Source organism: Aeromonas sp. R3-1, assembly GCF_040908345.1.
GTDB classification, from domain to species: domain Bacteria; phylum Pseudomonadota; class Gammaproteobacteria; order Enterobacterales; family Aeromonadaceae; genus Aeromonas; species Aeromonas veronii.
The window spans coordinates 1-41,407 of sequence record NZ_JBFODN010000230.1 but is presented as its reverse complement, the minus strand read 5'-3'; the positions used below and the strand labels follow the sequence as shown (position 1 = coordinate 41,407).

At 60.5% G+C, this 41,407-nt stretch carries 33 protein-coding genes and 1 pseudogene; 15 read left to right on the top strand and 19 right to left on the bottom strand.

The window, feature by feature from the left end; translation table 11 throughout:
* Positions 1 to 198 precede the first annotated feature (198 nt).
* From AB5Y85_RS14960 to AB5Y85_RS14935, 6 genes and pseudogenes are all read right to left on the bottom strand, one after another.
* Positions 199 to 762, bottom strand: a pseudogene (locus AB5Y85_RS14960) (IS3 family transposase); the annotation flags it as partial.
* A gap of 227 nt (positions 763 to 989) precedes the next feature.
* Positions 990 to 1,514 (bottom strand): acyloxyacyl hydrolase, encoded by a 525-nt coding sequence (locus AB5Y85_RS14955; protein ID WP_368221688.1) that lies wholly within the window; start codon positions 1,512 to 1,514, stop codon positions 990 to 992.
* A gap of 250 nt (positions 1,515 to 1,764) precedes the next feature.
* Positions 1,765 to 3,429, bottom strand: a complete 1,665-nt coding sequence (gene asnB, locus AB5Y85_RS14950; protein ID WP_021231446.1) for an asparagine synthase B — start codon at positions 3,427 to 3,429, stop codon at positions 1,765 to 1,767.
* Positions 3,430 to 3,621: 192 nt separating this feature from the next.
* Positions 3,622 to 3,990, bottom strand: coding sequence for a cupin domain-containing protein (locus AB5Y85_RS14945; RefSeq protein WP_257687441.1), 369 nt, complete (start codon positions 3,988 to 3,990; stop codon positions 3,622 to 3,624).
* A gap of 143 nt (positions 3,991 to 4,133) precedes the next feature.
* Complete coding sequence (locus tag AB5Y85_RS14940) at positions 4,134 to 5,708, bottom strand: cation:proton antiporter family protein (protein ID WP_257687442.1); 1,575 nt, start codon at positions 5,706 to 5,708, stop codon at positions 4,134 to 4,136.
* Positions 5,709 to 5,762: 54 nt separating this feature from the next.
* A complete protein-coding gene (locus tag AB5Y85_RS14935) occupies positions 5,763 to 6,512 on the bottom strand; it encodes an HAD-IIA family hydrolase (RefSeq protein ID WP_005337281.1) in 750 nt (249 codons plus the stop codon).
* A gap of 197 nt (positions 6,513 to 6,709) precedes the next feature.
* Between AB5Y85_RS14935 and AB5Y85_RS14930 the strand changes: the two genes are divergently transcribed.
* Positions 6,710 to 7,774: an adenosine deaminase gene (locus AB5Y85_RS14930; RefSeq protein WP_257687443.1), complete on the top strand. Its 1,065-nt coding sequence runs from the start codon at positions 6,710 to 6,712 to the stop codon at positions 7,772 to 7,774.
* A 111-nt stretch (positions 7,775 to 7,885) separates the two neighbouring features.
* Here AB5Y85_RS14930 and AB5Y85_RS14925 read toward each other — a convergent pair whose 3' ends face one another.
* The 4 genes from AB5Y85_RS14925 to AB5Y85_RS14910 form a co-directional block, all read right to left on the bottom strand.
* The gene (locus AB5Y85_RS14925) at positions 7,886 to 8,872 is read right to left on the bottom strand and encodes a zinc-binding dehydrogenase (RefSeq protein ID WP_257687444.1); all 987 of its coding nucleotides are present in this window, start codon (positions 8,870 to 8,872) and stop codon (positions 7,886 to 7,888) included.
* Between the two features lie 146 nt (positions 8,873 to 9,018).
* Positions 9,019 to 10,140, bottom strand: a complete 1,122-nt coding sequence (locus AB5Y85_RS14920; RefSeq protein ID WP_257687445.1) for an alkene reductase — start codon at positions 10,138 to 10,140, stop codon at positions 9,019 to 9,021.
* Between the two features lie 195 nt (positions 10,141 to 10,335).
* Positions 10,336 to 11,871, bottom strand: coding sequence for a TerC family protein (locus AB5Y85_RS14915; protein WP_257687446.1), 1,536 nt, complete (start codon positions 11,869 to 11,871; stop codon positions 10,336 to 10,338).
* Between the two features lie 299 nt (positions 11,872 to 12,170).
* Entirely contained in the window at positions 12,171 to 13,097 is a 927-nt protein-coding gene (locus tag AB5Y85_RS14910) for a cation diffusion facilitator family transporter (RefSeq protein WP_005361338.1), read from the bottom strand.
* A gap of 167 nt (positions 13,098 to 13,264) precedes the next feature.
* Between AB5Y85_RS14910 and AB5Y85_RS14905 the strand changes: the two genes are divergently transcribed.
* The 4 genes from AB5Y85_RS14905 (at position 13,265) to AB5Y85_RS14890 (ending at position 19,534) form a co-directional block, all read left to right on the top strand.
* Complete coding sequence (locus tag AB5Y85_RS14905; RefSeq protein ID WP_368221683.1) at positions 13,265 to 16,336, top strand: FAD-binding and (Fe-S)-binding domain-containing protein; 3,072 nt, start codon at positions 13,265 to 13,267, stop codon at positions 16,334 to 16,336.
* Positions 16,336 to 16,824, top strand: coding sequence for a hypothetical protein (locus AB5Y85_RS14900; protein WP_257687448.1), 489 nt, complete (start codon positions 16,336 to 16,338; stop codon positions 16,822 to 16,824). Before AB5Y85_RS14905 ends, AB5Y85_RS14900 begins: the two co-directional genes overlap by 1 nt.
* 166 nt (positions 16,825 to 16,990) lie before the next feature.
* Complete coding sequence (locus AB5Y85_RS14895) at positions 16,991 to 17,452, top strand: hotdog fold thioesterase (RefSeq protein ID WP_245099277.1); 462 nt, start codon at positions 16,991 to 16,993, stop codon at positions 17,450 to 17,452.
* A gap of 180 nt (positions 17,453 to 17,632) precedes the next feature.
* Positions 17,633 to 19,534: a DEAD/DEAH box helicase gene (locus tag AB5Y85_RS14890; protein ID WP_005337260.1), complete on the top strand. Its 1,902-nt coding sequence runs from the start codon at positions 17,633 to 17,635 to the stop codon at positions 19,532 to 19,534.
* Positions 19,535 to 20,024: 490 nt separating this feature from the next.
* Here the strand turns inward: AB5Y85_RS14890 and AB5Y85_RS14885 are convergent, their stop codons facing one another.
* The 3 genes from AB5Y85_RS14885 to AB5Y85_RS14875 form a co-directional block, all read right to left on the bottom strand.
* Positions 20,025 to 21,347, bottom strand: a complete 1,323-nt coding sequence (locus AB5Y85_RS14885) for a Na+/H+ antiporter family protein (RefSeq protein WP_005361308.1) — start codon at positions 21,345 to 21,347, stop codon at positions 20,025 to 20,027.
* A 273-nt stretch (positions 21,348 to 21,620) separates the two neighbouring features.
* Positions 21,621 to 22,298, bottom strand: coding sequence for a ribonuclease T (gene rnt, locus AB5Y85_RS14880; protein ID WP_005333780.1), 678 nt, complete (start codon positions 22,296 to 22,298; stop codon positions 21,621 to 21,623).
* A 99-nt stretch (positions 22,299 to 22,397) separates the two neighbouring features.
* Positions 22,398 to 23,141, bottom strand: a complete 744-nt coding sequence (locus tag AB5Y85_RS14875; protein WP_368221679.1) for a phosphatase PAP2 family protein — start codon at positions 23,139 to 23,141, stop codon at positions 22,398 to 22,400.
* A gap of 249 nt (positions 23,142 to 23,390) precedes the next feature.
* Between AB5Y85_RS14875 and AB5Y85_RS14870 the strand changes: the two genes are divergently transcribed.
* The 9 genes from AB5Y85_RS14870 (at position 23,391) to AB5Y85_RS14830 (ending at position 33,673) form a co-directional block, all read left to right on the top strand.
* Positions 23,391 to 24,512 carry a 4-phosphoerythronate dehydrogenase gene (locus AB5Y85_RS14870; protein ID WP_368221676.1) on the top strand — a complete coding sequence of 374 codons (1,122 nt, stop codon included), beginning with the start codon at positions 23,391 to 23,393 and terminating at the stop codon, positions 24,510 to 24,512.
* A gap of 192 nt (positions 24,513 to 24,704) precedes the next feature.
* Positions 24,705 to 25,721: an aspartate-semialdehyde dehydrogenase gene (locus AB5Y85_RS14865; protein WP_167573081.1), complete on the top strand. Its 1,017-nt coding sequence runs from the start codon at positions 24,705 to 24,707 to the stop codon at positions 25,719 to 25,721.
* Between the two features lie 271 nt (positions 25,722 to 25,992).
* Positions 25,993 to 28,197 carry a FimV/HubP family polar landmark protein gene (locus AB5Y85_RS14860; protein ID WP_129503827.1) on the top strand — a complete coding sequence of 735 codons (2,205 nt, stop codon included), beginning with the start codon at positions 25,993 to 25,995 and terminating at the stop codon, positions 28,195 to 28,197.
* A gap of 200 nt (positions 28,198 to 28,397) precedes the next feature.
* On the top strand, positions 28,398 to 29,207 hold the full coding sequence (truA, locus tag AB5Y85_RS14855; protein ID WP_040066446.1) for a tRNA pseudouridine(38-40) synthase TruA: 810 nt from the start codon (positions 28,398 to 28,400) through the stop codon (positions 29,205 to 29,207).
* 119 nt (positions 29,208 to 29,326) lie between these two features.
* On the top strand, positions 29,327 to 30,190 hold the full coding sequence (gene accD / locus AB5Y85_RS14850; protein ID WP_042053089.1) for an acetyl-CoA carboxylase, carboxyltransferase subunit beta: 864 nt from the start codon (positions 29,327 to 29,329) through the stop codon (positions 30,188 to 30,190).
* A gap of 2 nt (positions 30,191 to 30,192) precedes the next feature.
* Positions 30,193 to 31,452 carry a bifunctional tetrahydrofolate synthase/dihydrofolate synthase gene (gene folC, locus AB5Y85_RS14845; RefSeq protein ID WP_257687452.1) on the top strand — a complete coding sequence of 420 codons (1,260 nt, stop codon included), beginning with the start codon at positions 30,193 to 30,195 and terminating at the stop codon, positions 31,450 to 31,452.
* 74 nt (positions 31,453 to 31,526) lie between these two features.
* Positions 31,527 to 32,327 carry a cell division protein DedD gene (gene dedD / locus AB5Y85_RS14840; protein ID WP_257687453.1) on the top strand — a complete coding sequence of 267 codons (801 nt, stop codon included), beginning with the start codon at positions 31,527 to 31,529 and terminating at the stop codon, positions 32,325 to 32,327.
* Positions 32,328 to 32,500: 173 nt separating this feature from the next.
* Positions 32,501 to 32,818, top strand: coding sequence for a heavy metal-binding domain-containing protein (locus tag AB5Y85_RS14835; RefSeq protein ID WP_005333757.1), 318 nt, complete (start codon positions 32,501 to 32,503; stop codon positions 32,816 to 32,818).
* A 252-nt stretch (positions 32,819 to 33,070) separates the two neighbouring features.
* Positions 33,071 to 33,673, top strand: a complete 603-nt coding sequence (locus AB5Y85_RS14830; RefSeq protein ID WP_088869211.1) for a hypothetical protein — start codon at positions 33,071 to 33,073, stop codon at positions 33,671 to 33,673.
* Positions 33,674 to 33,772: 99 nt separating this feature from the next.
* Here AB5Y85_RS14830 and cysG read toward each other — a convergent pair whose 3' ends face one another.
* From cysG to AB5Y85_RS14805, 5 genes are all read right to left on the bottom strand, one after another.
* On the bottom strand, positions 33,773 to 35,164 hold the full coding sequence (gene cysG, locus AB5Y85_RS14825) for a siroheme synthase CysG (protein WP_257687454.1): 1,392 nt from the start codon (positions 35,162 to 35,164) through the stop codon (positions 33,773 to 33,775).
* 197 nt (positions 35,165 to 35,361) lie between these two features.
* Positions 35,362 to 36,372 carry a sulfite reductase subunit C gene (gene asrC / locus AB5Y85_RS14820; RefSeq protein ID WP_040066440.1) on the bottom strand — a complete coding sequence of 337 codons (1,011 nt, stop codon included), beginning with the start codon at positions 36,370 to 36,372 and terminating at the stop codon, positions 35,362 to 35,364.
* 11 nt (positions 36,373 to 36,383) lie between these two features.
* On the bottom strand, positions 36,384 to 37,223 hold the full coding sequence (gene asrB, locus AB5Y85_RS14815) for an anaerobic sulfite reductase subunit AsrB (RefSeq protein WP_335838904.1): 840 nt from the start codon (positions 37,221 to 37,223) through the stop codon (positions 36,384 to 36,386).
* A gap of 1 nt (position 37,224) precedes the next feature.
* Positions 37,225 to 38,283: an anaerobic sulfite reductase subunit AsrA gene (asrA, locus tag AB5Y85_RS14810; protein ID WP_335838903.1), complete on the bottom strand. Its 1,059-nt coding sequence runs from the start codon at positions 38,281 to 38,283 to the stop codon at positions 37,225 to 37,227.
* Between the two features lie 200 nt (positions 38,284 to 38,483).
* A complete protein-coding gene (locus AB5Y85_RS14805) occupies positions 38,484 to 39,326 on the bottom strand; it encodes a patatin family protein (protein WP_005333746.1) in 843 nt (280 codons plus the stop codon).
* 265 nt (positions 39,327 to 39,591) lie between these two features.
* Between AB5Y85_RS14805 and AB5Y85_RS14800 the strand changes: the two genes are divergently transcribed.
* A complete protein-coding gene (locus AB5Y85_RS14800; RefSeq protein ID WP_257687457.1) occupies positions 39,592 to 40,608 on the top strand; it encodes a S66 peptidase family protein in 1,017 nt (338 codons plus the stop codon).
* 64 nt (positions 40,609 to 40,672) lie between these two features.
* Here AB5Y85_RS14800 and AB5Y85_RS14795 read toward each other — a convergent pair.
* A partial coding sequence (locus AB5Y85_RS14795) for a sulfatase-like hydrolase/transferase (protein ID WP_368221671.1) occupies positions 40,673 to 41,407 on the bottom strand: 735 nt, incomplete at its 5' end.

Genomic DNA, 41,407 nt, shown 5'->3' with positions numbered 1-41,407 from the left:
GAATATGCACTACCAACCCCATACGCAGGACAGGACACTCAAGATGCAGCACAAGGCTCCTATTAGGTCACAGACGCTGGGCCCAGCAATGCCAGGGAACATCAGCATCCAATCGACAGGTCAACGCAAAGGCATTATGTTCGCCAATCCCAGCACGGGTCAGATTGGGCTGATGTTCTTGAGCATAATGAACTGAGTATCCCAGCAGTTACTACTACGGCTCATGTTCTGGGTCATGCGATAGTGCCACCGTCGTTGCGGAAAGGCCCAGTTGTCGTGTCGGTTACCCAGGCAGATTGAAACGACACCTGAGGGGAAAGCCCGCTCCAGATTGTCCATATCGAGCACTTTTGTTCTCAGTACTGCATCAGGTTTGTCAGACACTGCTCAACCCATGACCCGCTGGTTATGCAGGGCGAGCATTGCGGCCAAGGTAATGCTAACGAGCGCCTGCTCAGCCGTCGGTGGTATCTCCACATCACTCTTGATTGGGTTGCGGAAGATCAATTTTTCGGGCCAGCAGATTGGGAATGTCTGGTCGTTTTGACCGTGCAACACCTATAGCGGTGTGCGCCCGGTTGTTTGGATGCCAGCCCGGCTTCCTTTATCAGGTTACGTATTTTGACTCGGCCAAGCTGATACCCACAACATCCGCATCACCGACATCAAGGGGTTGCGGCCTGCTGAGCTCTGGCTCGCTGTGAACAACCGCCGCAGTTGCATGCGCTTACTGTTAATCACTCTCCTGCGAGCCAGATAGTCGTCTCTGCGGATCACTCCCTTCTCGCATCCAGATGCCACTCCGGTAGTTCTTCTAGCTGCACGTCGATACTTTTTTTCTCGGTGGCTGCATTGCTGGCCAGTCGGCGATGACGCCTATTTTGTGTATATCACTGTTGGTCAACGAGGCTATGGGCATGTCGTTTTGAGCAATGTACACCTGCTTGTATCCAGCAGCGCAGTCTGCAGTCTAAGGAATGGGTTTGTAGTCAAAAACGGTACTCGATATGGAGGGTATGGCTGTCCAGCCCCGGATTCTTGTCATACATATGGGCGTTGGACATGTGCTCATACTGATAACCGATCAGCCAATTCTTGGTGATGGCGTAGCCGAGGCCGATCCCCAGAGCGAACTGGAAGGGGCCGCCGTAATCCTTGTAGCCGTGGCCGCGAGTGCCAAATTGGTACTGATCGAGCCAGACCATTTCGCCGGGGAGCCAGGTCACCCAGTTACCCCATTGGTATTCGATACGGGCGCCGCCCCCCAGTCTGGCGGTCTCTTCATCTTCTACCTTGAGCGTACCGCCACGTGCTCCCAATCCAAATTGACAGACCGAGTCTCCCCAGCGCCAGAACATATGGTGAAACTTGGCATCGGCGATCTTGATGTCGAGCTTTTCATTGCTGAACGCCTTGCCCAGCTGCAGGGCAAGAATATTGTCATTGGCCATTGCAGACGGACTGGCAAGCAGTGCTGTCAGCAGGGCGATCCTTGATAGAGTGTTAGCGTCCATGCCCCCTCCCGATCCTTGTTGTCATCCTGGTGATCCTGTTGATCACCCTTCAGGCATAGTCAATCGACGCGCTCCCTGTCAATGCATGGTCACTCGGTAAAAAAATTAAATATTTATGAAAAATCAACTAGCTGCGATGGTCTGATGTGATTTGGCAGGCGTGACCGCGGGGAGATGAAAAAAAGCCCTTCACCATGGTGAAGGGCTTTTGGCTATCTGGCGTTAGCCGCTGGGGTCGCCCCGCTCTGGCTTAGTAGCCCTGTTGGTGCACGTCCATCACGGCGCGGCCGGACGGGTCGGCCATCTCCTTGAACTTGGCATCCCACTCCAGCGCGGTAGGAGTGGAGCAGGCGACCGACTTGCCGTAGGGCACTGTACGGGCGGCGGCTTCCAGCGGGAAGTGCTCGTCGAAGATGGCGCGGTAGAAGTAGGCTTCCTTGGTGAGCGGGGTGTTGATGGGGAAGCGGAATGCGGCCGCCTCGAACATCTGATCCGTCACTTCCTGTTCCACCATGGCTTTCAGGCTGTCGATCCACGAATAGCCCACGCCATCGGAGAACTGCTCCTTCTGGCGCCACGCCACTTCGTGGGGCAGCAGATCTTCGAACGCTTCGCGCAGGATGTGCTTCTCGATCTTGCCCTTGCCACACATCTTGTCGGCGGGCTGCAGGCGCATCGCCACGTCCATGAACTCCTTGTCGAGGAAGGGCACGCGACCCTCCACACCCCAGGCTGCCATCGACTTGTTGGCGCGCAGGCAGTCATAGAGGTGCAAAGAGGCGAGCTTGCGCACGTTCTCTTCGTGGAATTCGCGGGCGTTGGGCGCCTTGTGGAAATAGAGGTAGCCACCAAACAGCTCGTCGGAGCCTTCACCGGAGAGCACCATCTTGATCCCCATCGCCTTGATGTAGCGTGCCATCAGATACATGGGCGTGGAGGCGCGGATGGTAGTGACGTCATAGGTCTCGAGGTGATAGATGACGTCCCGCAGGGCATCCAGACCCTCCTGCACGGTGAAGTGGATCTGGTGGTGGATGGTGCCGAGGTGATCAGCCACCTTGCGGGCGGCGGCGAGATCCGGCGACCCTTCCAGCCCTACGGCGAAGGAGTGCAGTTGCGGCCACCAGGCTTCGCTCTTGCCATCGTCCTCGATGCGGCGCGCCGCATAGAGCTTGGTGATAGCGGAGATGACGGAGGAGTCCAGCCCGCCGGAGAGCAGCACGCCATAAGGCACGTCACACATCAGCTGGCGTTTGACCGCCGCTTCCAGCGCGGCTTTCAGCTCCGCCTTGTCGCTGACGTTGTGCTCGACCGCGCTGTATTCCATCCAGTCGCGCTTGTACCACTGTTTGAGCTCGCCATCCTTGCTCCAGAGGTAGTGTCCCGGCGGGAAGGTTTCGACGCTCTTGCAGACCGGCACCAGCGCCTTCATCTCGGAGGCGACATAGAAGTTGCCGTGCTCGTCGCGACCGGTATAGAGGGGGATAATTCCCATGTGGTCGCGACCAATCAGGTAGGCATCCTGTTCGGCGTCATAAAGAATGAAGGCAAAGATGCCGTTGAGATCGTCGAGAAACGCCGGGCCCTTCTCCTTGTAGAGGGCCAGCAGCACTTCACAGTCGGATTTGGTCTGGAACTGGAAGTCGACCTTGAGGCTCTTCTCCAGCTCTTTGTGGTTGTAGATCTCGCCATTGACCGCCAGCACATGGGTGCGTTCGGGGTTGTAGAGCGGCTGGGCGCCATTGCCCGGGTCGACGATGGCCAGACGCTCATGCACCAGAATGGCTTTGTCGGAGCTGTAGACGCCAGACCAGTCAGGCCCGCGGTGACGAAGTCGCTTGGACATCTCCAGCGCCGATTTGCGCAGGGCTACTGCATCGGACTTGATATCCAGAATGCCGAAAATTGAACACATTGGCGGTAATCCTCTTGATTTTTATATGAGCCCCCCACGTTTGGGCTCGAAATTCCATTTACATTCCTCGTCAGACACAATGCCTAGCGGAAAAACCTTTTGCAAGCGGGAAAACCGCAGAAAATCATGCCGTAAGCGTCAAGCAGATCAACAGGATAAGGATTGTTGCAACGGGTCAGGGTGACGTGAACGTCAAGCCGAGGCGGGTTCGAAGATCACATAGACCTTGCGACAGGGGGTGAGGGTCTCCCACTCACCGACAAAGCCTGCCGGAATCACGAATTGATCGCCGGGTTTGAGGGCCAGCTGGCCGCCCTGACTGTCGTGGATCACCACATCCCCCTCCAGCAGTTGGCAATACTCGTGCTCGGTGTAGTGGATGGCCCAGCGGCCGGGCTCGCAGCTCCAGAAGCCCACGTGAAACTGCTGGCTTGGGTCGGAGTAGTGGTTCCACACCGTTTGCGCCGGGTTGCCCGCTTTAATGCGCTCGGGGGCGGGCATCAGCGGGATAGGGGCCGCCTCGTGGCGGCCCGGCAAAATCCAGTCGTTGAGGGTCTTCATGGTGCCTCCTTGGCTTCGTCAGATAGGAAAGCGGGGCCATCCCGGCCCCGCGTTTGTTCGTTTTATTAAACGAGGTTGTGCATAACTTAAACGATGCGTTCCTGCTTGCCAAGAGCCCTTGCCAAGGGCTGCTGGTCGACGACTCAGAGCGGCTGCAAGCGGCGGATCACATGGCGGGCAAAGCCGTTGCCCGCCTCGTTGTAGACGTTGAACACTGCATCCACCCCCTGCTCCTGCAGGGAGGCGATATCATCCTCGAAGCGGACGATGGCGGCTATCTTGCCGTTGAACCCGTGGCTGCGCAGCTTCTCGATGGCGTAGAGATTACCCGAGTGGTGGGGCATCGCCAGCAGCACCAGATTGACTTGATTGGAGAGCAGCACCTTGTCCCAGAAGTCGGTATCGGTGGCATCCCCCTCGATGACGTTCATCCCCTGGGCGCGCAGGGTGGGCAGTTTCTCGCTGTCGTTCTCCACTCCGAGGATGACGTTGCCGTACTTGTTCTCCAGCTCGAAGTAGGCCCCCTGACCGATCCGCCCCATACCGAGGATGATCACCTCCGCATCGCCCAGCTCGATGGGTCTGTCTTCCGGATGGAGGTTGCTCGCCTGCAATCCCCGCAGCCAGTGGCCGATGCGGTGATAAATGCGCTCGCTCTGGGCATTGAGCGGGGCAGAGATCATAAAGCTCGCCGCCAGTGCAAGCGAGACCGCCACCAGCCACTCGTGGGAGAGCCAGCCCGCCTTGGCTGCGATGGCGGCGACGATCAGGCCAAACTCCGAGAAGTTGGTGAGCGCCAGGGTCGAGAGCAGGGCGGTGCGCACCCTCAGGTGAGCGCCGCTGTAGACCAGATAGTAGAGCGCGCTTTTGAGCGGCAGGGCCAGCACCAGCGCCAGTGCCAGCAACATGGTGTCGTGGGTCGGCAGACCGTTGAGGCCGATGGTGAGAAAGAAGCAGACCAGAAAGAGGTCTTTGAGGTTGAAGAGCGCCTTGGCAAGCCCTGCCGCAGCCGGATGAGAGGCGAGCAGCATGCCGATGATGAGGGCTCCCAGATCCGGCTTGAGGCCGACCACTTCAAAACCGGCAGCCCCGACCACCAGCGCCAGAAACACCCCGAACAGCACCTGCAACTCGCCGTGCCCGGCACGCTCCAGCAGCTTGAACAGCAGCGGGCGCAGCAGCGGCAATCCCAGTACCCAGAGCGCCCAGATACTGGGCCACTTGCCGCTGGAGAAGGCCAGAAACGCCACGGCGAACACGTCTTGCATGACCAGCACCCCGATGGCGATACGGGCGTAGAGGGCATTCATGTCGCTGCGATCTTCCAGCACCTTGACTGCGAAGACGGTGCTGGAGAAGGAGAGGGCGAAACCCAGCAGCAGCGCCAGTTTCCAGTCCAGCGAGAGGGCAAGCTCGAGCCCCAGCCCCTTGCAGACCAGCAGTACCACGGTAAAGAGCAGGGTGGAGAGCAGCAGGTGCAGGCTGGTGGTGCCCCACACATCGCGCCGCATCAGGGTCTTGATATTGAGCTTGAGACCGATGGTGAACAGCAGCAGGGTGACGCCGAGATCGGCCACCTCGCTCAGGGCGGGGGTATTTTCATATCCCATGCCGTTGAGGATAAAACCGGCGGCCAGAAAGCCGAGCAGGGGGGGCAGGCCAATCAGATTGACTACCATGCCGCAGCCAAAGGCCACGGCGATCAGAATGGGTTCCATAACAGATCCTGCAAGGGCAGGAGAGACCTGCCCTGTTTAACGCTTGGGTGGTGATTAGACGATATCGATGTCGACCACGGAGTCGAAAATATGGTTCGGTCTGAACGGCATGCGGTCGATATCGGCGACCTTGCTCACCCCGGAGAGCACCAGCACCGTCTCGAGACCGGCCTGAAAGCCCGCCAGAATGTCGGTGCGCAGGTTGTCGCCGATGATGATGGTGTCGTCGGAGTGGGCCTCCATCCGGTTGAGCGCCGCACGGATGATCCAGGCGCTCGGCTTGCCGACATAAAACGGCTTCTTGCCGGTCATCCGCTCGATGGGGGCGCACAGGGCGCCGCAGGCCGGGTGCATCATGGGGCCGTGGGTATCGGGGTTGGTGGCGATAAAGCGGGCCCCCTGGTCGACGAACTTGGCCCCCTGTTGCATCATGGTCCAGTTGTAGTTGCGGGTCTCGCCAACCACCACGAAGTCCGGGTCTATGTCGGTGATAGTAAAGCCGGCCTTGTAGAGCTCGTGGGTCAGCGCCCCTTCACCGATCACATAGGCCTTCTTGCCATCCTGACGCTTGAGAAAGTCGGCGGTGCCCATGGCGGAGGTGTAGAAGCACTCCTCCGGCACTTCGATACCTGCGGAACGGAAGCGGTTTTGCAGATCTTTCTGGGTCTGGGCCGGGTAGTTGGTGAGGAACAAGAGCTTGCTGCCCTGCTCCAGCAGGCGATGGACGAAACGGTCAGCACCGGGGATGAGATCGTTGTTGTGCAGGATGACACCGTCGATATCGCAGATGACGTTCTTCTTCATGAAAACTCCTTGTCAGGGCGCAGGCGAGCCGCCAATCGTTAAGATGTTCAATCATTTATGATTTTTGTGACGCCATTATAAGTCTGTTTGATGACAAGTCTCCCCTGTCTCGCCACTTGGGTGCACAATAAAGCTGTCGTCGGGTCAGTCTGGTGGAGGGGCTGACGCCGGATCACTTTGCTGATGGAGCCGTCGCTATGGACACCCCGATTCCCAAGCCAGTCACCCCCGAACACCTCACCGCCGCGCAATTTATCGCCGGACTGCCGAAACTGGAGCTGCACCTGCATATCGAGGGCAGCCTCGAACCCGAGCTGATGTTTGAGCTAGGCCGCCGCAACGGCGTGCCACTGCCCTGGCCCGATGTGGCCAGTGTGCGTGCCGCCTATGACTTTGACTGCCTGCAATCTTTTCTCGACCTCTACTATCGCGGTGCCAGCGTGCTCATTACCGAGCAGGACTTTTTCGACCTCACCTGGGCCTATCTTGAGCGTTGCGCCGCCGACAAGGTGGTGCATGTGGAGATCTTCTTTGACCCGCAGACCCATACCGCCCGCGGCGTTCCCTTTGCCACTGTGCTGGGCGGCATCGAGCGGGCGCTGCAGACCGGGGAGGAGGAGTTTGGCATCAGCTGGCGCCTTATCATGAGCTTTTTGCGCCACCTCAGTGAAGAGGATGCCTTTGCGACGTTGGAAGAGGCTATGCCCTTCTTGTCACGCATTCACGGCATCGGCCTCGACTCGGGTGAAAAGGGCAACCCACCGACCAAGTTTGCCCGGGTCTTTGCCAAATGCCGCGAGCTGGGGCTGCCGGTGGTGGCTCATGCTGGTGAAGAGGGGCCTGCCGACTACATCTGGCAGGCGATCAACGAGCTGCAGGTATGCCGCATCGATCACGGGGTACGCTCGGCCGACGATCCCGAGCTGCTGCGCTATCTGGCCGATACCCGGCTGCCGCTCACCGTCTGCCCCCTCTCCAACACACGGCTCAAGGTGTTCGGCAATATGGCCCAGCACAATGTGTTGCGGCTGCTGGAGCAGGGGCTCTGCGTCACCATCAACTCGGACGATCCCGCCTACTTTGGCGGCTATATGAATGCCAACTTTGTGGCGCTGGCCGATGGCCTCGGCGCGACCATGAGTCAGCTCTGCCGCTTGTCGCTCAATGCCGTTGAGGCGAGCTGGCTATCTCTGGCCGACAAAGCGCGGCTGACCCGGGAGATCCGCAGTTATGCCGCGACTCACGGGGTGATCTTGCACTGAGTCAGGCGCCAATGAAGTCGAGATGACATGCACTATATAAAGAGAGGCCCGCCATTACTGGCGGGCCTCTCTTATTTCAAAGGCTGGTGTGGTTATCGGGAAAGGTCAGCGTTATGCCACTCGCACCAGAAACTTCTCGCCCTGTCCTTCACGCTTGAAGCGCTCGAGCAGGGTGGGCAGCGCCTCGAAATCGCCGACCATCAGCGGCGGCAGGGTCAGTTCGCCGCTCGCCATCTGCGCCATCATGGCGACACCGGCGGCGACCAGTCGGCTCCACTGTTTGTCCGAGCCAAAGGCGTGCTGGGCACCCAGCGCAATCTCGTGCAAGGAGTGGCAATGGCTAAAGGCGGGCAGCGGATTGTGCGGGATGCGCCCGAGCACAGTCACCATATGACCGTAGTAACCAAGGGCGGGCAGCAGGCTCTCGGCCTGTTGGCTGGAGACCAGATCGATGATCCCCTCGAACGGTTCGTTGCCGTTGGCAGTCTGCAAGGTGGCCAGCCAGTCGGGATCCCGATAATCGGCTACGCCCTGCACACCGATTTGTTTGAGCCAGTGATGGTGGCGTGGGCTGGCGCTGGCAAAGACTCGCGCTCCTTGTTTAAGGGCGAGCTGCACCGCAAAGCGGCCGACGCTGCTGCCGGCACCTGTGATGAGCAGTGCTTCCCCGTGCAGGCGCGGCAACTTGGCCAGCGCCTGCCAGGCGGTGAGGCCGGGACAGGGCAGGGCGGCTGCCGCCTCGTCACTCAGGGCATCGGGCACTGGCAGCAGGGCGCGGGCTGGTACCCGGGTGTGGCGGGCAAAGCTGCCGTGGTGGCGCAGATCGGTGTGGTAGGCGACCCGGGCACCGAGACGCAGATGGCTGACGTTGGCGCCGAGGGCCACGATAGTGCCCATGCCATCGACGCCGGGCACCTGACCGTCGTGCCAGTTGGAGTGGCCATATTCGATCAGCTTCCAGTCCACCGGATTGAAGGCGATGACCCGGTTTGCCACCAGCACCTCGTCAGGGGCGAGCGGTGTCAGGGGCAGGTCGACGAGGGTAAGCTGGGTCGGTTCACCGGGGGCATGCCAGCACCAGGCTTGGGTGTGATTCATGATGACTCCTTGTGAAAGCGAGGGGAGAGAACAACGAGATCATTGCAACAGCAATATAGAGAAACTGCCACTGCTGCGAATGGGCAACAATACGGCAGGCCCCAACCAGTGGGGCCTGCGTTACGTGGTCGGTTGGCCATTGGCAATCAGCAGCTGGTCGCTGCGTCATCGGCCTGGTAGACGGGGTAGTCTGTCAGCCCCTTCTCGCCGCCGCCAAACAGGGTAGCCGGATCGTGGGGGGCCAGCGGATAGCCGTGGCGTAGCCGGTTCGGCAGATCCGGGTTGGCGACGAAGGGGCGGCCAAAGCCAATCATGTCGGCCCAGCCCGCGTCGAGGGCGGCGCGAGCCCGCTCGCCATCATATTTTCCGGCGTAGATCAGGGTGTTGGGGAAGGCATCGCGCAGACCCTGCTTGAAGTTCTCCGGCATCAGGGGGGCATCGTCCCAGTCCGCTTCGGCGATGTGCAAGTAGGTGACATTGAGCTGGCCCAGCAGGCGGGCGGCGGCCAGATAGGTCTCCTGCGGGTTGGCATCGACGGTGCCGTTGAGGGTGGTGAGCGGCGCAAGGCGCACCCCGACCCGGTCAGCCCCGATCTCGCTGCAGACCGCTTCGGTTACCTCTTTGAGAAAGCGCAACCGGTTTTCCAGCGATCCGCCATAACTGTCGGTGCGGGCGTTGGATTCGGAGTCGAGGAACTGGTTGATCAGATAACCGTTGGCGGCGTGCAGCTCGATGCCGTCAAAACCGGCGCTGATGGCGTTGCGAGCCGCTTGACGGAACTGGCCCACCACTGCATCGATATCGGCCTGAGTCATGGCGCGCGGGGTGACGGTCTCGACAAAGCCCGGCGCATCGCTGCCGTTATCGACGAACACCTTGACGCCCACTGCGGGCAGGGCTGAAGCGGAGATGGGCTGGGCGCCGCCGATGTTATCCGGATGGGTGACGCGGCCCACGTGCCAGAGCTGGGCGAAGATGGTGCCCCCCTTGGCGTGCACGGCATCGGTCACAAGCTTCCAGCCAGCGATCTGCTCGGCGCTGTAGATGCCCGGCGTCCAGGCATAGCCCTTGCCCATGGGGTCGATTTGGGTGCCTTCGCTGATGATCAGGCCCGCCTCGGCGCGCTGGGCGTAGTAGCTCGCCATCATGGCGTTGGCCACATCACCCGGCTGACTGGCACGGGAGCGGGTCATGGGGGGCATGACGATGCGGTTGGCAAGATGCAGCTGGCCGAGGCGCAGCGGGCAGAACAGGTGATCGTGGCTCATCTTGAGTTCCTCATGGTGGAAGTGAGGCCACTTTATGCCGCCATCTTGTTGTGAAAAAGGGGGGTAATTGCACAAGAGAATTGTGCTTGATGCAGCAATCAGTGCAAACCGTCGGGAAAGAGGCGTTGAGGCATAAAGTTGAAGCATAAAAAAGAGGACCGTCTGGCCCTCTTCTGTATTCTGCTGGAGGCAGGCTCAAGCTGTGGCGGGCATCACTTTCACCCGCTCGATACGCCGCTCGCTCACCTCGATCACCTCGAAGTTGAGCTGCTGCAGTTGCAACTGCTGACCTGGGGTGGGCAGGGTGCCGAAGTGGGAGAGCAGCATGCCCGCCAGGGTCACGTATTCATCGCTCTCGCTCACCAGGCCCTCATGCTCCAGCACCTGCTCTACATGGTGGATGTTGGTGCTGCCGTTGATCAGCCACCCTTCGCCATCGCGCACGATATCCGGGGTTTCGTCCTCATCCGGCAGCTCGCCGACGATGGCCTCCAGCAGATCGTGGGTGGTGACCAGCCCCTGGATCACGCCAAACTCGTCGGAGACCAGAATAAGGCTCCCTTTGGCTTTGCGCAGCTCCGCCAGCAGGCGGATCACGTTGATGGTCTGCGGCACGATAATGGGATCGTTCTGCTTGGCCAGTTCGCTCAAAGATTGCCCTTCGTTCAAGGCAAACAGCAGATCGCGCGCCTTGACCACTCCGATCACCTCGTCCAGATCCCCGTCACAGATGGGGAACAGGCTGTGGGGCTCGCGCTGCAACAGGGCGCGGATCTCGTCGCTGGAGTCGTTGATATCGATCCAGGCCATCTCAGAGCGCGGGGTCATGATGGTGCGAATGGAGCGCTCGGCCAGCGACAGTACGCCGGTCACCATATAGCGCTCCTCTTCGCCAAAGCTCACCGGCGCTACGGCCGGGGCATCCAGATCGTCATCCGGCTGATCCCGATAGGCCTTGCTGCCCATCAATTTGAAGATGGCGGCGGTGGTGCGCTCACGCAGGGGCAGCTTGGATTCGTGACGCATGGCACTGCGCTGGGCCAGCTGGTTGAAAAACTCGATCAGCACCGAGAAGCCGATGGCCGCGTAGAGGTAGCCCTTCGGAATATGGAAGCCAAAGCCCTCCGCCACCAGGCTGAAACCGATCATCAGCAGGAAGCTCAGGCAGAGCACCACCACGGTCGGGTGGGCGTTGACGAAGCGGGTCAGCGGCTTGGAGGCGAGCACCATCACCACCATGGCGATGGTTACGGCGGCCATCATGACGCCAAGGTGTTCCACCATGCCGACGGCGGTGATGATGGAGTCGAGCGAGAAGACCGCATCGAGCACCAGAATTTGGGCGATCACCACGCCGAAGCTGGCGTAGGCGCCGACCGGGCCGTCATCCTGGGGTTTGGCTTCCAGCCGCTCATGCAGCTCGGAGGTAGCCTTGAACAGCAGGAACAGGCCGCCTCCCATCAGGATCAGGTCCCGACCGGAGAAGGGGTGATCCCACAGGTGCAAAATCGGGGTGGTCAGGGTGACCAGCCATGACATGACGCTCAAGAGCCCAAGTCGCATCAGCAGGGCCAGCGACAGGCCGATGACGCGGGCCTTGTCCCGTTGGGCGGGGGGCAGTTTTTTCACCAGAATGGCGATAAAGACCAGGTTGTCGATCCCCAGCACGATTTCCAGAATGATCAGGGTAAACAGACCAATCCAGATATGGGGATCCATCAGCAATTCCATTGTATGACCTCAATAAAAACAGACAGAGCAGAGAGTGATCACGGCGCACGATGGCCGCAGTAACAGCAAGGCAAAGGTGTTATTCAGAGGCGCTGATTAAGCAGAAAAAGATAGGCTTTGACAGAGAGAGACGAAGGGCAACTTCGGGGATTGTCCATGATGGGCAATAAAACCTCGGGTGAAAAATGAGCCCTGATGATAGCGGCTGGCGCCAATTTGGCAAGAGCAGCGTCAGCGAGGCGTGATGGGGTTGTGATGCGACAGGGGAGGCGGCGGTGCCGCTCTCCCCCGTGCGGTCGTTACAACCAGCGCTTTTCGCGGGTGAAACAGACCGAGAGCCAGGCATCCCCCAGGGTGTCGCCAAGGCGAGACCAGAGCTCCTGGCGCAGGGCATCCTGACGTTCGACGGGCCACTCCTGACCCGGCGCCACCAGAATGTTCAATTCCAGATCGAAGCGGCGACCGCTTTTGGCCAGATGGCTGTAGCACTCGATGCCGTGGCGCTGGCGCAGCGCTTCGATCTCCTGCTCTACTTGCCGTGGCACATCTCCCTTGGGGGCGATCTTCAACACTTCCCGCAGGTTGCGACCGAGCACCTTGATGGGAATGAGGGTGGCACAGAGGGCCAGTAGCGAGACCAGCACCGGGTCTATGTAGCGGTTGTATTGGCCGTAGCCGATGGCATCGAGGCCGATGGCGACCACGAAACCGATAAGCAGGGTGGCGCTGAGCAGGGTATCCACCAGCCACTCCTTGGAGTCGACCCGCACCAGCTCGGAGTCTACCTGCTCGGCGACCTGGGCTTCGATGCGATAGATGATGGCGCAGAAGAAGGTGGAGACGGCGGCATAGATGAGGGCGTGGCCGAGATCGATCTCCCGTCCGCCATCCAGCAGGGTGGTGATGCCGCTATAGAGAGCGCCAAGGCAGAGCAGCAGAATAATGGTGCCATTGATGACGTTGGTGATGGGCTCGAAGTGGGCGTAGCCATACTGGAAGCGCGCATCGGAAGGGCGGGTAACGAGATAGGCGGTAACAAGACCGAGGCCTGTCATGCCCATGCTGAACAGGGTGAAGATACCATCGAGCATGATGGCGTTGGAACCGACGAAGAGGCCGTAGCCGATGCCGAAGATGGCAAAGGTGATACAACCGAACAGCGACAGGGTAAGCGCCTGTTTTTCGGTGGTGACCAGCGTACTGATAACATGGCTGTGGTGAGCCATAAAAGTCCTCCTTTCAAATGGTGAATATTGCCAAGCGCAAGCGGTTTTCTAGCTGATATACTGCCCGCTCACATGTGAGCGGACTGGCCTGACTGCCATTGACAGGCGGCTGGCCAGTCGTTGTCGCCGGCGTGCCGGCATCAAGCAAAGGATGGGAACAAGGATTCATGATCCCGAGACTCGATTACCAGGACAGTTTGTCACCCGCAACCCTGCAGTTTCTTGAGTTGCTAGAGCGCAGCGCATTTCGTGGTGATATCGAAAAGTCTTATGCAAGCCGGTTGGCGATGGCGACGGATAACAGCGTCTATCAGGTAGTACCTCAGGCGGTTCTCTATCCGCGCAGTGCGGACGACATAGCAGCAATGCTCAAGCTGGCCGCAGAGCCGGCGTTCGCCTCCTTGAGTTTTTTCCCTCGTGGTGGCGGTACCGGCACCAATGGTCAGTCATTGGGCGGCGGCATTATCGTCGATCTCTCCCGTTATATGAACCAGATCATGGAAATTAATCTGGATGAGGGGTGGGTGCGCGCCCAGGCCGGGGTGGTGAAAGACCAGCTCAACGTCTATCTCAAGCCCCACGGCTACTTCTTCTCGCCGGATCTCTCCACCTCCAACCGCGCCACCTTAGGCGGCATGATCAACACCGACGCCTCGGGGCAGGGGTCTCTGGTCTACGGCAAAACCTCGGATCACGTGCTGGGGCTCAAAGCGGTGCTGGAGAACGGCGACCTGATGGCTACCGAGCCGCTGACCGGTGAGCGACTGGCCGACAAGCTGGCGCTGGAGAATCGGGAAGGGGAGATCTATCGCACCCTCTATCGCATCGGCAAGGAGCGCCGCGCCGACATCGAGGCGACCTTCCCCAAGCTCAACCGCTTTCTGACCGGTTACGATCTCAAGCACCTCTATCAACCCGATACCGACACGCTGGATGTGAGCCGGGTGCTGTGCGGATCTGAAGGGTCTCTCGGCTTTATCACCGAAGCCAAACTCAATATCACGCCAATCCCGCGCTACCGCACCTTGGTCAACGTCAAGTACGACAGTTTCCCCTCCGCCCTGCGCAACGCCCCCTTTATGGTTGAGGCCCAGGCGCTATCAGTGGAGACGGTGGATTCCCGGGTGCTCGGGTTGGCCCGCGCCGACATCATCTGGCATTCGGTGAAAGAGCTTATTCAGGATGTGCCCGGCAAGGATCTGCAGGGGCTCAACATCGTCGAGTTTGCCGACACCGACGAGGCAGAACACAGGGCCAAGGTGGCGGAGCTCTGCCGTCGTATCGACGCGCTGCTGGCCAAGGGCGAGGCAGGGATCATCGGCTATCAGGTGTGTGACCACTTGCCGAGCATCGAGACCATCTACACCATGCGCAAGAAGTCGGTGGGGCTGCTGGGAAACGCCGAAGGACGCAAGAAGCCGGTGGCCTTCACCGAAGATACCGCGGTGCCGCCCGAGTCATTGGCCGATTTCATCATGGAGTTTCGCGCCCTGCTGGATGCCCACGGCCTCGACTACGGCATGTTCGGCCACGTCGATGCCGGTGTGCTGCACGTGCGCCCGGCGCTAGATTTGTGCGATCCCGAGCAGGAGGTGCTGCTGCGCCGCATCTCCGATCAGGTGGTAGCGCTCACTGCCAAATATGGCGGCCTGATGTGGGGGGAACATGGCAAGGGCTTTCGCTCCGAATACAGCCCCGCCTTCTTTGGCGAGTTGTGGGAGGAGCTGCAGCGCGTCAAGGGGGCGTTCGACCCGGCCAACCGTATCAACCCGGGCAAGATCTGTATCCCCTATGGCAGCGATGCCGAGCTGGTGTCGGTGGATGGGCCCAAGCGCGGCAAGTTTGACCGCCAGATCCCGCTCGCGGTGCGAACCAGCTACACCCGTGCCATGGATTGTAACGGCAATGGTCTGTGCTTCACCTTCGAGACCGACTCCCCCATGTGCCCCTCGGTCAAGATCAGCCGTGATCGTCGCCACTCCCCCAAGGGGCGGGCGGGCCTGATGCGCGAATGGCTGCGTCAGCTGGCAGAGCAGGGCTTCGATCCGTTGGCGGAAGAGGTGGCACTGCAATCCGGTGGTGTGCGCTTCAAACAGCTGGTGGACAAGGTGCGCAACAGCTGGGCTAAACAGCGCGGCGAGTATGATTTCTCCCACGAGGTGATGGAGGCGATGGCGGGCTGTCTGGCCTGCAAGGCATGCACCAGCCAGTGCCCGATCAAGGTGGATGTGCCCGATTTTCGCGCCCGCTTTATGCAGCTTTATCACGGCCGCTACCTGCGTGCGCCGAAGGATTACTTCGTCGGTACCGTTGAAAGCTATGCGCCGTTGCTTGCCAAGGCGCCGAAGCTGGTCAACTTTTTCCTCGAAAAAGAGTGGGCCCAGAAGGCGACCGAGAAGAGCATCGGCATGGTCGATGTGCCGCTGCTCTCGGTGCCGACCCTGGCCGAGAGTCTGCACGATAACCGCGCCCGCTATTTTGATCTGCCGGGTCTGGAGCGGATGAGTGCCGAGCAGCGCAAGCAGGTTGTGCTCATCGTGCAGGACCCCTTCACCAGTTATTACGACGCCCCTGTGGTGCGCGACCTGGTGAAACTCGCCAGCAAGCTCGGCTTCCAGCCCTACCTGCTGCCCTTTAAACCCAACGGTAAACCCCAGCATATCAAGGGGTTCCTGCGCGCCTTTGCCCGTACCGCGGCCAACAGCGCCCAGTTCCTCAACAAGGTGGCGGCGCTTGGCATTCCCATGGTGGGGGTGGATCCGGCCATGGTGCTCTGCTATCGCGACGAGTATGCCAAGGCGCTGGGGTCGGCCCGCGGTGATTTTCAGGTGTTGTTGCCGCAGGAGTGGCTGCTCTCGCTGCCAGCAGATCAACTGCCTGCTCGCACCGACAAGACCAAGAGGGAGGAGGGGGGCGAGCCCTGGTATCTCTTTGCCCACTGCACCGAGAAGACCGCCAAGCCCTTGACCCACGGCGACTGGAGCACCCTGTTTGGCCGCTTCGGGGCCAGCTTGCAGCCAGTCTCTGTGGGTTGCTGCGGTATGGCGGGCACCTATGGTCACGACGTCAAACAGGTGGAGAACTCCAAGGGGATTTATGGGTTGAGCTGGGCCGACCCGCTCGCCCGCCTGCCCAAAGCGCGCTGTCTGGCGACCGGCTATTCGTGTCGCAGTCAGGTCAAGCGGATGGAGGGGGAAAAGCTCAAACATCCATTGCAAGCCCTGCTGGAGCTGCTCTGATGCTGACGCTTCCCAAGCGGTTTAGGGTGCCGAAGGCCTATCGGCACCCACGTTTCTTGCTGTTACCCGCCACTCCCGCTCAGGCGGTGGTGGAGTTTGTTGCCATGTTGCGCGAGCGCGAGCAGCTCCATCAGCTGTTTCGGCCGAACGATATCTGGCCCTCCGCTAACTTCAGCCTGAGCCAGCACGAAGGAGATCTGGAGTGGCAGCAGTCGGAGTTTCTGGCCAAGCGCTCGTTCGCCTATGGCCTCTGGAGTCCGGATCGGGAGCCGCAATTTTGGGGTGGGGTTTATCTCTACCCCTCGGTGTTGCCAGAGGTAGCGGTGGAGCTCTTCTTCTGGAAGGTGGCCGAGGCGCCTATCACGGATGAGGAGTTGGAGATTCAGCTGCGCGACTGGCTCGCCAGGGTGTGGCAGTGGCCAGAACCCCGTCTGCCGGGGCGAGAAGTGCCTTGGTCCGAGTGGCCCGGCGTTACCTACCCCTGGTGACATCCCGCTTAAGGGCATGATTGTGTAACACGCAGCTCCGGGCGGGGCTGCGTTGTTACCACGTCACCCGGTAACCAACAACTCATATAACCGAACCATTTTGCCGATGGAGGGCGTTTCACCCATATCGGTACGCATTCATCGCTTACAAAGGAGTCTGCTCGCAATGAGTCACGATATTGCGCCCATCTGGCGTAAACCCATGAGTCTGGAGGGGCTCAACGCCACCTCTCGCAACACCCTGATGGCCCATCTCGATATCGTCTACAGGGCTTTTGGCACCGATTGGCTTGAAGCGACCATGCCGGTGGATCACCGTACGCACCAGCCCCTTGGCATGCTGCATGGCGGCGCATCTGTGGTGCTGGCGGAAACCTTGGGATCGATTGCCGCCAATATGGCTGTCGGGCCAGATAGCTACTGTGTGGGGCTGGAGGTGAATGCCAACCATCTGCGAGCCAAACGGGAAGGGGTGGTAACCGGGCGTTGCACACCGCTCCATCTGGGGGCGACGACCCAGGTGTGGCAGATTGAAATTCGGGACGAACGTGAGCGTTTATTATGCACCAGCAGACTGACCATGGCGGTGCTCAAACACAAGCGGGGCAAGGACTCCAGCGAGGAGTGATCTGCAATAACGCACTATGAGTGCAAAATAAGCAAGCCATACTCGTCAGATCCCTCTATAATTGCCAACGTCTTGAGAGGCTTATCACATTTTTCAAGACAGCAGAACAAAGTGGCGCTATAATCGCCGCCTTTTTGCTATTCCGCGGTGTTAGCCGCCTGCCTTAATCTGGAAGAATCTATGTCTGATACCGAACAACTGCCCCTTTTTAGTGAGCTTGGACTGGCCGCGCCTGTATTGAAAGCGCTGCAGGACGTGGGCTATGAGCGCCCGTCACCGATCCAGGCCGCAGCAATTCCCCACCTGATGGCGGGACACGATCTGCTGGGGCAGGCGCAAACCGGTACAGGGAAGACCGCTGCTTTTGCCTTGCCTCTGTTGTCTCGTCTGGAAGCTGGTAACCGCAACACCCAGATCCTGGTGCTGGCGCCTACCCGCGAACTGGCGCTGCAGGTGGCTGAAGCGTGCCAACGCTACGCCCACCACATGCCTGATTTCCATGTACTGCCCATCTACGGCGGTGCCTCCTACGAAACCCAGACCCGCGCCCTGCGTCGCGGTGCTCAGGTTGTCGTCGGTACTCCGGGCCGTGTGATGGATCTGATCCGTCGCAAGAACCTGGATCTCTCCGGCCTGAAAGCTCTGGTTCTGGACGAAGCTGATGAAATGCTGCGTATGGGCTTCATCGACGACGTTGACTGGATCATGGAGCAGTGCCCGAGCACTCGTCAGGTTGCCCTGTTCTCTGCCACCATGCCCGAGCAGATCCGTCGCGTGGCCCAGAAGCACCTGAAGCAGCCCAAAGAGATCAAGATCGCCTCCAAGACTGCTACCGCTACCACTATTCGCCAGCGCTACTGGCAGGTAACCGGTTTGCACAAGCTGGACGCCATGACCCGTCTGCTGGAAGTGGAATCCTACGAAGCCCTGCTGGTATTCGTACGTACCAAGAACGCTGCCGAAGAGCTGGCTGGCAAGCTGGCCGCCCGTGGTCACGCCTGTGAAGCGCTGCACGGCGACATCCCGCAGAAACTGCGTGAGCGTACCGTCGACAAGCTGCGTCAGGGCCAGCTGGACATCCTGATCGCCACCGACGTTGTCGCCCGTGGTCTGGACGTTGAGCGTATCACCCACGTAGTGAACTACGACATTCCGTACGACACCGAATCTTACGTACACCGTATCGGCCGTACCGGTCGTGCCGGTCGCAAGGGCGAGGCCATCCTGTTCGTGGCTCCGCGCGAGCGCCGCATGCTGCGCGCCATCGAGCACGCAACCCGTCAGGCCATCGAGCCGATGAAGATGCCGAGCACCGAGGACATCAACCAGCATCGTCTGGCCAAGTTCAAAGAGCGCATCCGCGAAACCATGATGGGCGAAGAGCTCGAGATCTACCACAACCTGGTAAACGAGCTGATCGAAGAAGATTCTGCCGACCCGCTGGAGCTGGCTGCCGCACTGGCCAAGCTGGTACAGGGTGACCAACCGCTGCTGCTGGATGATTCCATTCCGGATCCGCTGCTGAACGCTGGCAACGATCGTGGTGGCTTCGAGCGCCGTGACTTCAACGACCGTGGTGGTCGTGACTTCGGTGACCGTGGCGATCGTCCTGCCCGTCGCATGCCGTCCCTCGAACCGCGTCCGCTGAAAGACAACCCGGATGTGGAGATGGAGCGCTATCGCGTAGACGTGGGTGCCCATCACGGCGTCAAGCCGGGCCAGATCGTAGGCGCCATCGCCAACGAAGCGAACATCGAGAGCCGCTTCATCGGCAACATCGACATCGCTGATGACTTCTCCACCGTCGATCTGCCGAAAGGCATGACCGCCGATGTACTGGAAGTGATCAAGAAAGCCCGTGTTTGCCAGCGTCCGCTGCAGATCACTCGCTACACTGAAGTGCCGGCCGGTGGCAACACCAGCAGCCGTCCGCCCCGTGGTGATCGTCCGTTCCGTGGCGACCGTCCTTTCAACAAGGATCGCCGTCCCCAGGGTGACCGTCCGTTCAACAAGAGCGGGGAGCGCCGTGAAGGTGGCTTCAACAAAGATCGCAAATTCGGTGGCAAGCGTCGCGAAAGCTGATTGCTGATCCCGTTATGAAGAAGGCCGCTCATTGAGCGGCCTTTTTTTCTGCCTGCGGTTTACCCTGTGTTCTGAATGAGCGCCAGATCGGTGTAGGCCGTTACATGGGGGAGCGCATGATGGCCACTATTTGATAACTGGATGTCGGGGAAAGAGAGAATACCTTTCTACTCGACAGGCGGTTGTGACGTGGTTGGGTATCATCCGCCGTTCTGCCATAGGTCTGAGCTGGCAGCCGTTTCTTTGTATTGGCAAGCGTTGGGACGTGTGCACTTGGGCGGATGGTTGGATGGGGAGTGACAGCATTGTGCCCGCTGACTCCGGCGGTTGTAAGGGGTGGCGACTAGGTGGCCGCTCAGAGGCTTTGTCTGGCTGGCAGCCATTATTCATATCGAGTGGGGTAATTGGTTGGCATCAATGAAGAAGGCGACCATCAGGTCGCCTTCTTGTTGTGCATTGTGACGTGCAGAGTTCGCAGCCCGAGGGGCTATCAGAGCACCATGGCGGCAATCCAGCCGAAGATCACCAGCGGGATGTTGTAGTGAATAAAGGTGGGCACCACGCTGTCCCAGATATGGTCATGCTGGCCATCGGCGTTGAGGCCGGAGGTGGGGCCCAGCGTCGAGTCGGAGGCCGGTGAACCCGCATCCCCCAGCGCGCCAGCGGTACCAACCAGTGCGATGATCGCCATTGGTGAGAAGCCAAGCTGCAGACAGAGCGGCACATAGATGGTGGCGATGATGGGCACGGTGGAGAAGGAAGAACCGATCCCCATGGTGATGAGCAGACCCACCAGCAGCATCAGGAAGGCGGCGATCCCCTTGTGCTGACCGATGCCGGAGGCGACCACCTGAACCAGAGAGTCGACCCCGTGAGTTGCCTTCATCACCGCGGCAAAACCGGCGGCAGAGATCATGATGAAGCCGATCAGCGACATCATCCGTACCCCCTGGGTGAAGGCATCCTGGCTTTCGCGAAACTTGATGACGCCGCCGCAGGTGAAGATGACAAAACCGGCCAGCGCACCCAGTACGATGCTGTTGGTCATTAGTTGCAGCCCCAGCGCCACGCCAATGGCCAGCAGAGCTACCCAGATGTGGGTAAGGTTGAGCTCGACCGCTTCGGGCTCGGCATCCAGGATCTTGGCCAGATCGTACTGGCGCGGTTTGCGATAGCTGATGAATACCGCAATCAGCAGGCCCAGTACCATACCGGCGACCGGAATGGCCATCGCCAGCGGGATCTGGCTGGTGGTGATGGGCACGCCGTTATCGATCAGGTTCTTGGCCAGAATATTGTTCAGGAAGATGCCACCAAAGCCGACCGGCAGCACCATGTAGGTGGCGGTCAGGCCAAAGGTGATGACACAGGCCACCTGACGACGGTCGATCTGCATCTGCGCCATCACATGCAGCAGCGGCGGGATCAGGATGGGAATAAAGGCGATGTGAACCGGGATCAGGTTCTGGGAGGAGATCGCCACGGCCAGCACGGAAGAGAGCAGCAGGGTTTTGACCCACATGATGCGGGTCGAGCTGGCATCCTTGCCCAACTGGTTGATCACCTTGCGGGCCAGCAGGTCGGTGATCCCGGAGCGGGAGATGGCAACCGCAAAGGCGCCCAGCATGGCGTAGGAGAGAGCAATCTCGGCGCCACCGCCCAGGCCACCGCTGAAGGTGGTGAGGGTATCGGTCAACGACAGCCCACCGACCAGGCCGCCAGCAATGGCCCCCAGCGCCAGCGAGACCACCACATTGATCCGCAGCAGACTGAGCACCAGCATCAGCCCGACTGCGATAACAACTGGATTCATTTGATTTCCTTATAGTTTGTTATTGCTGTCTGTCATGTGAAGGGGAGTTAGTTTGCGAAAAATGTGACAAATGTCGAGAAAAAAATCAGTCAAATCCCTCATATCGCAACAGCATGTGGCACAAGGTTGCTCAACATGAGGGTTTGTGACCTGTTTGTCTCCATGCATCCCGTGCGCAGCGGTGGATAGTGACCTTGATAGCGATTTCCGGTGCGCTGTGCAATCAATCACTTCCCCAAAAAGCGAAGGCTGCCAGTGGCAGCCTTCGTCCGTTTATTCTTGCCCCTCATCGTCGGCAGGAGCATCGGTTGTGTCATCATCCGGATGCGCTGGCGGCCAACCCCCCATGCTCTTCCAGCGGTTAACGATATGACAGAACAGCTCTGTGGTGCGTTCGGTGTCATAGAGGGCAGAGTGCGCCTCTTTATTGTCAAACGGGATGCGGGCGCTCTGGCACGCTTTGGCCAGCACGGTCTGACCCAGCGCCAATCCGGAGAGAGCAGCGGTGTCGAAGGTGGCAAACGGGTGGAACGGATTACGCTTGAGGCCAGCGCGCTCGGCGGCCGCCATCACGAAGCCGTGATCGAAGGTGGCGTTGTGGGCCACTATGATGGCGCGGCCGCAATCCTGCTCCTTCATCCCCTTGCGGATCCCCTTGAAGATCTCGGTCAGTGCCTCTTTTTCGGAGACAGCTCCACGCAACGGGTTGTAGGGGTCGATGCCGGTGAACTCCAGCGCAGCCTTTTCCAGGTTGGCCCCTTCGAAAGGCTCGACATGAAAGTGGAATACCTGATCGGGAACGAGCCAGCCCTGCTCATCCATTTTCAGGGTGTAAGCCGCGATTTCGAGCAGGGCATCGGTCTTGGCGTTGAACCCGGCTGTTTCAACATCGATGACGACGGGGTAAAAACCACGGAAACGGCCCTTGAGGGTATGAACTGCGTCGGTCATGGGATCTCGGTCGGGATAAAATGAGGCGGCATTATGGCAAAAAAGCACAGGCTTGTCCTCCCATCCCACGCAGGATGCCGCGCCAAGTTGGCGCCGGATTCAATATCTGTGCAGCCACCAGCGGGCGGCAATCAGCGCCGTGAGCGTACCCAGTAGAGCGCTGGCCAATACATCCACCGGCCAGTGCATCCCCATTACCATGCGCGACAGACCAATTCCCAGTGCCCACAGTGGCAGCAGCCAGACGCCCGTGGGAGCGCGGGCCAGCCAGATCAGACCAAAAAATTGGGCCAGGCTGATGGCGGCGATGCTGTGGCCAGAGGGGAAGGCGTAGTTCACCTCGGCCTGCCAGTGGTGGCCGAGCCACTCTGGCAGGGCCAGCAACTGGCTGGCGGCGTGAACCTGTTCACTGCGCACATCGATGCTACTGGCGTAGAAGTGTTTGATGGCCGGGATCAGCGCCTGACTTTCAAGCCAGAGCAGATAGGGTCTGGGCTCTTCAGTCAGGTACTTGATCAGGCTCTTGAGCACCCAGTCGCTGGCGAGCAGGGCTGCCAGCGCGCATCCCAGCGCAATGAAGGGGGTCAGCTCCAGTTTCAGTTTGTAGCGGGTTAGCAGCAGCAAGAGGGCGCCACTGACCCCGATCCCGGGAATATCGACCATGCGGGTGAGGGCGTATGACCACCATAGCCAGCCTGATTGCAGGGAGCCGGTCAGAAAAGGCTGCCAGGGCAGGGTGGCGAGCAGCAGCAGGGGCAGGATCAACAGGGCAGTGAAGCCAAGCACCTGGCTGCGGGTGAGTGAGGCGGTTGACGTTGGGAGCGACGAAGCGTGTGGAGGCATGGTGGGTATGGGCGATCGCGAAAAAAGAGGGGCATTGTGCCACCGTGACATGCTCGGACAAAGCCGAGCAGCACGTTTGTTACCTCTGCTTACACATTTTGTGGCCACATCCTCTGTTTGAGCGGGCGGATGGAGCGGCTGCCGCGCAATGTGGTCCCCTTTCGCGCCGGATTGCATCACAGGCTGAAATCTCGGGCGGCTTTGCGCTAGAATGGCGCCCCCGTGGCGGTTGTGACCAAAGAGAGCCCGATGAAGATAGTCGTTGATGAGAATATGCCCCATGCCGTGGAGCTGTTTGCCGAATTTGGCGAGGTGATCCCCTTGCCCGGACGGCAGATGCAGGCCCGCGATCTGCTGGATGCCGATGTGCTGCTGGTGCGTTCGGTCACCCGCGTCAACGGCGATTTGCTGGCGACCAGCCCCAAACTCGGGTTTGTCGGCACCGCCACCATAGGCACAGACCATGTGGACAAGGCGCTGCTGGCAAGCCGCAATATTCCCTTCTTCAGCGCCCCCGGTTGCAACAAGTATTCGGTGGGGGATTATGTGCTCTCAGCCCTGCTGGTGCTGGCGGAGCGTTACGAACTCGACCTTTCGGCCATGACTTTGGCGGTGATTGGCGCGGGCAATACTGGCGAGTGTGTGGCTGGCAAGGCCCAAGCGCTCGGCATGCGGGTACTGCGCTGCGATCCACCCAAGGCGCGTAAGACCCCCGATGCGGGCTTTGTCGATTACCAGGCCGCTCTTGGTGCCGATATCGTCAGCTTCCATGTGCCCATTACCCGTGAAGGGCTGGATGCCACCTACCATCTGCTCGATGCCGAACAGATTGCCGCGCGCCCTGCCGGGCAGATCCTGATCAATGCTTCCCGTGGCGAGGTGTGGGATAACCGGGCCCTGCTGGCACGCCAGCTGAGCGATAAGCCGTTGCGACTGGTGATGGATGTGTGGGAGAACGAGCCCGAGCCACTGGCTGCGCTGGTGCCCCATACCGAGATTGCCACCCCCCATATCGCCGGTTACAGCCTGGAGGGGAAGGCCCGCGGTACCTGGATGCTCTACCAGGCGCTCTGCCAGCAGCTGGGACGCCAGCCTCGTCAGGATTTGAGTCAGCTGTTGCCCGCCCCCGATGTGCAGGCAGTGGTGCCGGGCCGCGCACCGGATCAGGCGCTGATCAAGCAGCTGGTGCATCTGGTTTATGACGTGCGCCGCGATGATGCCCGTTTCCGTGCCCAACTCGGCTTGCCCGGCAGCTTTGACGAGCAGCGCAAACACTATCCCGAGCGCCGTGAACTATCCTCCCTGCAGGTTGAGGGAGCGTTTGCCGACCAGGCGCTGGGCGAGTTGGGATTTGCGCTGTCACGCCCCTGAACGGGGGCAAATTGTTGGAAGATAACCGGACGGGGTGAGCCGCGCTGGCCACACCAATCCCATTTTTTACTGAGCTGGCGCAGACGCTACTGTTCCGGTTCAGCCATATCGGGCAGGGTCACCTCGCAGCGCGGGAGCCTGCCGACCATGGCGCCACCCGGCGCCATTGCAGCATTATCAGAGGAGAACAGAATGAGCCAGCAGTTTAACGTAGCGGTATTGGGTGCCAGCGGCGCCGTGGGTCAGGCGATGATCGAGATCCTGGAAGAGCGCGAATTTCCGGTAGCGACCCTCTATCCGCTGGCTTCCAGCCGCAGCGCCGGTGATACCGTGCGCTTTGGCGGCAAGAACCTCGAGATCCTCGATGTGGAGGCGTTTGACTGGAGCCAGGTGCAGATCGCACTCTTCTCCGCCGGTGCCGAGGTCTCTGCCAAGTGGGCGCCGATTGCTGCCGAACACGGCTGCATCGTCATCGACAATACCTCCTGCTTCCGTTACGACGAAGATATCCCGCTGGTGATCCCGGAAGTGAACCCGGATGCGCTGGCCGATTTTCGCAATCGCAACATCATCGCCAATCCCAACTGCTCCACCATCCAGATGCTGGTGGCCCTGAAGCCGTTGCACGACGAAGTGGGCATTGCCCGCATCAACGTGGCCACCTATCAATCCGTGTCAGGCTCCGGCAAAGAGGGGGTCAGCGAGTTGGCGGGTCAGACCGCTCATCTGCTCAACGGTCGTCCGGTGGAACCGACTCTCTATCCGCAACAGATCGCCTTTAACCTGATCCCGCAGATCGACAGCTTCACCGACAACGGCTACACCCGTGAAGAGATGAAGATGGTATGGGAAACCCAGAAGATCCTGGGGGATGCCAGCATTGCCGTGAACCCCACCTGCGTGCGGGTGCCGGTCTTCTACGGCCACGCCGAGGCGGTACACGTCGAACTGCACCAGCCGCTCGATGCTGAACAGGTCAAGGACCTGCTGCGCAATGCGCCGGGTGTGACCCTGTTTGATGACGAAGGGGACTATCCGACCCCGGTGCGTGACGCAACCGGCAAGGATGAGGTGCTGGTGGGTCGGGTGCGCCAGGATATTTCTCATCCAAGTGGTATCAATATGTGGATCGTGGCCGATAACGTTCGTAAGGGCGCGGCAACCAACAGTGTACAGATTGCCGAGCTGCTGGTTCGCGACTATCTGTAAGGCTGGTCAGATGCCACCGATGCGCAGCAGGGAGTGCTGCGCATCCGGCCTGTGATCAAACCGGGGTGTGACCCATGCCGCACTCCGTCACTTCAAGATTCTGTTGCGATATCAACTGATTAAGTTTTTTCCTACACTCAGGGTCAAGTTGGGTGCTAAATGTGTCGGACTGCTGGCTTGCCAGGCGAGCCTGATTTATATTGAACCGACTGTTTTGGGGTAACTATCCAGATTTTTCAATGTGATAGGGCCGTCATACGAAGGAACGAATATGGGACATTCCCGCATAACATTGGCAACGCTACTCGCATTGGGTCTGCTGGGCACCGTCCAGGCTGAAGACTCGGCGCGGGAGCCTTTTTTTGTCGAGCTAAAAGGCCCTGACGAACCCGCACCTCCCGCCGTCAATTCCCAGCCGCTGGCGCAGCCGGTCGCCAGACCCGCCGCACAACCGGTGCGTACAACCGCCCAGCCGGTGGTGCGTCAGGTCACTGCCAATGCCGGTAGCTATGGCCCTGTTCGTCCGACCGATACCCTATGGAGCCTGGCGAGCAAATATCGCCCCTCCAATCGGGTCAGCGTCTACCAGACCATGGTGGCGATTTACGAGAAAAACCCCCGCAGTTTTGCCGATGGCAATATCAACCACATTCTGGTGGGATCCCGCATTCTGCTGCCGACCGTGGCCGAGGCGAGCGTCATCACTGATGCTCAGGCCCGTGCCAAGTTCCGCAGCGACAACGCCAGCTGGAAGGGGTTAAGCCCCAAATATCTGGCTGACAAGCAGGCCCATACCGCCAAGCCGGCTGCCGCCAAACCCGCGAAGGTTGAAGCCGCCAAGATCGAGCCGGTGAAGGCTGCGCCTGCGCCGCTGCCAGTGGCGAAAGCCGCCCCCATTCCCGCCCCGGTGGTGGCACCGCAACCGGCTGCTGAAACCAAAGAAGTGGCCAAGCTGAGCGAGCCTGCGCCGAAAGAGGCGGTAGCACCTGCTCCTAGCGCTGCAGAAGGCACCACCCCGGCGCCTCTGCCTTCCGATCTGGATAAACCGGTGGGCAAACCGGCTACCGAGATGGCGCTGGCACTGGAAGATGCCAATGCCCAGCTCGGCCAGGTGACCGAGATGAACCACAGGCTCAAGCTGCGTCTGCAATCCCTGACCGAAGAGGTGGAGACCCTCAAGGCCCAGCTGCAGGATCAGACCGCGCTGCAAAAAGAGATTGCCGAGCTCAAGGCGCAACCGGTCCCGCCGGTGGCAGCCGAGCCTGAGCCTGAGAAAAACTGGTTGATGGATCTGCTCTCCTCACCGCTCAACCTCGCCATGATCATTCTGCTGCCGGTGCTGCTGGTATTGGCGCTGGTGACCCTGTGGCTGCGTGCCCGTGCCCGCCGAGAGTTGGAAGAGCAGGAGAAGAGCCTCTCCGAATCTACTGCCATGATGATGGATCAGGAGCAGAGCGAGTTTGATGATCTGCTGAGCGTCGATGTGACCGACAACGAGCCGGTGCGCCCGGTGCCGGATCTCAACACCCCGGATGGCTTTATGCCGATGGAGCCTGACGAGCCGGCCGCCAAGCCGGATGTCGATCTGGTGTTCAGCGACGAGGGCGAGATGGAGCTGCAGGGCTTCGAGCCCGAGCGGATGGCGGCCCAGCCAGCCAGTCGTGACCCGGATCTGGTGCCGGATCTCGATCTCTCGCTGGATGAGCCCATCGCGCTGGCCAACGAGCCCGCCATGGATCTGGCCAGCGAGTTCAACCCCAAGCCCAAGGCCGCTGACGAGATCATGAGCGAAGAGGAGCTGCAGGCAGCCCTGTTTGCCGAGCTGGATGCGGATCTCTCAGCCGACCTCGAGCCCGATTTGAGCTCCATCGACGAAGTCGGCTCCGCTGACGACGATCTGGCGAGCTTCGATCTCGGCGATTTCGACAATGCCCTCGACGAGCCTGCTGCTGGCAAAGATGATAACGCCATTGATCTCAGTGCCGCAGAGGACGCCGACGAGAGTGCGGATGCCATGCTGGCCGAGCTCGGTCTTGAGCCTGTCAAGGCGAAGGAAGCCGAGCTGGATCTGGAGTGGGACCCCAACGAGCTGGCGCTCTCCGATTTTGAAGACGCGTTCGCCGAGGTGGAGTCTCATCCGGCGGATGTTCAACCCCGTGAGCAGGCGCAAGAGAGCGGCTACGTCGAGATCGACAAGCTGCTGGCCGAAGCGGATGCCACCGCGCCGGAGCAGGAGCCGTATCAGGGCTTCTCGCTGGATGTGGGGCTCGATGGCTTCCCCGAGGTGCTGCCGGAATCCACCGGATTTGACGTGGATGCCGACGACGGCGGTGTGGGTGCCAAGCTGGATCTGGCCCGTGCATACCTCGAGATTGATGACAAGGATAGCGCCCGCGAGCTGCTGCAAGAGGCGGCGGAGCAGGGCAGCGATCACCAGCGTGCCGAAGCCGAGAAGTTGCTCAAGCGGTTGGGCTAAAGCATCTCCCATCACGGGATCAGCAAAACGGGGGCAGCCAGCAGGCTGCCCTCTTCTTTTGGCGATTTGCGATGGGGGGATCATGGCCGCGCAGGTTCGCAATCCAGGCCAATTGCGCGCGTGGTGGGACTTTTCGGGCTGAGCGCGTATAATCCGCCCCGTTTCTTTCACTGCGTTTTCACAACAAGACAAGTTTATCCATGCGAATTGCCCTAGGTATTGAATATGACGGCAGCCGGTATTTCGGCTGGCAGCGTCAGCGTGAAGTGATCAGCGTGCAGGCTGAACTGGAGACGGCGCTGAGCCGGATTGCCAACCATCCTGTCTCCATCCAGTGTGCCGGACGCACCGATGCCGGTGTCCATGCGACCGGTCAGGTGATCCACTTCGATACCGAGGCGAACCGTGCCGAAGGGGCCTGGACCCTGGGGCTCAATTCCAACCTGCCGCCGGATATCGCCGTGCGCTGGGTCAAGCAGGTGGACGAGAGCTTCCACGCCCGCTTCAGCGCCACCGCCCGTCGCTACCGCTATGTCATCTACAACCACAACTACCGGCCGGCGATCCTCGGCAGTGGCGTCAGCCACTACCACGAGACCATCGATGCCGAGTTGATGCACCAGGCGGGTCAGAGCCTGCTGGGGGAGCACGACTTTAGCACCTTCCGTGCCGTCGCCTGCCAATCCAACACCCCGTGGCGCAATGTGACCCATCTGTGTGTCAGCCGCTCCGGCCCCTACATCGTGCTCGACATCAAGGCCAACGCCTTCCTGCACCATATGGTGCGCAACATCACCGGCTCCCTGCTGCTGGTGGGGCAGGGGCTCAAACCGGTGGAGTGGATTGCCGAGGTGCTGGCTGCCAAGGATCGCAATCTGGCCGGGCCGACCGCCAAGGCCGGTGGCCTCTATCTGGTCGACGTGGATTACCCGGCCGAGTTTGCTCTGCCGCAGTTGCCGCTCGGCCCGCTGTGGCTGCCGGACTCGGCACCGGGTACGACCAGTTTTTAGTAACTGCGCCCGAAAAATTGTGGTTTAATGACCCGTCATTTGTTGCCATCGAGCTATTAAGTTATTGAACAATCTAGGCTCGATGCGTTTTGTCAGGCACAAAAGCATTAAGGAATTCCATGAGCTGGCTTGAGAAGATTCTTCCCAAGAGCAAGATCACTGCGCCCCGTCGTCACAACATTCCGGAAGGGGTGTGGACCAAGTGCAGTGCTTGTGAACAGGTGCTCTACCGGGCAGAGTTGGAGCGCAACCTCGAAGTGTGCCCCAAGTGTGATCATCATATGCGCATCAGCGCCCGCGCCCGTCTCGAGAGCTTCCTCGATGAGCAGGGGCGTACCGAGATCGGTGCCGAGCTGGAGCCGCAGGATGTACTGAAATTCAAGGATTCCAAGCGCTACAAGGATCGTTTGTCTGCCGCTCAGAAAGAGACTGCGGAGAAAGATGCGCTGGTGGTGATGAAAGGGACCCTCAAAGGGGTACCGGTTGTCGCCTGTTCGTTCGAATTCTCCTTCATGGGGGGCTCCATGGCCTCCGTGGTCGGTGCCCGCTTCGTGCGCGCCGTCGAGGAGTGCATCAAGGAAGGCCGTGGTCTGGTCTGCTTCTCCGCCTCTGGTGGTGCTCGCATGCAGGAAGCCCTCTTCTCCCTGATGCAGATGGCCAAGACCAGTGCGGCGCTGGACCGTCTGTCCAAAGCCGGCCTGCCCTATATCTCCGTGCTGACCGACCCCACCATGGGTGGCGTCTCTGCCAGTCTGGCGATGCTGGGTGACATCAACGTGGGCGAGCCCAAGGCGCTGATCGGCTTTGCCGGCCCGCGCGTTATCGAGCAGACCGTGCGCGAGAAACTGCCGGAAGGCTTCCAGCGCTCCGAGTTCCTGCTGGAAAAGGGTGCCATCGATATCATCATCGATCGCCGCGAAATGCGTAACCGTCTGGCCAGCCTGCTCGCCAAAATGCTGAATACTCACGTCATCGAAGAGTGAAGATGAGTTCAAACATGCAACAATCCCAAAGCCGGTCGCTTGTCGACTGGCTTTCTTATTTGGAGCAGATCCATCCGGTCAATATCGACATGGGGCTGGATCGGGTCGGTGCTGTCGCCCGGCGCATGGGGCTTACCCAGCTGCCGTTCAAGGTGACCACGGTGGCGGGCACCAACGGCAAGGGCTCCAGCTGTGCCATGGCGGCCAGCATTCTGATGGCCGCAGGCTATAAGGTCGGCGTCTACTCCTCGCCCCATCTGCTGCGCTTTACCGAGCGGGTGCGGGTCAACGGGCAAGAGCTGCCCGACAGGGATCACTGCGCCGCCTTTGCCGAGGTGGAAGCTGCTCGCGGCGAGATTGCCCTTACCTTCTTCGAGTTCGCCACCTTGGCTGGCTTGTGGCTCTTCTGCCGCGCCGCCCCCGATGTGCTGCTGCTGGAAGTGGGGCTGGGTGGTCGGCTCGACGCCACCAACGTGGTGGAGTCCGATGTGGCGATGATCACCTCCATTGCCCTCGATCACTGCGACTGGCTGGGTGATACCCGCGAAGCAGTGGCTGTGGAGAAGGCTGGCGTCTATCGCGCTGGCAAGCCCGCCATCAGCGGTGAGCCTAATCCGCCCGCGACTATTGCCAGCGAAGCCCAGCGTCTTGGCGCCAACCTGCGTCAGGTCGGTATCGATTTTCGTGGCGATGAGCACGAGAGCGGTTGGGATTATCACGGCCTCAACCAGTGGCGGGATCTGCCAAAACCAGCGCTGCCGCTGATGAACGCGGTGACCGTGCTGGCAGCGCTGGAATCCCTCGGCTTGCCGCTGCCGGAGTCCGCCATTCGTGACGGGCTTGCCAATGCCCGGCTTGCTGGCCGGATGCAGCAGCTGCAAAGTGCGCCGCTGGTGATCGTCGATGTAGCCCACAACCCCCATTCGGCAGCCTATCTGGCAGCTCAATTGCGCAAGATGCCCTGCGCGGGTGTGCGCTGTGCCGTGGTCGGCATGCTCAAAGACAAGGACATGGCGGGCTCCCTTGCCGAACTCGATGGCTTGATTGGCGAGTGGTATCTGGCCAGCCTCACCGGCCCGCGCGCCGCCACTGCTGCGCAACTGGCTGCGGCGTTGGGGGAGGGCAAAGGGCCTGCCAGGGAGTTTGATGATGTCAGCGCCGCTTATCAGGCAGCGTTGGCCGCATCGAGTCCGGACGATATGGTCATTGTGTTTGGTTCGTTTTACACTGTCGCCGACATTCTGGCGGGTGTCGCCGTCTAGGCCACACCCCGGCTCCCCGGCCTTCGGGCGGGGAGCCAAATCGCATATTGAGTTACGTAAAGGTAGGATTCAACTTGGCCTCGAAGTTTCAAAACCGTCTGGTGGGCACCGTCATCCTGGTGGCCCTGGTTGTTATTTTCCTGCCGGACTTGCTGGATGGTCACAAGCTGGCACAAAAGGAGGAGGCCTTTGCCAAGATCCCGCTGCGCCCCGAGCTGGAGCCTGCCAAGCCTGCGCTGCAGGTCTCGGCAGCCAGCAGCCTGCCAGCCGATCATCTGGCCAGCCAGCAACAGGCCTCTGCGGCCCAGCAGTGGCAAGTGGAAGAGGTGGCTGACCCCATGACCCTCGCAGGTCAGGGCAACGGTGCGCAGCCGGCGACAACCCCTGCCGCACCGGCACCGGTTCAGCCGCAACAGAATGCCCAACCCAAGCCACAGCCCAAGCCGGAAGTGGTGGCCAAAAAACCGGTAGAACCGCCCAAGCCAGCACCCAAGCCGACGCCAGCCAAACCGGTTGAAGTGGCCAAGGCGCCCGCGCCGGCCAAGCCGCAGGCGGGTCAGATCAAGTCCCTCGACGATCTGATTGAAAGCAAGATGACCCAGCCGACCACTCCCGCGCCTGCTGCGGCACCGACACAGGGTAGCTGGATCCTCCAGCTTGGCGCCTTCAAGAACGTCGACAGTGTCAACGCACTGGTGAGCAAGCTGCGGGCGGCGGGCTACTCTGCCCACACCTCGCCGCGCACACCGGTGCAGGGTCAGCTCAACCGTGTCTTTATCGGGCCGGATGTCTCCAAGGCCAAACTGCAGGGGATGCAGGGGCGGATCTCCCAGATGACCGGCCTCAGTGGCTCGGTGGTCTCTTACAATCCGTAACGGCGTTGCCGTTGGCTATGGCCCTCTGAAACAAACACCGCGTCCTTTGCGCGGTGTTTTTTTATCTGGCCGTCGTGATTTTTAAGGACGGCGTCGTACAGGTCACCCCCCCGGTTGGGATTTTCGGGCAGTTGGGGTAGTCTGAGCCCTTCTGCTACTCACAGGAGTTCAAGATGATCCTCTCGACGACCCCCACGCTGGAAGGCAAAACCATTCGTGAATACCGCGGCATCGTGGTAGGCGAAGCCATTCTCGGCGCCAACATTTTCAAGGATCTCTTTGCCGGGATCCGTGACATCATCGGCGGCCGCTCCGGCGCCTATGAAAAAGAGCTGGCCCGTGCCCGCGAGATCGCCTTCGATGAGCTGAAAGAGCGCGCAGCGGCCCTTGGTGCCAACGCAGTGGTCGGCATCGATATCGACTACGAGGTGGTGGGGCAAAATGGCAGCATGCTGATGGTCAGCATCAGTGGCACCGCCGTGGTGGTCTGATCGGGCCTCCGCCTCTACATGGGCAATGAGCCGATAACCGGGTTATCGGCTTTTTTATTGCCTGTCTGATACGTGGCGGCTGGCGGGGTTGTCACTCAACCTATTGATTTTAAATATTTATATTTATTAATAATTCCACGGGCCGGTTTTATTTTTTTTCACTGGGTGGCCCGAGAGGGTCAAGCTAGAGTGCCGCCATCAGGAACGACACCGCTCACGGACGAGGTTCTCTTCTCTTGAAGGCGTATCACTATGAATCAAAAACCTGCTCTGCTGACCCTTGTCATGTTGGCCATGACCGCCCATGCCGGCAGTGCCCTCGCAGCGCTGCCCAACTTCAGCGCCACTTGTCCCACCGATATTCGGGTCAAGTCGCAAGGTGGCAACGTCTTTATCAATGGCAAGAAGGCGACCCTGAAAACGCTGGCGCCCGCCGCCTATTCGGCCACAAACGGCAAGGTGGTCATCGGGATCACCTTCGATCTGCCCGCCAGCGAACCCACCCTGGATTACGTCATCAAACATGATCGCCGAGCTCATGGCTTTTGCACCGTGCACGCCTGGTCGGCGGGCAAGGCAGCCGCACTGCCGATGGCCAAGGGAGATTCGCCCTATCAGGGCAAGTGGATCGCCAAAAACCGCGAGACCGGTGCCACGGTGGCCAATATTCAGGTGGATGGCAAGGAGCAGGTGTGGGTCAACGGAGTCAAGGTGAAGGCCAAGCGGGCCGATGGCGCGCTGCAGTTTCGTCAGGGCACCATCCTCTACACCTTGCAGGGGGATCCGCGTATTCGCGATGAGAGCGACTGGAATGACAGCGATGTTCAGAATACCGGCCCCATCCGGCTCGAGTAACAGACGTGCCGTGCCACGGCTTGGTCATTGATGCAAAAAGCAGAGAGCGGCCATGCCGCTCTCTGTTTTGTTGTCTCTATTGGGGATAGCCGTGCGGGGTTAGATGCCGTGGATGGCGTTGGCTTCCCCATACCAGTCCAGCTTGTCGGACAGAGTGACCACTGTGCCGATAATGATGAGACTCGGGCTCTTCACCTGACGGGCCAGTTCGGCCAACTGCTGCAGCTCGCCGCGCACCACCCGCTGACTGAGCTGGGTGCCTTGCTCCACCAGCGCCACCGGGGTGTGGCCGGGCATGCCGTGGGTTTGCAGCGCATCCTGAATGCGGGCGGCGTGGGCCAGCCCCATGTAGAAGACCAGGGTCTGGCGGGGGGCGGCCAGCGCCGACCACTCCTGGGCGATATTGCCCTCCTTGTCGTGACCGGTGATGAACTGTACTCGCTGGGCATGATCGCGGTGGGTGAGGGGAATGCCGCTGTAGGCGGCGCAGCCCGACGCAGCCGTGATGCCCGGTACCACCGAGAAGGGGATGCCTGCCTCGGCCAGGGTCTCCAGCTCCTCGCCACCCCGGCCAAAGATAAAGGGATCGCCCCCCTTGAGCCGCACCACCTGTTTGCCCAGTAGTGCTTGTTCCAGCAACAGTTGGTTAATCGCTTGTTGGGGCACACAGTGGCGGCCCGCCTCCTTGCCAACAAAGATCCGCTCGGCATCCCGGCGCACAAGCGCCAATACCTCCTGCGACACCAGTCGGTCATAGACCACCACATCCGCCTGCTGCAACTGCTGCAGACCGCTCAGGGTAAGCAGCCCCGCATCGCCGGGGCCGGCGCCCACCAGGGTGACGCTTCCCTTGTTCTGCGGTTGCTCCTCGAGCAGCTCTGCGACGCTCTGCTCGGCAGCCTGCTGTTGGCCGCGGGCCAGTTGGCGGGCGAGGCGATCGTGGCTAAAGAGTCGTTCCCAGAAGCGGCGGCGGGCCAGCTTGTCCGGAATGAGTTTGACTCGCTCGCGCAGCTTGCCCGCCAGCGCCGCGAGCTGGCCGAGGTGTTGCGGCAGCATGGCTTCGAGTTTTTCCCGCAGCTGGCGGCTCAGTACCGGTGCCGCGCCTGCGCTGGAGATGGCCACCATCAGCGGCGAGCGGTCGATGATGGCGGGCATGATGGCGCTGCAGTGGGCTGGGGAGTCCACCACATTGCAGAAGATCTGGCGCAGGTTCGCCTCATGAAAGACCTGCTGGTTGACCTCTTGCTGATTGGTGGCGGCGATCACCAGCCACTTGCCATCGAGCAGTTCGGGATGAAAGCTGGCGGCGCAGACGGTCAGGCGACCCTGCTCGGCCCAGCTCATCAGCTGGGGTTCCAGATGCGGGGCATTGATGGTGATCTTCGCCTTGGCATCGAGCAGCAGGCGCGCCTTGCGCACCGCCACCTCACCGCCGCCGACGATCAGGACCGGCTTGTTTTGCAACTGACAGAAGAGAGGGAGAAAGTCCATAACAGGCTCCGGATGCTGGCCCGCTCGCAATGTCGCGCCGGGCGAGATAGCAGGGCACGCCGTGACGCACCCCGGATGGTCGGGGGAAAGATCCCCCGACGGGAATAAAAAAGGGGAAGGGTGATCTACGCCCGGGCCAACGACAGATCCCCACCGGTGTCGGCCACTTGATCACGCTTCCCCAAACGAGGTTTTTCCTATTGCACCGCTTTGACGTGCATGTTGGCGACGTACTGATCTTCGGCCCAGAAGATGCGGTCAGCGACCATGGCTTCCGGGTTGAGGGTGACGCCGCGCAGCACCCGCTCCTTGAACTTGTGATAACCGGCCCGGTCGATAAGGTGACCCATGTGCAGGTAGATGGGTTTGCCATCCAGCATCTCGGCCTCGAACTCGAACAGGTTCTTGATCACCGCGTGCAGCACCTCTTCGGTCACCCAGTTGAGGAACAGCTTGCCGGTACGGGGGGTCTTCTTGCTGGTGCGCCCCCCCAGCTTGACCATATAGAGCTGCTTGGGATCCCGCTGCCAGGCCAGGGTCGGGCAGGCCAGCACACACTCGCCACAGCCGATGCACTTGCTCTCCTCCTTGACCGCCTTGCCATGCTTGATGGCGAGGCAATCCACAGCGTGGTGGCTGCACGCCTTGACGCAGGCGCCGCAGCCGATGCAACGCTCGGCATTGAAGTGGATCTTGGCGATGCCGAGGATGCCGAAGTCGGCCATGTTGGCCTTGGCGCAGTCGTTGGGACAGCCGGCGATCACCATCTTGAGGTGATAGGGGTTGGGGTAGAGGTGCTTCTCCATCCGCTGAGCCAGCCCGGTGCAGTCGATATTGCCCTTCTGGCAGATGGTATTGCCCTGACAGGCGACGATGTTGCGCCCGCCGATGGTCTGGTAACCGGCTGTGGTGTCCTCTACCTCGATGCCGCAGGTCTCCACCTCGATCTCCTTGATAAAGGGCTCGAGGGCGGCGTTGACCTTGTCCATGTCCTGATACTTGATGCCGGGCATCGCCAGCTTCTGGCGGGTGGTGAGGTGGATCAGGCCGTTGCCATACTGTTCGGCGATCTGCTGGGCCACCGCCAGCAGGTGGGCGGGCATGATCCCGCCGGGAATGCGTACGCTGATCATCGCTTCGCCGCGCACCTTGGAGAGGCGGTATTCGTTCTTGGCGCGGGCCTTGATGATGTCTATATCGAGACTCATGGTGTTCTCCCTCAGTCGATCAGATGCTGGGCCTGGTCAAAACGAAAGACCGGTCCATCCACGCAGATATAGGTGTCGCCCATCCGGCAGTGGCCACACTTGCCCACGGCGCAGGCCATGCGGCGTTCGTAGTCGACCCAGATGCGATCCTTGGGGATGCCCCGCTCGAGGAAGGCGAGCACCACGAAGCGGATCATGATGGGGGGGCCGACCACGATCACCTGGATATCCCCCTTGTCAGCGAGATCCAGCTGGTCGATGTAGTCGGTGACCCGGCCAATGCGGAACTGCTCGCTCTCCTTGCCCTCGTCCAGGGTGACGATGAGGTTCTGCTGCTCGGCCCAGAGCGGCATCTCGTGGCGATAGAGCACCGCCTGCTCGTTCTTGAAGCCGAGGATCATGTCGAGGGATTTCACCTCTTCCGGATGTTTGCTGAAGCGGCGCAGCAGCCCCTTGACCGGCGCGACGCCGGTGCCGCCCGCCACCACGATGAGGTGCTTGTTGCGGTAGGTCTCCAGCGGATAGCCGTTGCCGTGGACGCCGCGCATCCACACCTTGTCGCCCACATCGAGGGCAAACAGCGCATCGGTCACCTTGCCGACCTTGCGGATCAACAGATCCACATAGCCATCGCCATAGTCGGAGACCGAGATGGGCGCTTCGCCGACGGTGGGCAGGGAGATCTCCACAAACTGGCCGTAGTGGACATCAAAGTCGCGTGATACCCGAAAGTTCCACTCAAGCTCGGTGTGGCGCTCGATGGCCAGAATGGTGTAGGCCTTGGGCAGCAGGCGGTTTTCGACCACGTCCTGCTGCGGTGCTGCTGTTGCGGTTTGCTGGCACTGGCACATATCAGTTCGCCCCCTGCGCGTTGTCGGCTGCGATGGTCTGTTCGACCACATCGGTCATCTTGTTGATGATGTTGCTAAAGGAGATGTAGTGAGGGCAGCGATCGTCGCAGCGGCCGCAGCCGACGCACATGTGCTCCTCCCCCTGACGGGCCTTGTAGTCGTTGACCTTGTGCAGGGCGCGATAACGCAGGCGCTCGCCATGTTTGGCGCGAAAACCGTGGCCACCGGCCATGTCGCTGAAGCCATCCACCATGCAGCTGGCCCACTGGCGACGGCGCTCACCCTGCTTGGGGTTCTCGGCATAGGTGAGGTCGTGCACGCTGTAGCAGCTGCAGGTCGGGCAGGAGGTGGTACAGCGGCCGCAGCCGATGCAGCGGCTGTCGTACTCGGCCCAGACCGGATGGGCGGTGAGGATCTGGCGGATCCGCTGGGGGTCGTCACAGACGCTGTCCGGGGTGCGTACCTTGACCGGGTTGCTCTGGACAAATTCAGGGGTGAAGTCGTCGGATTCACCCAGCTCTGCAAAGTAGCCGAGCAGCTCGGGATCCTTCACCTCAATACGGGCACCCTCATCGCTCAGACGAATGGCGGCGGCGTAGTCCTGGGCCTCGTTGCTGCCCATGGAGACGCAGAAGCAGTTCTCGAAGCTCTCGCGGCACTCCAGCAGCACCAGCTTGAGCTTGCTGCGCAGCCGGGCGTAGTAGACGTCGCTGTTCTGGCCGTTTTTCAGGTAGACCTGATCCAGCCTGCGCAGGGCGTGGATATCGCAGCTGCGCAAGAACAGCAGGGTGGGTTTGGCCTCCACCTTTGATTCACGCAGCTCCAGATTGTCGAAGTGGAACAGGGTCTGGGTGATGGGGAGCACCACCTCTTTCGGGGAGAAGTGGGACTTCTCCTGCCACACCAGATCGGCCGGATGGCGGATGCTGTGGTAGGTGACGTTGTCGGTGTCGGAGAAGCGGCCGCCCCGATATTCGGCCGCGGGCGCCATGATCCGGTAATCGGGCAGCAGCCGCTCGAACAGCTGCGCCAGCGCGGGATGGGTGAGAAGAAACGACATAAATAAACACCTTGTATGAGGGTGAGATGCCCTGGCATAGGGATGAGGAGCGGGCCGGTCTGGGTGTCTGGCACCGGTTCTGGCCGCGCTTGCCTCGCCACGGTCTGTTTTTATGACTCATGTTGCTCAACTGACCCGATTGTTATTGTGTTGGCGGCGCGTGCGTCGCGGCAGGTCGGGTCATGCCTGTAAAACCCTTATCAATTGAGCAGGGCGGCCTGATAGCCTGCGCACTTGCCCATCACGTATCCCATCTCCAGCTTGTTGATGTCGCGGGTAAAACGGGAAACGGGGAAGTAGTCGGCCGGGGCGATCACCTCGATCTGGCAGTCCTCCGGCGGATTGGCGATAAAATCGAGCGCCTCGTTGTAGCTGCGATCCCGCTGCTCCAGCGCCTGTGCCAGCGCGGGGCGGGTCTTGAGCAGGGTGCGGATCATCCAGGGGAAGGGCATCGGCTTGAGCCGATAGCCAAGGGGCTCGGAGAGGATCACCGTCAGGTGACGGGCACCGCGGCGGTAGGCCTCGATCACCGGGATGGAGTCGGCCACCCCCCCATCTGTCATCGGTACCCCGTGTACCTCCGGGTATTCGTGGGAGGCGAGGGGAATGGCGCAGCTGGCGGGCAGCACCTCGTTCATGTTCTCCGGCTTGACCCGGATGTACTCCGCCTTGCCGGTCAGGGTATTGGTCACCACCGCATAGAAGGGGATGCCGGTCTCCCGGTAGGCGTGAATGTCGAGGGGATACTTGCGACAGCTGGTGTTCCACAGCCAGTGGATATCCACCAGATTGCCCCCCTTGGCAAAACGCAGGGGATCCATAAACTGCTGGCTGCATGCCAGTTTGGTCAGGATCTCGTGGCTACGGCCATGCTGGCTGGCGAGATAAGCCAGCAAGTTGGTGGCCCCCGCCGAGACGCCGATGGCGAAGTCAAAGGGGCGATAGTCATGCTCGATAAACGCATCCAGCACGCCGCTGGCAAATATGCCGCGCATGGCACCGCCTTCTACAACCAATGCGCTGGGGGATGCGTTTTTGTTCATGACAGGCACCTCATTGATAAGTCAGAGAGAAAAAGTGGGAAAGAGAACGTTCGGGCTGTCAGGCCGACCGTTCTGACAACCAACCGGGGTTGGCCATCGCAATGAGGTCATTCTAGGAAGGGGATGGTGTTTAGAATATCTGTTAATAATGAATCAAGTGTTTTGTATTTCTAAACGATAGTGATAAACCCGTTGTGATCAAAGGGGTTGTGTAGGAGTCTCAACGACTCTGTGATGGCTGGATATTGGCAAGGATGAGTGTGTCATGACGTTATTGGTTCCCCCGCTGCTCCAACGTGGCGATACCATCGCTTTTTTCTCCCCCTCCAGCGCGGCGACTGCCTGGGCACCCAACCGTTTTGCCCGCGCAAAAGCCTTTCTTGAGGGGCAGGGCTTTAGGCTCAAGGCGGGCAGCCTCACCGGCCAGCAGGAGCACTGGCGTTCCGGCTCCATCGTTGCGCGGGCCGAGGAGCTCAACGCCCTTATTCGCGACCCAGAAGTACGCTGCATCATGTCGGTGATTGGCGGCAGCAACTCCAACTCCCTGCTGCCCTACCTCGATTTTGAGGCGCTGAGGCGCGACCCCAAGATCATCGTCGGCTACTCAGACGTGACGGCGCTACTGCTCGGCATCCACGCCCAAACTGGCCTGGTTACCTTTTATGGCCCGGCGCTGGTGGCCTCCTTTGGCGAGTTGCCGCCGCTGGTGGATGAGACGCTGGCCAGTTTTTTACAGATTGCATTGGCCGATGAAGCTGGCGTCCCCTGCACGCTGCCCACCCCGGTAAAGTGGAGCGATGAACGGCTCGATTGGGAAAGCCAGACCCGGGCCAAGCGTTGCCAGCCCAATCGGCTGATCTCGGTGGGTTCAGGTCGGGTTGAGGGACGGCTGATTGGCGGCAACCTCAACACCATGGCGGGGATCTGGGGCTCCCCCTATATGCCCGTCATCGAGCACGGCGACATTTTGCTGCTGGAGGACAGCCTGAAATCTGCCGAGACGGTGGAGCGATCCTTTGCCCATCTCAAGCTGTGCGGGGTCTTTGATAGGATCGGCGCGCTTATTCTCGGCAAGCACGAGCAGTTCAACGATCAGGGTAGCGGCAAGCGCCCCCTCGATATCCTGCTGGAGGTGGTGGGGGAGCCGAGCTTCCCCATTCTGGCGGAGTTTGACTGCGCCCATACCCACCCCATGCTGACGTTGCCGCTGGGTATCGAGGTGGCGCTTGATCTCGACCGCCAGCAGCTCACGCTACTTGAGCCCTGGTGGCGAGCAGAATGAGTGCGAAATGAATGTCCAACAACAAGGCCGTGGATGCGGCCTTGTCTGTTTTTGTGGGGCGTGATCAGGGCAGGGCATCGGGCCGGAAGCTGGCGCGGATCTGCGGCACCAGGCTTGATGGGTCGAAGCCTTTCTCCTCGCCTAGCACCGGATGGAGCAGGGGCTTCTCTTCGATGGGGGTGATATCCCCCGCCAGCAGCTGGCGGGTGGCCTGCCCCATCTGGTAGAGCTGGCGCACCGGCGCAAACTGGGTCGCCAGATTGAGGGGATCATCGGCGCGGGTGAAGGCCATCATGGGGATCTGGTAGGTGGCATCGCGGGCCGGTTTGTCACCGTGAATCCCCTTGCCGGCGGACATCAAAAACGGCTGGTGATCGCCAAAGGCCACCACCAGATAGCGCTTGTCCGACTGGTCGAGGGTCTTGAGCAGCCGCTCCAGCGAGGCCATGGCATCAACCACCCCGGTGTAGTAGGTGTTGAGCAGCTGGGTGTCACTCTCGCTCTGGTTCGGGCAGGCGCCGCTGCGCTCCTGCCCCTGATAGCGGGGGCCATCGAAGGGGCCGTGCCCCTGCATGGTGACCGCATAGGCAAACAGCGGTTTGTCATCCTGTTCGCTGCGCTTGAGCAGGTGGTCGATGAGCGCATCATCGGAGATATAGAGTCCCTTGTGCTCAAGGGTGGTGAAGCGGGTGTCGAACCAGCGCTCCTCATAGCCGAGCGCCGGGATCGCCTTGGCGCGGCCCCAGAATTTTTCCACATAGGGGTGGGCGAACAGGGTCTGGTAGCCGTTCTGTCTGGC

Bases quoted from the DNA above. Each gene is read 5' to 3' on its own strand.
- AB5Y85_RS14895 (WP_245099277.1), top strand. From the start codon at position 16,991: ATGAGTCACGATATTGCGCCCATCTGGCGTAAACCCATGAGTCTGGAG.
- cysG (WP_257687454.1), bottom strand. From the start codon at position 35,164: ATGGACTTTCTCCCTCTCTTCTGTCAGTTGCAAAACAAGCCGGTCCTG.
- AB5Y85_RS14885 (WP_005361308.1), bottom strand. From the start codon at position 21,347: ATGAATCCAGTTGTTATCGCAGTCGGGCTGATGCTGGTGCTCAGTCTG.
- AB5Y85_RS14905 (WP_368221683.1), top strand. From the start codon at position 13,265: ATGATCCCGAGACTCGATTACCAGGACAGTTTGTCACCCGCAACCCTG.
- AB5Y85_RS14875 (WP_368221679.1), bottom strand. From the start codon at position 23,141: ATGCCTCCACACGCTTCGTCGCTCCCAACGTCAACCGCCTCACTCACC.
- asnB (WP_021231446.1), bottom strand. From the start codon at position 3,429: ATGTGTTCAATTTTCGGCATTCTGGATATCAAGTCCGATGCAGTAGCC.
- AB5Y85_RS14925 (WP_257687444.1), bottom strand. From the start codon at position 8,872: ATGAATCACACCCAAGCCTGGTGCTGGCATGCCCCCGGTGAACCGACC.
- AB5Y85_RS14900 (WP_257687448.1), top strand. From the start codon at position 16,336: ATGCTGACGCTTCCCAAGCGGTTTAGGGTGCCGAAGGCCTATCGGCAC.
- asrA (WP_335838903.1), bottom strand. From the start codon at position 38,283: ATGTCGTTTCTTCTCACCCATCCCGCGCTGGCGCAGCTGTTCGAGCGG.
- AB5Y85_RS14890 (WP_005337260.1), top strand. From the start codon at position 17,633: ATGTCTGATACCGAACAACTGCCCCTTTTTAGTGAGCTTGGACTGGCC.
- AB5Y85_RS14800 (WP_257687457.1), top strand. From the start codon at position 39,592: ATGACGTTATTGGTTCCCCCGCTGCTCCAACGTGGCGATACCATCGCT.
- AB5Y85_RS14860 (WP_129503827.1), top strand. From the start codon at position 25,993: ATGGGACATTCCCGCATAACATTGGCAACGCTACTCGCATTGGGTCTG.
- asrC (WP_040066440.1), bottom strand. From the start codon at position 36,372: ATGAGTCTCGATATAGACATCATCAAGGCCCGCGCCAAGAACGAATAC.
- AB5Y85_RS14940 (WP_257687442.1), bottom strand. From the start codon at position 5,708: ATGGAACCCATTCTGATCGCCGTGGCCTTTGGCTGCGGCATGGTAGTC.
- asrB (WP_335838904.1), bottom strand. From the start codon at position 37,223: ATGTGCCAGTGCCAGCAAACCGCAACAGCAGCACCGCAGCAGGACGTG.
- rnt (WP_005333780.1), bottom strand. From the start codon at position 22,298: ATGACCGACGCAGTTCATACCCTCAAGGGCCGTTTCCGTGGTTTTTAC.
- AB5Y85_RS14835 (WP_005333757.1), top strand. From the start codon at position 32,501: ATGATCCTCTCGACGACCCCCACGCTGGAAGGCAAAACCATTCGTGAA.
- AB5Y85_RS14915 (WP_257687446.1), bottom strand. From the start codon at position 11,871: ATGGAATTGCTGATGGATCCCCATATCTGGATTGGTCTGTTTACCCTG.
- AB5Y85_RS14830 (WP_088869211.1), top strand. From the start codon at position 33,071: ATGAATCAAAAACCTGCTCTGCTGACCCTTGTCATGTTGGCCATGACC.
- folC (WP_257687452.1), top strand. From the start codon at position 30,193: ATGAGTTCAAACATGCAACAATCCCAAAGCCGGTCGCTTGTCGACTGG.
- AB5Y85_RS14955 (WP_368221688.1), bottom strand. From the start codon at position 1,514: ATGGACGCTAACACTCTATCAAGGATCGCCCTGCTGACAGCACTGCTT.
- AB5Y85_RS14930 (WP_257687443.1), top strand. From the start codon at position 6,710: ATGGACACCCCGATTCCCAAGCCAGTCACCCCCGAACACCTCACCGCC.
- AB5Y85_RS14935 (WP_005337281.1), bottom strand. From the start codon at position 6,512: ATGAAGAAGAACGTCATCTGCGATATCGACGGTGTCATCCTGCACAAC.
- AB5Y85_RS14945 (WP_257687441.1), bottom strand. From the start codon at position 3,990: ATGAAGACCCTCAACGACTGGATTTTGCCGGGCCGCCACGAGGCGGCC.
- AB5Y85_RS14910 (WP_005361338.1), bottom strand. From the start codon at position 13,097: ATGGCTCACCACAGCCATGTTATCAGTACGCTGGTCACCACCGAAAAA.
- accD (WP_042053089.1), top strand. From the start codon at position 29,327: ATGAGCTGGCTTGAGAAGATTCTTCCCAAGAGCAAGATCACTGCGCCC.
- truA (WP_040066446.1), top strand. From the start codon at position 28,398: ATGCGAATTGCCCTAGGTATTGAATATGACGGCAGCCGGTATTTCGGC.
- AB5Y85_RS14865 (WP_167573081.1), top strand. From the start codon at position 24,705: ATGAGCCAGCAGTTTAACGTAGCGGTATTGGGTGCCAGCGGCGCCGTG.
- AB5Y85_RS14920 (WP_257687445.1), bottom strand. From the start codon at position 10,140: ATGAGCCACGATCACCTGTTCTGCCCGCTGCGCCTCGGCCAGCTGCAT.
- AB5Y85_RS14870 (WP_368221676.1), top strand. From the start codon at position 23,391: ATGAAGATAGTCGTTGATGAGAATATGCCCCATGCCGTGGAGCTGTTT.
- AB5Y85_RS14805 (WP_005333746.1), bottom strand. From the start codon at position 39,326: ATGAACAAAAACGCATCCCCCAGCGCATTGGTTGTAGAAGGCGGTGCC.